Below are 51,301 nucleotides of genomic sequence, written 5' to 3'. Positions count from 1 at the left end.
GACTAAGCCAATTCCTCTTAATTATATTTTTCATAATTTTGGATTGATTTTAAATGATTTAATTTCGATACGTCGTTTAAAACACAATACTAAATCGGGAAATACTGGTACTATTTTCCGATTTTCTTTTCTTGTATTTCTCAATAGAATTACAGCTTCACTTCATAAATTGGTTTTTAGTTGGTTAGTAAATTAGTTAGTTAGTTTATTTTTATAAGCCTTCCTTCTTTCGTATAAGTAAAGCCCTGAATTTTACTCATTGTTTCCAATACCTTTTCTATACTTTCAATATTCTTATTAAAACTGGCATTGAATTTTTTATCTAAAATATCTTCTCTATTATTTTCGATAGTAACATTATAAGTTCTTTCGAGTTTTATGATAATATCTCTAAAAGCTGTTTTTCTGAAAACAATTTCACCGTTTATCCATTCTGTATAAAATCGCGTATCGACTTGGTCAACAGCAATCTCAGTGTTTTTACTATTCCAAGTTCCTTTTTCACCTGGAACCAACATCGCTTTCTTATTTGCATCATTAGCGTCACACAACTTAACCGAACCTTCAATCAATACCGTATTAATATCAGTGTCTTCTTTGTATGAACTCACATTAAACTTTGTTCCTAAAACCTTCACATCAACCCCTCTTGTTTTTACAATAAAAGGATGCGCTTTGTCTTTAGCGACATCAAAAAAAGCTTCTCCGTCCAAAACTACTTCTCTCTTAAACCCTTTTATAAATTGAACAGGATATTTTAAAGAAGAACCCGCATTAAGATTGACCATTGTACCATCTGAAAGTGTTACTTTAAACGTTTTTCCGTATGGAATTTTAATTTCATTGTAAACCAATTTATGCTTTGATTTATCTGAATGATAATTGATTTCGTTATTTTTTTGAGATGCAACTACTTCTCCGTCTTTCTTAATTATTTGCTGTTCTCCGTTTGGACTTAAAATCTGAATATCTCCATTTTCTAAAACCAACTGAATGGCATCTGAAGGAACATCTATTTTATTTTGTTTACCATTTTCATATTGAAAAAGATAAACCAAACCCAGCAGACAAAGCAAAACTGCGGCATATTGAAAAATATTTCTCCAATTAATTACGACTGTCTTTTGATCTGCATTTAATTTTTCTTTTAATTCTTCCCAGTTTTCATCAGTATCTATCGATTCTGCATAAGACAATGCTTCTTCTAGTAATCCATTGCTCTGAAGGTTCTTTATTAATTCCTGCTCTTCTGGAGACAGCGATGCTATTTTAGAATCATCAAAGCTTCCTTCAGACCTTATTTTCCTGAGGACATTAATCAAATTTGAATTTTCAATCATTGTTTTTTTATCTAGTGGTTTTAATTATGTTAGGAAAAAAGTTTTTTAGGGTGACAACAAATCAAAATTTTTTGATTTTTTTTACACATTACAAAAAAAAACTAAGTTTTTATTTTACATTTGACACTATGTAATCCATTACAAACGAATAAATGATATTTGAAGATGTTGAATTATAAAGATTTTAAAACATTCGAAGCCTTATACAAAGAGCATTTTGTCTTTTTTTCTTTGGTATCTTTTAACATTGTAAAAGACAAAGATGCCGCAAAAGACATTGTTCAGGATTTTTTTACCTATCTCTGGGAAAAAGAAGAAACGCTAAACTTCACCATTTCATTTAAAGCTTATGGAACAAAAGCCATCAAAAATTTAAGCCTTCAATATTTAGAAAAAAATAAGACTATAAGTTTACAGACCAAAAAAATAGCCCTTCAAAAATCTGAAGAGCAAATTATTTTCGAAAACAACGAAGAAAATAAAAAACCTAAAATTCAAACTTTAGTAGAAAAAATTCCTCAAGCCAGAAGAGAAATCTTCATCTCGCATGTTGTAGAAGGATTGAGTTATGCAGAAATTGCCGAAGACCAAAACATTTCCATAAATACAGTCAAAACACAAATGAAAAGAGCTTATGCCTCTTTGAGAGAATCACAAAATAATGCTGCTTTAAATTTCATCCTCTATTTCATATGGCTAATAAAATAGCGTATTTTTGCTATATAAAATTTCCATTTTGAATCACACACTTTACAAAAACACAAAAATATCCTACTCCGACAACGGAAAAGGAAGCACAATCGTTTTACTTCACGGCTTTCTTGAAAACAAAAAAATGTGGACAGAATATGTCAATTTGTTTTCAGAAAAACATCGAGTTGTAACCATCGATTTATTAGGTCATGGCGAATCTGAATGCTTGGGATATGTTCATGAAATGGAAGATAATGCCCATGCCGTTAATCAGGTTTTAGAACATTTAAAAATTGATAAAGCGACAATCCTCGGACATTCTATGGGCGGTTATGTGGGCTTGGCTTTCGCCGAATTATACCCAGAAAAGATCCAGAAATTAGTTTTGCAAAATTCAACTTCAAAAGAAGATAGTGCCGAAAAAAAGCTCAACAGAACACGCGCAATCAAAGCTGTCAAACAAAACTATACAACATTTGTAAGCTTGGCAATTGCTAATCTATTCAGTGAAAACAATAGAGAAAGATTAGCTAAAGATATTGAAAAAGTGAAAACTGAAGCTTTAAAAACCCCTTTACAAGGAATTGTTGCTTCTTTGGAAGGAATGAAAATAAGAAAAGACAGAGAATGGCTTTTACAAGAAAACCGTTTTCCTGTTTTATTGATTTTAGGAAAAAAAGATCCCGTTTTAAACTACGAAGAAAGTCTTTCGCAAATCGAAGACACAACAGTAGAATTAATTTCTTTTGAGGACGGACACATGAGCCATATCGAAAACAAAGAATCTTTGAAAACTGTTTTATTAAATTTCTTTGAATAAAAATCTAACTCTCAAAATCGAAAAAGGCCATTTCGAACCTAAGTTGAAATAGCCTTTTTCTCATTGTTGGGGGCAAAATGTTTTTATAACTTTGATGTTATATCTTTTTTGTATTTAGACAAAGTCGCTCTTGTTAAACCAAGATTTGCTTTTGTAGAATCTACAGCTAAGTAAATAAAATATCTTCCATCTTCAGAAACATCAATAATATGAATTTGATCTGTCAATGTAATTAAAATATCATTAATTTTCTGATTTAATCCTAAAGCTCTAAGAGCGTTCAATTTAGCTTTTACTACTTCTAAGTTATAAGCAGAAGCCAATTCTGGATCAAAATCAGGTCTTACAGTTAACGAGCAATAAGACATTCCTGTTTCAACTTCAGTAACAGAAACAGCGATAAATCCGTTAACATTTTCCTTTAAATCGTTTTGAAAATTTTGTAAAAAATCTGACATGTTTATTAAATGTTGGTTTTAAAATTAATTACTAAAAACAGAGTCCATCTTACGAAGTAATAACCCCATTTTACTTAAATCTTTAGAAAGTAACGCAATACAGTTATCATCTTCACTTTTAGTCGCAACAACAATTCCGTCGTTGTTTTTGATCATAACTTGTTTAAGATCTCCGTTATTTACGTCTTCAGACATTTCAAGGCACATCTTTAAGATCATACCGATCATTGCTGCAACATTCCCGTCGTATTCTAAATTAACAGACTCGTTTAAGATTCCATCAATATTAAAACTCAAGCCAGATTCTGCTCCAGTCTCTTCTACTAGTGTTTGTAAATCAATCATATTCTTTTATTTGTCATGTTTTGGAAGCGGCAAAGATATTTCAATAATGGTAATTGCTCGATAAACACTTGTTAAAAAAAGAAGAGATATAACCTCCTGAACGACTTTTATTTATCATCTAATTAATCGTATTTTTTTGAGGAAAATATTTAAAAAAAATTAACATAAAAAACATATTGTATTAAAATCGTAACATTTCGCTTCATAAAATTCATTTATAAAATTAACATTTGCAGAAAGTTGCATTTGCAAAAAGTTTTTATATAGCTTTGCAAAAAAATCATTCAAATGAAAACTGTTGACGAATTACGCTTTGACCTAAATGTAAAACTGGAGAAGTTTAGAAGATTTCGTATTGAAAACGGACACATCAATAATACGACTTCTGGAGAAAAATCAAAAAAAGGTTTCTTCAAAAAAATATTCAGCTAAAAGCTCTTAAAAAACAGCCGGACTTGCAAGATAACCATTTTCAAAAAGTTCGGCTTTGTTTTTGATTATCTGCAACTTACCTTCTTTTAACAATCGCAGACCTGTGGAAATTTTCAAAACATTTTCATAATTATGATCTGTAATCAGAATTCCTTTTTCTTTAGAATTCTCCTCAATTAATTCGGTTACTACCTCGATCATTTTTGGCGATAAACCATTAAAAGGTTCGTCAAGCAGAACAAATTTTGAAGTATTAAAAAGAACAAGTTTTATTTGTAAATATCTCAATTCACCAAAAGAAAGATTTCTGATTTTTCTATTTAAAAGAGGTTTTACAAAAACATCTTCACAAAAAAAAGTCACTTTTTGTTTATCGATAGCCAAACGAATTGTCCTCATTACGGACAAATGATTTGGAATGAATTGATTTTGATACAGATAAGCAATTTCATTTATTAAATCAGAAGATTTATTCTTAGAAACTCCATCAATAAAAACACTTTTATCTGAAACTGGCAAAAGGCCACATATAATTTTAAGCAAGGTTGATTTTCCCGAACCGTTTCTTCCAAACAGACCAATTATTTCACCTACTTCAATTTTCAAATAAATATCCGAAAGTATCGTTTTTAGACCGAACTTTTTTCGAATACCGCTCACTTCAATTACATGTTTTTTCAAAATATTTCCAGAATAAAGATTACCGTCAAAACAAACACTAAATTCAATAAAAAAGCAGACAATATCAATCTGTTTTTTGAAATTCCATTGTTAGAATAAAACAAATATTCATTTTTCCGATAACGCTCTTTAAACAAAATACTAAAGAAAAAGCCTATTGTGGCAAACGCAAATAAAAAATAATCCAGGCTTCCTAAAAATAGCCCTAACAAAGAAAACGAACAGTTCATGATCAATGTCGTTTTATAAAATTCGAATATGTTGCTTACTTTTCTCATTAAGCAACTTATATTTTTTCTTCGAAAGGAATGTTAACATCCAAAATTTCACTTAGCAAATTAGCAATTTCATCCAAATAGGAATTCAATATTTCTGAAGTCACTAGAGCCGTCAATTCTTTTTCCTCTTTATAACCAAAAGGCAAAAATCCTGATTTTAAATTTTTAAAAGAAATAATCCCCACTTCAATAGGCAAATTTCCAGCTTCTTTTTCAAACATAAAGGCATAAGCCAAAACTTGGATAATTTTATCATTTTTAAGCTCCTGAGTCAATCCGTTCCATGTTTTCAATACCACATTAGACTTCTCCACTTTTCCGGTCTTATAATCAATAATTCTGATTTTTCCATCTCTTCGCTCAATACGATCGACATTTCCTTTAATCAAAACAGGAAAAGGCAATTTTGGATGAACAAATTCACGCTCAAAAGTTTGCTCCAAAGCAACAATCTGAATCGCCTCGTTATTTTTCACAGCATCCAATTCCATTCTTAAAAAGTTCGCCACATTTCGTTTGGCCACTTCAAAAGCCAGAAGATTACGACCTTTTTTGATCTCACCTTCTTTATACACCAATTTAAATTGTTTTAAAACTTCTTCATCCAAAAGTTTAAAACAATTTAAAAGATCGTTTTCAGAAACAAACTTTCCTATAAACGGAGCATATAGAGCCTTTAATGTTTCGTGAATAATTGTCCCAAGAGTATTCAATGCAATATTCTCCTCTACTTCTTCAACTTCTCGAATTCTCAATATTTTTTGAAAATAAAATTCAATAGGATTTCGAATATAACTCGTCAATGCCGATGGTGAAAAACCTGTTGTCGCAATTTCTTTTAACCGTTCCATAACCATTTCTGATTTCGGAACAGAAAGAGGCTCGTAAGCCGTATTAGGCAAAACAGGATTGTAGATATCAAAAGTTATATTATGATTTCTTTGCTTTTCGACTTCAAGCTGTGTAATAAAACGACTTCTTTCTCCAGCATCCAAACCATCGTTTTCAGTATTGTAAATCAAGTAGATATTTTTCGCTCTTTGCAATAAATGATAAAAATGGTAGGTATAAATCGCATCTTTCTCTTTAAAAGTCGGAAGACCTAACTCTCGCTTAACATCATAAGGAATAAATGAATTCTGCGATTTCCCAGCAGGAAATTTCCCTTCATTCATTGAAGTTATAATAACCGTTTCAAAATCTAGCACACGACTTTCTAAAACCCCCATAATCTGCAGGCCTCGCAATGGCTCTCCTTCAAAAGACACTTCTGCCAAATCTATAATTTGTTTATAAATAGCGTGGAGCGTATCAATATTATCAATATGATTATGCTTAGAATAATAATTTATAAGCTTGTTAATTACTTTAAAAACTCCATATACGAATGCTTTGGCAATTTTTTCTTCTTCATTATCATTACTAAAATGCTCTTTAATCGTGATCAATAAAGCCGAAATAGTATTCAAAACAGCAACAGAACCATTCTCCCATTTTTCAAACAAAAGATTAAAGAATTTCGATTGACTCGGATGAAGTTCTAGAATTTTTTGATGTGTAATAAACGTATAATTATTCTCTTTAATAACCCTAACTAATGACTGGGCATTTGCATACGGTTCAACCAAAGGGTGCGTCAAAATATCGAGAACATCTTTGTAATACAAAACATAACTACTTCCTTTTCGCGAAAGCGCGTTTGTATGCATTTTAAACAATTTCGCAATTAAAATCTGGGACGGATTATTTTTACCAGAATATCCCATCGTTATATTCAACGCACCAACAGAAGAAGGAAGCGAATATAAAACCGGAACCAATAAATTCTCCTCTCCCAACACAACCGCCACTTTATCTAAAGACGCATTAGGATTTTCATTAATCAGATCTTCTATAATACTTCCTGCTAATTTTGCCTGTCCGATAGTTTTCGGAGTTCCAATAATCTGAATATTCTTTGATTGAGAAAAATCATCAACAATCCATTCAAAAGGATGACCTTTATAATGCTTCCAGCTTTCTTTAAAGCGCCTTAAAAAAAGTCCAGCATCATGATACGGGTCGTTTAAGAAAGACTGATCTGCATCCCAATAAATTCTAGCTTGATCAAGCGCGAGTAAGTGTTGCATTATTTTTTCTTCCGCAGCGTTTAAAGCATTAAACCCTGCAAAAATAAAAATGCGATTCCCAATAGTGTTAGAAAAATGATTTAAATTATTTACAGCTTCACGATACACCAACCCCTGATAACCGATAGATTTAAACAACAAATGATTATAAAGAGATTCGTAGTACAAAGGAAGTAACTTCCAGAAATCGATATAATTTTCCAAAAGTTTAGTTTTCTGATCAACCTCTAATCCCCATTTTTTTATGTCTTCAATGTCTTTTAAATATGACAAAACATGAGACGAATCTAAAAGATAGCGATCAATTTCATTAAAATCCTGCAAGAGCGTTTTTGCCCAGTTTGCAAACAATTCAAACGATTGTTGGTTTTTCTTTTCTGTAACAGATAAATACACTTCATAAAACTCAAATAAAAGCTCAATTGAATCTATAGAACGAATAGACGCAACGTCTTGTACAAAATCTTCAATACTTGTAATTTCTGGGGCAATAATTGTTTTAGCAGTCTCATTTTTAAGCGCTTCAATCAAAAAAACTTTTGCTCTTTTATTAGGAAGAATTATGGTTATTTGAGAAAGTTTCTCAGCATAATCCTGAATTACGACACCAGCAATTTTTTGAAGAAAAGAAGTATTTACCATAGTATAAAAATAAAAAAAGCCATTCAATTAAGAATGGCTTTTCATATTTATTTAGAAAACTAATTATAGTTTACCTTGGTATTTAGAACCAATGTGTCTAATTTCAGTTCTTCTGTTTTGAGCTTTACCTGCAGCAGTTTTGTTACTTGCAACTGGTTGAGAAGCACCAAATCCTTTAGCTTCTAAGTTATCTGGGCTTACACCTCTTTCAACTAAAGCGTTCAACACAGCGTTAGCTCTGTCTTCAGAAAGTTTTTGGTTGATTTTAGCAGAACCTGTACTATCTGTGTGTCCTTCGATAGAGAATTTCGCGTTTGGATAGTTTTTAAGGATTTCTTTAATAGCATCTAATCTAGCTGGAGTTTCTTTGTCACCAGTTTTGAAAGTAGCTTTTCCTGAGTTGAAGTAGATTGCTCTAGCTTGAACTTTAAGATCTTCTAATGCAGCAGAAGTTACTTCTGGACATCCTCTGTTACTTGCAGGACCTGGAACTGTAGGACAGTCATCATCTTTATCAGCAACACCGTCTTTATCAGCGTCTAAGAATGGACAACCACCGTTTTCTTTAGGACCAGCAACTGTAGGACATTTATCGTCTTTATCAGCGATTCCGTCACCGTCAGTATCAGGACAACCTTTTAAAGCAGCTAAACCAGCAACATCTGGACAAGCGTCATCTTTATCAGCAATTCCGTCTCCGTCAGTATCAGGACATCCGTTTAATGCAGCTAAACCAAATACATCTGGACAAGCGTCAGAAGCATCAACGATTCCGTCACCGTCAGTATCAGGACATCCGTTGAATTGTTTTAAACCAGCAACATCTGGACAAGCATCATCTTTGTCATAGATTCCGTCTCCGTCAGTATCTTTACCTCCGAATTTGAAAACTAAACCTGCAGTGTGTTGGAAGTGAGATGGAGCATCTGGAACACCAGCTGCATCTTGTCTGTCTCCACTAACTGCCCATTTGTATCTTGTAGCAAGCTCAAGACCAATAGCGTCTGTAAACCAAAAAGTAACACCAGCACCTGGGTTAACAGTTCCATAACTGCTATCTCCGAAGAAAGTATAACCTCCACCAACAGATAACGAAGGATCAATCACTTTAGATTTGATTAATTCTTGGAAGCTATATTTGATAGTAGCATCAATTCCGTAGTACATTAAGTCACCAGGATTTGTTACAACATTACCTCTTCCGTCATGCCCTGGAGCAGCTGGATTAAAAGTAACGAATTTATCAATTTTGTTTACAGATCCTTGTAAACCAACAGAGAAACCACTACCAACATATCTATTTACTCCAATGTAAGATAGAGAAGGAAGAATATTCCAGTTGTCTTTTACTGCGAATGGTTGAGAGAAGTGCTGATCAAAAAATCCACTTCCTGCTCCAGAACTTGTTCTTGTATCCACAGCATTAACCCCAAAAGAGATCGCCCATGGATTGTTGCTATCTTGCGCGTGAGCATTTAAACCCATCGCCATCAAAACAGCAACTAAAAGTTTGTTAAGATGTTTCATACTTAATTTTTTTAATTACAATTTAGTTAATTACAAGCAAAAGTAACACCAAATTTTTTAAATACAAAATGAAATGTTAAAAAAAACCTACAAAAATTTGACCAAAGTGGTAATTATATAACTTTTAACATTTTACCGACAACTGTAAACGCGTTTATAGCCTTATCCAAATGTTCTTTTTCGTGTGCCGCAGACAGCTGAACACGTATTCTAGCCTTATCTTTCGGAACCACTGGAAAGAAAAATCCAATAACATAAATTCCTTCTTTTAAAAGTTCATTTGCCATTGTTTGTGACAATTTTGCATCATATAACATTACCGGAACAATAGCAGAATCTCCATCTATGATATCGAATCCAGCTTTCTTCATACCTTCTTTAAAGTAATTAGTATTCCATTCTAATTTATCACGTAATGTTGTATCTTTTTCTAATAGTTCGAAGACTTTTATTGAAGCGCCAACAATCGAAGGAGCCAAAGAATTTGAAAACAAATAAGGTCTTGACCTCTGGCGAAGCAATTCTATAATTTCTTTTTTTGCTGTAGTATAGCCTCCCATTGCTCCACCTAAAGCTTTACCCAGAGTTCCTGTAATAATATCCACTCTTCCCATTACCCCTTTTGCTTCAAGGGTTCCTTTCCCTGTAGCTCCAATAAAACCTGCTGCATGACACTCGTCAACCATTACCATTGCATCGTATTTATCAGCAAGATCGCAGATTTTATCTAAAGGCGCAACTAAACCATCCATAGAAAAAACACCATCTGTTACAATTAATTTAAAACGAGCTCCGGCTTCATTTGCTTTGATTAATTGCTGCTCCAGATCTTCCATGTTGTTATTTTCATAACGATAACGCGCCGCTTTACACAAACGAACCCCATCTATAATAGAAGCATGATTTAAGCTATCCGAAATAATTGCATCATTCTCTCCTAATAAAGGTTCAAAAACACCTCCGTTTGCATCAAAAGCTGCCGCGTACAAAATTGTATCTTCTGTACCATAAAAATCAGCAATCTTTTTTTCCAATGTTTTATGAATATCCTGAGTTCCGCAGATAAAACGAACAGACGACATACCAAAACCATGCGTATCCAAAGCATCTTTTGCAGCTTGTACTACTTCCGGATGTGATGAAAGCCCTAAATAGTTATTAGCGCAAAAGTTTAAAACCGTCTCTCCTGTTGAAATTTTAATTTCAGCTCCTTGTGGAGACGTAATGATTCGTTCCTTTTTAAAAATTCCATTTTCTTCGATTGTCTGCAACTCACTCTGCAGATGTTCTTTTATTTTACCGTACATTTTTTTATTTATTTAAAATGTTAAAAATTAACAACTTAACAAATATTAAGCTTCGTTTTTTCTTTAACATCTGATTAATTTTTTCACAAATTTACTACTTCAATTTGCGCCCCTATATACACCAAAGCCTTTTTTAACACTTTATATCCTAAATCCTCAATCGCATCTTGATATTCCTGAATTTGTTGCTGATATTTTGTATTTACTGCACCAGTTTTATAATCCAACAAGAAGGCCTCTTTATTTTCCAAAAAAACAACTCTATCTGGTTTTAAAATTCTTCCTTGTTTTTGCACAATGGTCTGCTCATTTAAAACAGTATGGCTTCCATCAAAACAAATTTCCAGTTCGGGATGACTTACAATTTCTTTCAGCGTTTCTAAGACCTGATGAACCTGATCGTAAACAATCAAACCATTTTCGAGTGCTTTTATTACAGCTAGATCGATATCTGATTTATCTTTTACAAAAGCCAAAATTTCGTGTACTATATTCCCATAAGAGATCGCTTCCTGTTGATGTGTTCCCCACATTAAAGCTTCGCGCTGAGCAATTTTAATGTTTTTAGGATTCAAAACTTCTCTTACAATCGGAATTGGTTTTACTAAATCAACCGTTCTTGAAACTTTCGAAAGCCTAGTTTTGTTTCCGAATTCGTAATTTAATTTCTCTTCATCATAAACTCCTTCATGAATCAAGAATTTAATAAAAAACGAAGCCATATTATTTGGATACTCTCCATCTTTCCTTGCTTGAAGAGATTGAGAAATCACATACAACTGTTCTTCTGCTCGAGTCAGCGCCACATACAAAACATTAATATTATCCAGAAGTTCTTCTTGCTTTTTCAGGTTAAAAACAGCCGATGCGCTTTCACCAAAACTTTCCACAATACTACTATTATCAACTAATGCTTTTGGCACTCCTAAATCAACTTCTTCTGTATCAAGCCACAATTTATCTTTCGGTTTTCGATTGTAATCTTCATCTGCAAAAGGCATGATTACCACTGGAAATTCCAATCCTTTTGACTTATGAATAGTCATAATACGAACAGCATTATTCCCTTCTGGGGACGGAATACTAAATTTCTCTGCATTTTTATCCCAGAAAACCAAAAAATCAGCTATTCCAGATTGATTTCTAATATCTCTTTCTAAAACTATATCCAAGAAAAACTGAACATATGCATTTCCTTCCGAAGGAAGAATAAACTTAGCAATTACAATTTCGACAGCTTCGTAAAGTGATTTCTTTCGAACATCTTTAAAAGAAAAAGAAACATCAAAAGTTAAAAGCCAATCTTCAAATTCTTTTTCAGATTTATAACTCATTCCCATCGCTATAAAATCATGAATCGGCATTGACAAATCTTTTGTTGAAGCTAAAAAATGAAGAAAATTTGCCTTTGATTCCAAATCAGCACTATTACTCAAATATCGAAGCAAATGAACAATCAACCGAACTTCTGATGCATTCTGAACCATTAAAGTTTCTGAAGACAAAAGCGGAATTCCTTGTTCTGTCAAATAATTAGCGATAGCGATTCCCTGCCCTCTTTTTCGTGTCAGAACAACAATGTCTTTATATTCAAACCCTTGCCCTACGACTTCTTGAATTGTATTTAAAGTCGCCAACACATACAAATCAGATTTATCAACTCCTTCGTCATCATCGGTAAATTCATTTTTATCTGTGATGGGAAGAAAAGAAATATTTACATAACCGCCTTGTTTCGAATTGATATTCTGAAAACTGTGATTTTCATATAAATCTTTATAATCTTCATTTGTAAATTCGGCCGAAATCAGCTTAAAGAAAGCATTATTAAATTCAATAACCTCGCTATAACTTCTATAGTTTGTATCTAAATGTTTTACTTTTTTTTCATGATGAAAAAAAGCAACCTCATCTTTACTTAATTCAATAAATTGTTCTGCTTTTCCTCCGCGCCAGCGATAAATAGATTGTTTAGGATCTCCAACAATCATCAGCGTTCCTTTATTTCCTAAATCATCTAAACCTGAAAGCGAGTTATCAATAAGCGGAATCAGATTCTGCCATTGCATTTCTGAAGTATCCTGAAATTCATCAATAAAAAAATGACGATAACGCTCTCCCAAACGCTCATAAATAAATGGCGCAGGCTGATTCTGGATTTCGCGGTGAATAATAGCATTGAATTCAGAAATCGACAAAATATTTTGTTCAGACTGAATTTTCGCCAATTCATTACTTACTGTATTAAGCAAAGAAAGTGGCGTAATATTTTTTAAAAAAGCTTTATAAAAATCTCTTTTTTCAAAGTTTTGATAAACCTCTTTTAAAATTTGAAGTAATTCTGGAATAATATTTTCAATTAACGCACGGTCTTTTGCCGTTTTGTTAATTGCAATATCTTCGAATTCGTGAAAAGTTTTATTCTTAGGATTGAATTTCCCGTCCCGAATGCTTTCTAAATGATTTGGAAAAGTTCCTCTGGAAAATGATTTTAGATCGATTCCGTTTTTATCAATTAACTCAATTGCTTTAAGAGCCAAACCGGCGTTAGTATCTTCCAACTCTTTGCAGAGCGCCTGCATTTTCTTTTTAATCTCAACAAACTCTCCAATTGTTTTATCTTGAAAGTGTAGAATTTCATTTCGATTATTTTCATTCAAAACCAGCCTTCCTGTATCCAGAATTTCTCGCGAAACATCCCAACTTTTATCGTCATCTGTTTTTTCCATTGTAAAATCGATGAGCAGTTTGGTCAATGTTTCATCCTCTCCGGCTTGCGCAATAATGGCATCAACAGCTTCAACCAATAAATTTTCAGTATCCAAAGTAACCTCAAAAGTCATTGGAAGATTTAAGTCATGAGCAAAAGCACGAATAACTTTATGAGTAAATTTATCGATGGTAGAAATATCAAAAGCTGCATAATTATGAATTAAGTGCTTTATAATCTGTTGTGATTTTGTTTTGATTTTAATTATCGAAAGTCCTGTGTCGCGAGCCAGATCTTCCATTAAATCAACAGCCTTTGGAGAAGGATCATCTTTTGCAAATTCAGACAAATTACCAACAATACGACTTTTCATTTCATGAACCGCCTTGTTGGTAAATGTTATCGCTAAGATATTTCGGTATGCATCATTTTTTGGCGAAGAAAGAATAATTTTCAAATACTCTTTTACCAATGTATAGGTCTTTCCTGATCCTGCAGAAGCATCATAAATAGAGAAAGACGGACTTTGCATAGTTTGATTTTTTGTATCGTAAAAATAACACAATAATATTAAACCTCAAAAATGACAAATTCCAAATTCCAATATTCACTGCAAGCAGATATTGGAATTTGGAATTCTATTATTTTAAATTAATTTAGTTGTGTTTTGGAAATGCTTTTTTATTGAAAACTAAAAGTATTCCTACTCCAGTTGAGATTGCCATATCGGCAACATTGAAAATAGCATTAAAAAAAGCAAAGTGTTTACCTCCAAAAATCGGAAGCCAAGTTGGAAGTTCACCTTCCCAAATTGGAAAATAAAACATATCTACGACCAAACCGTGAAACCATGTTCCGTATGGAACTGGAGAAAAGATAGTGGCTAAATTGTGCGTACTATCATCAAAAATAACTCCGTAGAAAACAGAATCAATAATATTTCCTGCTGCTCCCGCAAAAATCAAAGCAATAGCAACTATTAAATAAGTTGACTGACGCTTTTTTACCACATCAGAAAGCCACCAGCCAATTCCGAAAACGGCAAAGATTCTAAAAACTGTCAAAATTAGTTTTCCATATTCTCCAGGAATTTTTGTTCCCCAAGCCATTCCTTCATTTTCAATAAAATGAATTCTAAACCAGTCAAAAATCACCACTTCTTCTCCAAGAACAAAATTGGTTTTGACATAGATTTTAGAAAGCTGATCAACAATTAAAACTAGAAATATAAGGAAATACGCTTTTCGTAATGACATTTTATAATTTTTTGATGGGCAAAAATAACAATTTAATCAAAAAAAACGCTCCTAAGGGAGCGTTAATTGTTTTCTAATAAAACTAAACTGATTTTAAGTGCTAATCTAAACCAGATAGTTTATTTTTTCACAGCAGCTTTTGCTGGCGTTTTCGGACTGTCGGAGAAAAAATCTGAAATAGACTTGAATATTCCTTTGCTTTCTTTTCCGGCAGCAAGCTTCTTCGCTTCACCTTTTTTCACATCAGCCTTAAACTTAATGCGTAGTTTTTCAAAATCTTTCATTCTGCGCTCCACATCAGAATTTACCTCTTTGAATTTCAGTACTTTAGCCATAATGTAAGTTTTTTACAGTAAATAATTTAAATTATTAATGATTTGGTATTACAATGATACATAATTTAATTTATATTTGTTAAAGAAAATTAACACTTGTTTAGGATGATTCAAAATTAATTTTCAAAATAAATACCAAAACAAACTAAATTTAACGTTCCTCCCTAAATCCTACAAAATCATGAATGAAATTACAACTACACTAAACGACTTTCTTGTAAGCACAAAATCTACTGCAGCATTAATCTTAAATGGCAAAGGAAAATTAATCACTTCCTTAAATCTTGATTATGGAGATAGTATCGCCGCAATGAGCGCAGCTATCTTATCAATGAGCGAAAAATTTCTAATCGATTTAGAAAAAGGCTCTTTAAAGCAATTATACCTAAAAAGTGCAGAAGGCGTTATTGTTGGAAACAAAATCAGTGGTTCCAATTTTATTGTTGCTTTTTCTAAAGAAGGAAGCAACCTTGCATTATTGATGCGTTCTACAGAAGAAGTATCTGCTGAATTAAGCAAAAATTCCCTATTGAAATAACATAAATCTATTAACAAACAAACCCAAATGACTATGAGTAATGATTTTTTAAACGTGTTTTTAAATGAAATGAAAACTAACGTTAACGGCTTTATTGCTGTCGCTGTAACAGAAATTGAATCTGGATTAAGTTTTGGAAATTTAACAATTGACCCAAGTTTTGACCCAGAACTTGCCGCAGCTTATAACTTAGAAGTTGTAAAAGCAAAATTAAGCGCCGTAAAAGCTCTAAACTTAAACCAGGATATCGAAGATATTTTGATTACATTATCTAATCAAATTCATATAATTGATATTTCTCCAAATAAAAAGTTCATGATCTACCTTGCAGCCGACGCTTCAAAAGCAAATTTAGGTATGACAAGAGCTATATTAAGAAAACACAAAGCTGACGTTGAAAAAAACCTAGCTTAATACGTTTTCAAATATAAAAACCAAAACCGCCTTTTGTAAGGCGGTTTTTTTATTATCATTTAATAGCTAAAGCTCAATTTATTAGTCTTAAAAAATTCTTACAAAAAGAAGTATTTCTAATTAAGCTTATTTTGACTATATATAAATAATTTCTTTCAATCTACTAAATCCAACAGTATTCTACGAAATAGTTAAACATTAAACAAAAAAAAACGCCCCTTAAAGGAGCGTTTTTCTCTTACGTATTTCTACGTGATTTTATCTTTGCAAGTTCTTAGCTTCAATACTCATTGTTGCATGAGGAACGATTTTAAGCCTTTCTTTGCTGATTAATTTACCTGTTACTTTGCAAATACCGTAAGTTTTGTTTTCTACACGGAAAAGCGCATTTTTTAAATCACGGATAAACTTCTCCTGACGAATTGCCAATTGAGAGTTTGCTTCTTTAGACATTGTTTCACTTCCTTCTTCAAAAGCTTTGAAAGTTGGAGATGTATCGTCAGTTCCGTTATTTAAATCATTCATATAAGCACTCTTGATTAAATCAAGATCTTCTTGCGCTTTTTTAATTTTTGCTTGAATTATTTCTTTGAACTCCGCTAAGTCAGCGTCTGAGTATCTTGTAATTTCATCTATCATGGTATTATACTTATTTTGAAATTAATATCATTGTTCTAATATCATCAAACTCAATTTCTGTGCCGTTTTCTAAAGCATCCACAAAAACCAGTTTGTCTGTTAATGTTTCTGACTTTATATAGTCTTCGTTTTTTGAAACAGCTTCTTCTAAGATGCCATCTCTTTTAATTTGTACATTTATTTTATCCGTTACCTCGAATCCTGAATCTTTACGGATATTCTGAATTCTATTAACTAATTCTCTCGCGATACCTTCATTTTTTAATTCTTCGGTAAGTGTAATATCAAGCGCAACTGTTATTCCGTTTGAATTTGCAACCAACCATCCTTCGATATCTTGTGATGTAATTTCGACGTCTTCTAATGATAAAGTTACACTATTTCCTGCAATAACAATATCTAGCGTTCCTTCCTTGTCCAGCTGATTGATTTGCTCTGCAGAAAAACCTTGTATCTCTTTAGAAATCAGACCCATATCTTTTCCAAAACGCGGTCCAAGTGCTTTAAAATTAGGCTTGATTTGTTTCACTAAAACACCCGAAGCATCGTCTAAAAGTTCGATTTCTTTCACGTTTACCTCCGCTTTTACCAAGTCAGAAATCGCTTCGATTTCAGCACGCTGATTCTCGTCAAGTACTGGAATCATTACCTTTTGCAGAGGTTGACGAACTTTGATCATCTCTTTTTTACGTAGTGATAACACCAAAGAAGAGATCGTTTGCGCCTTCTGCATTTTGCTTTCCAACGTTTTATTAACAAAGTTTTCGACAAATTTTGGGAATTCGGCCAAGTGAACACTAGCAAAATCCTCGGTTCCCGTAGAAGTTGTTAAATCGCGATACAATTTATCCATAAAAAATGGAGCTACTGGAGCACTTAATTTACTCACTGTAAGCAAACAAGTGTAAAGCGTTTGGTAAGCTGCAATTTTATCTTTTGCGTATTCACCTTTCCAGAAACGACGACGGCACAAACGAACGTACCAGTTACTTAAATTCTCCTGAACGAAGTCAGAAATCGCTCTTGTTGCTTTTGTAGGCTCGTAATCTTCGTAGCATTCGTCAACAAATTTGATTAACGAATGTAATTCAGAAATAATCCACTGATCGATTTCAGGTCTTTCGTTTAACGGAATTTCAGCTTCTTCGTATTTAAATCCATCGATGTTAGCATATAACGAGAAGAATGAATAGGTATTGTAAAGTGTTCCGAAGAATTTACGTTTAACCTCAGCAATTCCTTCAAGGTCAAACTTCAAGTTATCCCACGGATTTGCATTCATAATCATATACCAGCGTGTAGCATCTGGACCGTTTTCTGCAATGGTTTTAAATGGGTCTATCGTATTTCCTTTACTCTTAGACATTTTAATTCCATTTTTATCCAAAACAAGACCGTTTGAAACTACGTTTTTGTAAGCGATTTTATCAAAAACCAAAGTTCCGATTGCATGCAAAGTATAGAACCATCCACGAGTTTGGTCTACTCCTTCTGCAATGAAATTTGCTGGAAAATCTTTGTTGTCATCAATTTTTTCTTTGTTTTCAAAAGGATAATGCCATTGTGCATAAGGCATTGCTCCAGAATCAAACCAAACGTCGATTAGATCACTTTCGCGCTTCATTGGTTTCCCAGAAGCCGAAACTAAAGTAAGTCCATCAACCACATTTTTGTGTAAATCGATTAAATCGTAATTGTCCTCAGACATGTTTCCGATTTCAAATCCTTTAAATGGATTTTCTTTTTGGAAACCTGCTTCGATCGATTTTTCGATTGCATTGTACAATTCTTCAACAGAACCGATAATAACTTCTTCTGTTTTATCTTCTGTTCTCCAAATTGGCAACGGAATTCCCCAATATCTAGAACGAGATAAGTTCCAATCGTTGGCATTTTTAAGCCAATTTCCAAAACGTCCTTCACCAGTAGATTTAGGTTTCCAATTGATAGTTTCGTTCAGGTCGAACATTCTATCTTTTACATCGGTTACTTTGATGAACCATGAATCTAGAGGATAGTATAATAACGGCTCGTCTGTTCTCCAGCTGTGTGGATAACTGTGCACGTATTTTTCAACTTTAAAAGCTTTGTTTTCTTCTTTTAAACGAATAGCAATTTCAACATCTACAGATTTCTCTGGAGCTTGTCCTGCATCGTAATATTCGTTTTTAACGTATTTACCAGCCAAATCACCTAAATGAGAAGTGAATTTACCTTGTAAATCTACTAATGGAACCGGCGTTCCGTTTTCGTCTAAAACCAACATTGGCGGAACTTCTGGTTTTGCTTCTTTTGCTACTTTAGCATCATCTGCACCAAAAGTTGGAGCTGTATGCACAATTCCTGTTCCGTCTTCAGTTGTAACGAAATCACCTGCGATTACTCTAAATGCATTTTCTGCATTTTCATAAGGCAATACATAAGGCAATAATTGCTCGTAACGGATTTCTACTAAATCTTTTCCTTTTGCTTCGGTTAAGATTTTGTACGGAAGTTTTTTGTCGCCGTTTTTCACATTGTCAAAATCAGCATCATCTTCACTTAAGAAAAATCCTTTTCCGAATTGTTTTCCAACTAAGTTTTTAGCCAAAACAACATTGATTGGCTCAAAAGTATATTGATTGAAAGTTTTAACTAAAACATAATCGATTTTTGGACCAACTGTCAAAGCGGTGTTTGACGGAAGTGTCCAAGGAGTTGTCGTCCAAGCTAAAATGTGAATATCTCCAAAACCTTGCAAGAATGAAGGTAAAGTTTCCGGAAGTGTTTTAAACTGAGCTACAATTGTAGTATCAGTTACATCACGATACGCTCCAGGCTGGTTTACTTCGTGAGAAGATAATCCTGTTCCTGCTTTTGGAGAATATGGCTGAATCGTGTATCCTTTGTACAACAAACCTTTATCGTAGATTTGTTTCAAAAGCCACCAAACAGACTCCATATATTTTGGTTTATAAGTCACATACGGATCTTCCATATCAACCCAATACCCCATTTTTTCGGTCAAATCATTCCATACGTCTGTATAACGCATAACGGTTTTTTTACACGCTTCGTTATATTCTTCGATAGAAATCGTTTTACCAATATCTTCTTTTGTAATTCCTAATTCTTTTTCGGTACCCAATTCTACAGGTAAACCGTGAGTATCCCATCCAGCTTTTCTTTTAACTTGAAAACCTTTTTGAGTTTTATATCTGCAAAAAATATCTTTAATCGCACGTGCCATTACGTGGTGAATTCCAGGTAATCCGTTTGCTGAAGGCGGACCTTCAAAAAATACGAAAGGCTCAGCACCTTCGCGAGTTGTTACACTCTTTTCAAATATATTTTCTTTCTTCCAAAAATCAAGAACTTCAGACGCTACAGTTGGTAAGTCAAGTCCTTTGTATTCAGTAAATTTTGTACTCATTTTATCCTTTTCTTAAACGAGGTGCGAAAGTAAGGAATTTTGAGGAAAATAGATAAAAGATGAAGGAAAAAAGACCGATTTCGGGAAATTTTGAGTAGATTCCGCAACAATAATTGGTCTTTGGACTGGTTTAAGAGAAAACTTCTTTTAAAATCTCTAAAGATTTAGGTTTTTTAAATCCTTCCAAGTGCAGACTGTAGTAATCAATTATAATTTTCAGAAGGATTTGCCTTTCTACAACATGAAAGATTTTTTGGTCGTTATCGAATTTTAATTGTAATAATTTTTTAAACAAATTGGTTTCGTGTTCCGACAACACATTTCCATTTTGAAAAAGCGTAAAAACGCCTTCATTCATTTCAAAAAAAGGAAGATTATTTTCTGAAAGATCCGGATAAAAACCAAGATATTTTGTAATTTCTAAAAGTAGAATTAAATGAAAATTGGAAATTTCATCATGGTGGTCGAGCCAAGTCAGCGCGGTTTCTAAAAACAGAAAAAGCTGTTCGTTTTTTTCTTCTTCTTGAATGGAATAATGCAACATTTCTGAAAGAAACATTACCATCGTACTTTTCACAATATCAGTATGAATACTCTGAAACGGAATCGCACTTTTTATTTCTTTAAAATTCTCTAAAGTGCCTTTATTCTTATGAACTGCTTCAATTTCTAAAATAGAAAATGGCTGAAAATAAGCAATCTTCTGACTTGCCTTTCGACTTGAAAAAGCGTCACGCACAAAGTAAGATTTCAGTCCGCTTGAAAGTGTAAAGCATTTTACGATCAAGCTTTTTTCCTGAAATTTTAGAGATGAAATTACTATGGCTTTTGTTTTGACTTGCATCATTTATTATCAATTAACACAACAAAAAATTATTCTATCAATTTTATTGATTAAAAAGAAATTACTTATCATTTTTTATTCCTTGATTATTACACTTTTAATTTCACATGCTATAATTTTAGATGCTACTGGTGACCAATGGGTATCATCATAAAAATAAATATCTTTTTCACTTTCTAACTGATGTGAAAGAAGTTTTTTTGAATTAATGAATAGATAATCCTTTTTTACCGATTCTAAATATTTAAAGAACATCGGTTCTTCCAATTCAGTTTTATCCATAATATAACTATAATACAAATCATATTTATCTGGAGCTGGAAGCACAATCAATTTTACATTTTTGCTTTTCAGTTTCACTGTCAAATCATTTAAGATGTTATTAAGCTTCAAAACCTCTCTTAAATCATTATTTTTTTTCAGTTTCCACAAATCGTCACCATAAAAAAGTAATTTATCCGAATTATTACTAAATAAATTATTTGTCTTAAGAGTTACATTATAAACCATTTTATTAGACAAATAATTTTTATCCAAATAATATTGAAGCATTGAAAAAGGGAACTTTATGGTAGTACTCGAAAAAAAGTTATATCTATAATTCTCGTCAAGTATTTTTTTTTGGCTCTTGATTATACTATCTAACTGAATATTAGTTATTTTTTTTGAAACATCAATGTTTTGCACACTTGAAATAAAATCTCTCTCTACACTTTCAAGAACTACATATTCTATTTTGTATGTGCTAAAAAAATCCCCATTCAATAATTCATATAAAGTTTGCACTGAATTTCTTGAAAGAAACCTATCTAAATTTAAAACACTATATTTTTCTGCCAAGTAATTATTATATCCATAATTACCTTGCTGAGAAAAAGAGTCTCCTATCGTTAAGATTTTCGCCTTTTTTATTTTTGTGTTCGAGAGTTTGTAAAAATAAATTTCACGACTTAAATCTTTAGAAAACACGTTTCTATAATCTTTATAAATATTTGGAAAATATCCTAAACGGATTAAATCTGGAGATTCAGAATCACTGTAAAAAGTAAAGGTAATTAAAAAAAGAAGCACAATTGGAGCTAAAAAAAGAGTCGTCTTTAATATAAATTTTTTCATGCACTAGAATTGAAAATAAATAAACTGTTGTTCTTTTCCTAAAAAATTAAAAATTGCAAAAATGATTAAATAATAAAAACACCATCTCAACAACTTTGGAGTTTTACAACCAATTTTCTCAATAGCAAATTCATTTTTTCTTCCTATCCACTCTACAAGAATAAAAAGAAACAGTATCATGAATAATACTTTTTTCGAATCGATCTTATAATATTTAGGATAGGTAAACAACGATTTTGAAAATATCTCTGAAATATAAGCTAAAGCATGTTCTAAATTATTTGCCCTAAAGAATATCCACGCAAAAGCAACCAAACTAAATGTCAAACTCATCTGAAGAATTTCTTTTAACGTGGGAACAAATCTATTTTGAGCTACGACATCTAGGTTTTTGCGGTTTGTTTTAAAAATAACAGAAGGCATAATGTATAATGCATGCAAAAATCCCCACACTATAAAAGTCCAATTGGCTCCATGCCAAAACCCGCTCACTAAGAAAATGATAAAAGTGTTTCTAATTTTCATCCAAGTTCCGCCTTTGCTTCCACCCAAAGGAATGTATAAATAATCCCTAAACCATGTTGAGAGAGAAATATGCCATCTTCTCCAGAATTCTGCAATATCTCTCGAAAAATAAGGGAAAGCAAAATTTCTTAATAAATCAATTCCAAAAAGACGTGCTGTTCCTATTGCTATATCAGAGTAACCTGAAAAGTCTCCATAAATTTGAAATGCAAAAAATATTGCACCTAACACAAGTGTACTTCCTGGATATTCTGCAGAATTGTTAAAAATATCATTAGCATATTGAGCACATTGATCTGCTATAACCACTTTTTTAAATAGTCCCCATAATATTTGTCTTAATCCATCAACTGCTTTCGAGTAATCAAAAAATCTTTCTTTTTTAATTTGAGGTAACAAATGGGTAGCTCGTTCAATAGGTCCTGCAACTAATAAAGGAAAGAAGCTTACAAATACAGAATAATCAACAAGATTCTTTTCTGCTTTAATTCTGCCTTTATAAATATCAATTACATAAGACAAACCATGAAAAGTATAAAACGAAATTCCAACAGGCAGCAAAACATCTAATATTAAAGGATTTATTGTCAAACCAAAATTAGCAACACCTGCTGCAAAAGATTCAATGAAGAAATTATAATATTTAAAGACACCTAGAAAACCAAGATTTATAGATATACTTAACCAAAACCAAAAATTTCGAGCCTTTAGATTATTAGATTCTGCTATTTTTATTCCAGAAAAATAATCTAACATTGTAGAAAAAATCAATAGAAATAAAAATCTCCAATCCCAACAAGCATAAAAAAAGTAACTTGATATTAGTAATAATATATTTTGAAATTTTAAAGATTTGTTTGCAACAAACCAATAAAGTATAAATACAACTGGCAGGAAAATTGCAAAATTTAGAGAATTAAAAAGCATTCGAGAGATTTGTGATTTTGAATTTTATAATTATAATTTTATCGAATAATCATCACCTTTTTCACTTTTGTTTCTCCTCCATCTTGCGCGGAAATAAAAACCATGTAAACACCTGATGCTACTTTATATTTTCCAAAAGCAGTTGTATCCCATTCGATTGTTCCTCCTTCTGATGTGGTTTCGTAAACTAAATTTCCTTCGATATCTGTGATTTTGATATTGGCTTTATCAATTAATCCTGCAACTTTTACTGTTCCTGAATAAGTAGGACGCACGGGATTTGGATAAACATAAACATTATTAAGATTATCATTTGCCCCTGTTGAAATTCCATTGAATGAAACCATTCCTTTATTGGTAACAATAAAAACTTCCCCTGTCTTGCTATTTATTTTAATATCATTTACATAATTACTTGGCAGCGGAGAGTTGTTAATAGTAAAATGATATTTGGTTTCCTGCCCGTTTGAAGAAACCATAAACACACCAGAATCTGCTGTTCCAATCCATTTATTATTGGCACCATCTACTGCTATTGAAGTAATAAATTGCTCGTATAGTAATTCCTGCGCCAAATTGTCTTCCATAATAATAATCGGATTGGCCTTCAACTGGTTTTCCGACTGAAAACTTCCAATATTCGACAATACTCTCAAACCTTTTGTCGTTCCAATCCAAAGCTGGTTTTTTGTATCTAAAGCAATTGTTCTTACGTCTGCAATTGGAAGATTGCCAGCATCTGTACCCACTGTTATTTTTTTAAATGCATTGGTTGTTTCATTAAATCCCACTACACCATCTCGATTGGTTCCAAGCCATTTTACATTGTTTCGATCGACAACTATGCTAGAATAGCTAATATTTTCAGCAATATCAAAAATCGGAGTCATAGAATAACTTCCCCATTGTCCGTTTGTTTTCAAAACCTTTAAACCATTATTGACCCTGCTATTTGTAACCCAAAGATTCCCTGATCTGTCGTACGCATTTGCATTAATACGTACATCTATATAATCTGCTCCAGCATTTGTAATCGATTCGAGTCCGCTATTTTTTTCGTTAAATAAAAAATTAGGGACATCATTTTCAATCTTTAATAATCCTGAAAAAAAGGAACTTGCAAAAACCTGTTTTTCATTACTCGGATTGATCAATACTCTGGTTATAGATTTGGCATCATAAACTTCGGAATACGGAATATTCAGCCAGCCCGAAACACCGTAACGACTTACACCATAATTATCTAAAGGATATGGATCATAAGAAGTATCATAATCACCATAAACAGCCCATAAATTACTTGGACTTACATCTATAGAAAAAATGTTATTCTTTACAGGTCCGGTTGGTGTATTATTTTCAAAAGTCGTTGCATTGCTGAGCGTAGAAAAAAACATTCCTTTTTCTTTTGTTCCAATAAAAATTCGGTCACCAATCGCAGTTGCGCAGCTAAAATTCAAAGTATTATCCAAAACCTGCATGTTTGTAATCTGCCGATTTAAAACCATTTGATTATTATAAACATAAACCGCATTTGAAGTAGTAACAAACAGATTATGATTTTTTGCCCTCATATCAACAGATGCCTGAGGCAACTGAAAAAAACTTATAAATGTACTCGAATTGTAACGATGTATATTTCCCGAATCATTTATTGCGATGAGTTCTGTATCCAAAGCTTCAACACTCGACCAATTTCCCGCATTTATCATCGCCCATTGATTATAGTCAATCAGATTTGCGTTTGTACTATTCGCTCTTCTGATACCACTTGAGGTTGCTGCAAAGATAAATCCATTGTATAAAGTAGTTTGTTTAACACTGATTTCTGCACCATTATCTCCTATAAAATAGGTGTCACCAAATTGAGAAGTCGCCAAATTAAACTGTACAATTCCGAAATCGCAAGAAACATAAACCAAGCCATTATACTCCATAAAATGATTGATTTTTTTTGTATTTGCTGGAAGCTGTTTATTAATAATATCGACAATTTTCAACATACTACCATCACTTTCATTGATTAGAATCATCAAACCATTTTCGTAACCAACCAAAGTTTTTTTGAACGTTTCACTATAATAAACTGCAGAAATTGTCTGACCAGATAATCCGTCAACTGTCGTAATTGTTTTTAAAACATTTGTGGTTGTATTTTTAGAAAACAAAGCATTTTCTGAAGCTGCAAAAACAGCTGTTGAAGATTCTGAAACATCCTTGATTTCATTAAATGAAAAATATCCTTGCCAAGACGATTTATTCTGTGCCTGACAAAATTGAATTAATGCTAAAAATAAAACACAGAAAACTAGCTTTTTCATTATTAAATGTATTCGGATAGACAAATATACTACAAACGACATTATTTAATTTTTGGTACCAATAAAAAATGCCCTCGACTTTTGATCGAAGGCATTTTTATCATTCTAAAATTAATCTTAAACTACACCTTGTGCAAGCATAGCATCGGCAACTTTAACAAATCCGGCAATGTTTGCTCCTTTTACGTAGTTTACATATCCGTCTTCTTCAATACCATACTTTTTACATTGGTTATGAATTCCAACCATGATTTCCTTTAATCTCAAATCTACCTCTTCACTTGTCCAGTTTAAACGAATAGAGTTTTGAGTCATTTCTAATCCAGAAGCTGCAACACCTCCAGCATTTGCTGCTTTTCCAGGAGCGAATAATACTTTATTATCCAAGAAAAGTTTAATGGCATCTAAAGTAGAAGGCATATTTGCCGCTTCTGTTACGCATAAAACTCCGTTGTCAATTAGTTTTTGGGCATCTTCTCCATTTAATTCATTTTGAGTAGCACACGGAATAGCAATATCTACTTTTACTTCCCAAGGACTTTTTCCTTTGTGGAAAACAGCATTTGGATATTTCTCTAAGTATCTTTCTGCTCTATTATCGCCAGTTGCTCTCATTTCAAGCATATGGTCGATTTTTTCACCTGAAATTCCTTCTTCATCGTAGATATATCCGTCAGGACCAGAAATAGTAACTACTTTACCACCAAGTTCGTTCACTTTTAGTGCCACTCCCCAAGCAACGTTTCCAAATCCTGAAATAGCAACTACTTTACCTTTTATATCTTGCCCGATGGTACGAAGCATCTGATCTGTAAAATATACTACTCCATATCCAGTAGCTTCTGGTCTGATTAATGAACCACCGTAAGCCAAACCTTTTCCAGTTAAAACTCCTGTAAATTCATTTCTGATTCTTTTGTATTGTCCAAATAAATATCCAATTTCTCTAGCTCCAACTCCAATATCTCCGGCAGGAACATCTAAGTCTGGACCAATATGACGGCATAATTCAGTCATGAAAGATTGACAGAAACGCATGATTTCTCCATCAGATTTTCCTTCTGGATCAAAATCAGAACCTCCTTTTCCACCACCCATTGGAAGTGTTGTCAAACTGTTTTTGAAAACTTGTTCGAAAGCCAAGAATTTTAAAACAGATAAATTTACAGAATGATGAAATCTGATTCCACCTTTATAAGGTCCGATTGCAGAGTTCATTTGAATTCTAAAACCTCTGTTTACGATAATTTCTCCTTTATCATCTACCCAAGGAACTCTAAAAATGATTGAACGTTCTGGTTCAGCGATTCTTAAAAGAATGTTCTTACCATCATATTTTTTTCTCTCAGAAATAAAAGGAATTACAGTTTCTGCAAATTCCCTAACCGCTTGAAGAAATTCTGGCTCGTTTGGATTTTTTGACTCAATTAGAGCCATAAATTCATTTATTTTTTCTTCCATATTTGAAATAAATTTTCAGATAATTTTGATTTATATTTTGTTTTTGTAAATGTAAAAACAGTTTAAGAAAACGTTTTCGTTTAAACACACAAAGATATATCAAATAATGATTCGCTGTTATATTTTTCACTTTTTTGAATCGATTTGTGTTTTTTTCAAACATTGTTAAAAAAGACATTTTACATGTAGGTCTTTACATGCAAATCGCCCACTAAAAGTTAGTAAATTATGTATTTTGCTACTTATTTTTCAATACATCGATTTAATATTTTGAATCGTTTATGTTTTTTATATATTTGCCGTGATTTGTAAGCCCTCAAAAATGTCTAAACACCTATTTATCACATTATTTGCCTTGCTAGGCATAGCAACTGCAACATCAGCTCAAGGACTAGCACAAGAGATCGGAATCTATGCCGGACCCGTTACTTTACAGTCTGATTTTGGTGAAAGACATAACTTTAATACTAATGCTGGAAATTCTGGTTTCGGTGTCGGAATTATGCACTTTATTAACTTCTCTGCTAATAATAATAGAGAAAGCTATTTCACAGAGCATTTTAAAGTTAGAACTGATCTTTCTTTTAGCAGAACCACTCTAAAACATTTTGGCCAATGGGTTGAAAGAAAACCAGACGCACTATTTGCTCAGCAATTAAAAAATATGCACGCAAGTTCTTCTATTTTGGGATTGGGTGCTCAAGTGGAATTTTCTCCATTTATGAAAATTCATGACTTCGAAAACACAATTGGTAGTTTTAGTCCGTACGGAAGTTTAGGTTTTCAGGTAAGTTATTATTCAGCAAAAGTTGGTTCTCATTTAGGAGACATTACACTTCCATCAGTAACACCTGGAAAATATTTAACGCCTTCTGATGGACGCGCACATGGATTTTCTACAGAATCGGGCGTAGTTCTATCTGCAACAGCTGCTGTTGGAGTACATTACAAACTAACTGATATGAGTGATTTAATGTTCGAAACACGTTTTCAAATGTATAATTCAGACTGGATCGACGGATTAAATCCTAATAAAGATATTTATAAAGAAAACAAATCTAACGACTGGCAGGTTTGGTTCAACTTCGGATATATTTATTATTTAGAATTTTAAAATCCAAATAAAAAAATCCCAAATTCCAAAATCAAAATGGAGTTTGGGATTTTTCATTTTTTGGAATTTCCCAATACTATTTATGTTCTAAATTTGAAATAAAAAATCCCAAATTCCGACTTTATTAGTTTTGGAATTTGGGATTTTTTTATTGGAATTTCTTTTTTAAGAAAGTGCCTGTTCTAAATCTGCAATTAAGTCGTCTGCATCTTCGATACCAACACTTAATCGAACTAAATCGTCTGTAATACCAACTTCTGCTCTTTTATCTGCAGGAATTGAAGCATGTGTCATTAAAGCAGGATGATTGGCCAGTGATTCTACTCCTCCAAGAGATTCTGCCAATGTGAACACTTTTAGTTTTTCTAAGAATGCAATAGAATCTTCTTTTTTCCCTGATTTAAAATCAAATGAAACCATTCCGCCAAAAGCCTTCATTTGTTTTTTAGCGATTTCGTGAAACGGATGATTTTTTAAACCCGGATAGTAAACCGTTTTAATCTTAGGATGATTGCTTAAATATTCAACCACTTTTTCTCCATTTTCACAATGTCTTTGAACTCTCAAAGCTAAAGTTTTAATTCCTCTTAAAACCAAGAAACTATCCATTGGTCCAAGTGTTGCGCCTGTTGCAAATTGTTGAAAATGTAATTGTTCTCCGAGTGCTTTATCTTTTACAATTAATGCTCCAGCAATAACATCAGAATGTCCTCCAAGATATTTCGTCGCTGAGTGCATCACAATATCTGCCCCTAAATCAAGAGGTTTTTGCAAATATGGTGTCGCAAAAGTGTTATCAACAGCAAGGAGAATCTTTTTTTCCTGAGTGATTTTTGCAATTTCCTGAATATCTGCCAATTTCATTAATGGATTTGTTGGCGTTTCTACCCAGATTAATTTCGTGTTTTCATTCATCAAACTTTTCAATTTTTCGATATTCGTCATATCAACAAAATGAAATTTAATTCCAGAATCTTTATAAACTCTAGAAAACATTCTATATGTTCCACCATACAAATCGTCCATGGCGATAATTTCGTCACCAGCTTTAAAAGATCTTAAAATGCAATCTGTTGCTGCAAGACCAGATGAAAATGCCAATCCGCGAGTTCCGTTTTCAATACTAGCCAAAGCCTCTTCTAAAGCCGTACGAGTCGGGTTTGAAGCTCGGCTATATTCGTAATCTGCCAAAGGTTTTCCCGGACTTGTCTGCACAAATGTTGAAGTTTGATACACTGGCGGCATAACGGCACCTGTACTTGGATCATGATGCTGACCACCATGTATTACTTTTGTATTGAATTTCATATAGTTATAAATTTTAAATCCTTAATTGTTTTACAAATTTACCGCTTAATTTATTTTATCGGGACACAACTACTTATCTTTGTAGATAATTAACACTTTTTGATATGAAAAATTACATATTTACAATCTTTTTGTGTTTGATTTTTACAAGTTGCAAAAAAGAGCTTTCATTTGAAAATGAAACGTTTGAAGAAAAATCTACTATTCCGTGCAAAAACGATTGCCCGAATATCACAATAGAAGTTCCAGTTGCCAAAAACATTAAAGTAATATCAGACAGCATCAATAAAAAAGTCTTTGCTGTTATTAAAGAGATTGTATTTTTTGAAGAAGACTCAGTAAAAGTCGATGATTATGAATCACTGGCAAAATCGTTTATTGCTTCTTACGAAGAAATGCATCAAAAATTTCCAGAAGATACTTTTGGGTGGGAAGCAAAAATAATAGCAAACGTCGAATTTCAATCTGATCAGGTTTTAAACCTAAAAATTGATCATTATACTTTTACCGGAGGTGCGCATGGTTACCAAGGATATCGTTCGTTATTATTCAATCGTAAAACTGGAAAAACGATTTTTAACAATCATTTATTCAAAAATGAAAAAGAATTTAAAGCTTTCGCTGAAAAAAGCTTTCGATCTAAATATAATATTCCCGAAAGTGCCAATATAAATGCAACTGGTTTAATGTTTGAAAATGATAAATTCCAATTGCCACAAAACATTTTTTATACTTCACAAGGTTTGCTTTTATACTACAACTCTTATGAAGCTGCTTCGTATGCAGATGGTCCAAAAGAACTCATATTTCCGTATGAAGAGGTTAAGCAATATTTGAATTTTCAATAAAAATTAGCATTCTACTTATATTCTGTAAAAATATTTCGTAAGTAGTAGAATCCATTTTGTGTATCATTTTGCACTGTAGTCATCTTTTTTATTGATAGAAATTATAGCATCCTATTTATATTACGTAGGAATATTTCGTTGGTAGCAACAAACAAGTTTTCACGACATTGTGTCCTGTAGGGACACGTGTTTTATTGATAGAAATATTTGGCATCATTCATCAAACGTTCCTACGGAACGTCTTTCTACCGACCAGACATTTCTACGGAATGAATTGATTACTAGAAAAAACTTTGTACTTTTTACTTTGTAACTCTGAACCTTAGTACCTTAAAACCTTTTTTTCTCACTGAACATCATACTTCATTTTTCGCAAAACCCTTAAAGCTTCCTTAAAAGAAGAATAAACATGTTTAAAAGGTTTGAGAAGCATTTTCGCATCAATCAATTTTTGTCGAGCATCTTCAAAACCATTCAAATAGCAAATCATAAAAGTTGACGGAAGATTTTCTAAATCTTTCATTTCTCGATTCGACAAAGTAATTTCTTTTTGAAGTTTTGCTAACAATGCCATATTCGAATTGTAAATATGATACAGCATTTTTCGATTGAATTCTGGCGGCTGAAAAAGCATTTGACGGTCAATTTTGTAGTAGCCATTATCAAAAAAATGAATAGTTTGTTCTTCTAACGGATAATAACTCGTTTTGTCATTTAATCCCAACGGAACATATTCTGTAATGGTAAAAGTATCATCATTATACACAATTGTGACAACATCTTGAGCCGAATAAAAAAGCTTAATTTGTTCGTTGATTAATTCGATATCAACTCTTGAAAGGAACGTTTTTTCTCGATTTGTTTTTGGAACTCCTGCCCAACAGATGACAAACAATTCTTTAAAAACACGATATTTTGGCGACATATCTTTATGTCGGAAATTCATAAAATCGATAACACCATCTAAAGTGTATTGAATGCTGTTTCGAGAACTGTTTTCAATCCCGATTACCGTTTCTGTATTCTGATTGTTTTTTTCGACTTCCTCATGCTCTTCTAGCGGAATCGAATTACTACCACGCCTAACAAAGACACTATTCGCAAGAATAGTATGAATTCCTTTTTTGAAATAAGAGATTTTGCTTTTAGGCTTGATGGTAACCAGACCGATTACTTTGTCTTTTGGAAGATTCGGAAAAGGAACGTTTTCGTATTGAATTTTAGGCGGATTTTCTAAAAAAGCATTGACTAGGTTCTGAATTCTGCTGTCATCAAAAAAATCATCACCGACAATTTCGTTATCCTGATCTTCTACTCCAACTACGATATAAGAATTATTGTTTGGGTTCGAATTGGACAAGGCACAAATATGTTTGAGAAACTTACCTTTTCCTTCTCTCGAATGAAGATTCAACTGCCTTTTCTTATCATAAAAACTGCTTTCGTCATTATGAGCGAGAAGATTCTTAATTAAAAGGCGCTTATTTATCATTTTTGCGTTTTTAGTTTGCCACGAATTACACTAATTTTCACTAATTTATTTTTAAACACATAGAATCATAGATCATTGAAACCTATAAGAAAGGCATTTCACTTTTACTTAATACACATAGCTATGTGAATTGATGCGAAATAAAATGCCTTAAACACAAAGAAAATCTATGTCTCTATGTGTTAAAAAAACTAATCGAAGTAAACTTTGAAACTTTGTTTCTCTGTCACTTTGCAACTATAAATTATTTTTCTTCACAATAGTCGAAGACGCCTGCGCGGTGCTCATGACAACCAAATCTGCAATATTAACATGATATGGTCTTGAAACCACAAAGTGAATAATATCTGCAATATCCTCAGCTTGCAACGGATCAAATCCTTTGTATACATTTGCCGCTCTTTCGGCATCGCCTTTAAAACGAACTTCACTGAATTCTGTCGCCACCATTCCTGGATGAATTCCGCCAACTCTAATTCCAAACGGATTTAGGTCGATTCGCATTCCTGCTGTAATAGCGTCAACAGCATGTTTAGAACCGCAATACACATTCCCGTTCGGATATACTTCTTTTGCAGCGGTTGAACCAATATTAATAATATGTCCAGACTGTCTCTCCACCATTTGCGGAATTATAGCTTTTGAAACATACAAAAGTCCTTTCACATTAATATCAATCATCGCATCCCAATCGTCTAAATCTCCATTCTGAATTGGATCTAAACCATGGGCATTTCCTGCATTATTTATTAAAACGTCGATTGCAGCAAAATCAGATGGCAAAGCACCAATTTTTTGCAAAACATCTTCTTTATCACGAACATCAAATGCCAAAGAATGCACTTCTGTAAAAGCAGAAAGTTCTTTTTGAAGATCTTCTAAACGGTCTTTACGTCTTCCGCAAAGCACGACTTTGTAATTGTTTTTTGCTAAAATCTGAGCGGTTGCTTTTCCAATTCCGCTCGTAGCACCAGTAATTAAAACTGTTTTTTTCATTCTGTTTTTTTATTTTTTTGCCACAGATTAAAAGGATTAAAAATGATTTAAAATCTGTGGAAATCTTTTAATCTGTGGCAAAATATTCTTAACGCTTAAAGCGAATTCAAAAATTTCGTCTTCTATCTGAACACTCAAAACTGCGACTGAATACTTAAAAATTAAGGCACATCGTCACCCATACTTTCTGTCCAGATTGCGAACCAGTCTTCTTTATCCATTTCCAATTCTATTGCTTTTGATAAAGATTGAATTCTCGCAACATTTACAGTTCCCGCAATCGGAATTACTTTTGCTGGATGTTTTAAAATCCATGACAATAAAAGTGTATCTGCACCTAAATGGTATTTTTCTAATAAAGTAGAAAACAGTTTTTTCAAACGACGAGTTTGTTTCGTGTCTTCTCTAAAAACAGTTCCCAACGGATTCCAAGATAATGGACGAATTCCGTGTGTTTGCATATAATCTAAACTTCCGTCTAACATTGGTTCATAATGAGTTGCCGAAAATTGTACTTGATTATAGCTCACTTCTGTTTTCTGACGAATCAATTCTGTTTGTGAACTTGTAAAATTTGAAAGTCCGAAATCAATTATTTTTCCTTCTGCTTTTAACTTTTCCACAGCTTCAGCAATTTCGTCAGCTTGCATTAACGGACTTGGTCTATGAAGTAAAAAAACATCTACATAATCTGTTTTTAAATTCTTTAAAGAACCTTCAACCGACTTAATAATATAGTCTTTAGAGTAATCGTAATGTTTGATTTTGTTTTCAGGGCGTTTATCAGCAATCATCTGAATACCGCACTTGGTAATTAATTGTAATTTTTCACGATCAATTTTACTTGCGTGAAAGGCTTTTCCAAAATCGGCTTCGGTCGTATACGAACCGTAAATATCCGCGTGATCAAAAGTCGTAATTTTGTTTTCGATACTCACTTGTATCATGTTTTCCATTTCTTTGGTTGTAAGGTTTTTATCCCAAACTCCCCAATTCATAGTGCCTGAAATAATAGGCGATAAGACTGTTTTGCTCATAATAGTTATGCGTTATTTTTGGTAATAATTATGCTTTAATAAAACATAATCATCAAAGTTCTTAAAAATATAAAAATAGATTCACAATTAGTCCTTAAAATTAGGTCTTTGGTCGAAGTTTTAACCATTCTTTAACATCTTACTTCTTAAAAAATATTCAATTTGCACTCTCAAAAATTAGGCGTTAAAATCAAGGTTTTAAAAATATTTATATGGAAGAAAATACAACGACTTTAGACATTAGAGCGATAAATGAAAAAATTGAAAGAGAAAGTGCTTTTATAGACCTTCTTACAATGGAAATGAACAAAGTTATTGTGGGTCAGAAACATATGGTCGAGCGTTTATTAATCGGATTGCTTGGACAAGGACATATTTTATTGGAAGGAGTTCCAGGTCTGGCAAAAACTTTGGCAATTAATACGCTTTCTCAAGCGGTTCAAGGTTCTTTCAGCCGTATCCAGTTTACGCCAGATTTATTACCTGCCGATGTTATCGGAACCATGATTTACAATATTAAAGCAAACGAGTTCTCTATTAAAAAAGGACCAATTTTCGCCAATTTCGTACTTGCCGATGAGATTAACCGTGCACCTGCGAAGGTTCAGTCAGCGTTATTAGAGGCAATGCAGGAGAAACAAGTTACTATTGGTGACTCTACTTTCAAATTAGATCGTCCGTTTTTAGTATTAGCAACACAAAACCCGGTTGAGCAAGAAGGAACATACGCACTTCCTGAAGCGCAAGTTGACCGTTTTATGTTGAAAACTGTTATTGATTATCCAAAAATTGACGAAGAACGTTTTGTAATTCGTCAAAACTTAAAAGGAACTTACGAAAAAGTAAACCCTGTAGTTTCTGTAGATCAGATTTTACGTGCTCAGGAAGCTGTTCGTGAAGTTTATATGGACGAAAAAATCGAGAAATATATTCTTGATATTATTTTCGCTACACGTTACCCAGAAAAATACAAATTAGCCGATTTAAAACCGCTTATCAGTTTTGGAGCTTCTCCTCGTGGAAGTATCAACTTGGCTAATGCAGCAAAATGTTATGCTTTCATCAAACGTCGTGGTTATGTAATTCCAGAAGACGTTCGTGCAGTTGTTCACGATGTATTACGTCACAGAGTTGGAATCACTTACGAAGCAGAAGCAGAAAACATTACTTCTGTAGACATTATCAACAAAATCGTTAACGAGATTGAGGTACCTTAAAAATAGTTTTCAGTTTTCAGTCACAGTAAACATATTACAATAAACTGCGACTGAAAACTGCGACTGAAAACTAAAGAAATGGATACAAAAGAGCTTTTAAAAAAAGTACGGAAAATAGAAATCAAGACCAAAAGATTGAGTAATCACATCTTTTCGGGAGAATACCACTCTTCATTTAAAGGACGAGGAATGACGTTTAGCGAGGTGCGTCAATACCAATACGGAGATGATATTCGTAACATCGATTGGAATGTAACCGCACGCTACAACGAAGCTCACGTTAAAGTATTTGAAGAAGAACGCGAATTGACTATGGTTTTAATGGTTGACATTTCGGGTTCTGAATCCTTTGGTTCTAAAAATCAATTCAAAAAAGACATCGTAACCGAAATTGCGGCAACGATGGCTTTTTCGGCTACACAGAATAATGACAAAATTGGTTTAATCTTATTTTCTGATACAGTAGAATTATATATTCCGCCCAAAAAGGGTCGTTCACACGTGCTTCGAATCATTCGTGAATTGATCGAATTTGAACCAAAAAGTCACAAAACAGACATCGCTCAGGCTTTGAAGTTTTTATCTGGAACTCAGAAAAAGAAAGCGATTGTTTTCATGATCTCCGATTTTATGTCTGATTCTTATGAGCAAACTTTAAAAATTGCTTCCAAAAAACATGACATTACAGGTGTTCGAGTATATGATATGCGTGAAGAAAAAATTCCAAATTTAGGAATGGTTCAAATGCTGGATGCTGAAACAGGAAAAATTCAATTAGTAGATACAAATTCCAAAACAGTTCGTCTGAATTACGAAAAACATTATCAGGAAAAGTTGAATTACTTTAAAGATACATTCCGTAAATCAGGAGCCGGAGTTGTCAATACCAGAGTTGACGAAAATTACGTTACTAAACTATTAGGCTATTTCAAATCGAGATAAGGATTTTTGATTTTTGATTAACGATTTTTGATTTATGATGTTGAATGATTTGTGAAAGAGAGTATTTAAGAAATGACTAAACAAGAATTAGAAAACAGATTGATTGATTTTGCTGCAAAAGTTATAATTATAGCAAGTAAGTTTGAAAAAAGTTATGCAGGAAATCATTTGTCAGGACAAATAATTAGATCAGGAACATCGCCAGCTTTAAATTATGGTGAAGCACAAAGTGCAGAAAGCAAAAAAGATTTTATTCATAAAATGGGAATTTGCCTAAAAGAATTAAGAGAAACATTCGTTTGTTTAAAAATAATAGAAAAAGCAAATTTATCAACAGATAATGAAGGATTAATGCAAGTGAAAATAGAAGCAAATCAATTAATTTCAATTTTTGTATCTAGCATTAAAACATCAAAAAATAATTCATAAAAATTAAAGATTACAATTTAGAGAACTATTGACTATCCTTGGAAAATCAAAAATCAAAAATCGTTAATCTTCAATCGTTAATCAAATGAAATTAAAGTTTTATATATTTTTATTTTTACTTACTTCTACTGTTTTTGCTCAAAAGCAAGTAGAAACGAGTATTGATACCACCAAAAATAAGATTGGTGCCGAGTTCAAACTGACGCTTAAAACAGTTGTGACTTCTACAGCGAAAGTTGAATTTCCAAAACTTAAAAATATTGGACCGTTAGAAGTTATTCAGTCTTATCCAATTGATACTGTAAAAAAAGACGGTACTTACGAACTTGTAAAAAAATATGGTTTAACACAGTTTGATTCTGGTCGTTATACAATTCCAAGTATTAAGATTTTAATTGATAAAAAACCTTTTTTCAGCGATTCTATCAAAGTTGAAGTAGCCCCTGTAAAAGTGGATACTTTACAGCAAAAAATGTATGACATCAAAGATATTGCTTCGGTAGATGAAGGAATGGGAAATTGGTGGATTTACGTTTTAATCATTTTGATTATTGCTGGAATCGGAGCTTTTGTTTACTGGTATGTCAAAAAACGTCAGTTGAAAAAAATCGAAGAAGAAGTTTATAAAACACCTATCGAAAAAGCAACAAGTTTACTGAACAACTTAGAGAAAAAAGAACTGGTTCAAAAAGGAGAAGTAAAAGAATATTATAGCGAATTAACAGATATTGCTAGAAATTATATCGAAGAAGCTATTCACATTCCAGCAATGGAAAGTACAACTTCAGAGTTGATTACAGCAATTAGAGAAGCATCTACCAAAAAGAAAATGACACTTACGCCAGAAACGGTTGAGAATCTGGAGCGTGTTTTACGTCAGGCCGATTTGGTAAAATTTGCGAAATCTAAACCGCTTGAATTTGAAATTACCGAAGACCGAAATAAAATTCAGAAAGTAATTTTAACTCTTGATAATGCGATTCCAACTGAAGTTCCAGAAGATATTGAAGATCAATTGTTGAATGAAGCACAAAGACAAAAACAAATTAAGGAACAACTTCGTAAAAAACGAAATGCTCGTATTGGATATTCTGTCGCGGCTGTAATTCTTTTATTATTTGTTACAACAACTTTCTTTATTGTTACAAAAGGCTTCAACTACGTAAAAGACAATGTAATTGGTCATCCTTCTAAAGAATTATTAGAAGGCGAATGGGTAAAAAGTGCTTATGGAAGTCCAGCCGTTCTTATTGAAACTCCAAAAGTTTTAAAAAGAATGGACACTGAAAAAGTGCTTCCAAAAGAAACTATGGCTTTGATTAAAGAAATGCAGCTTTTTGTATACGGCAGTATGATTGACAATTTCTATGTCACAGTTTCTACAGCCAAATTCAAACAGCCAACAGATATTGATTTAGCAAAAGCACTTGAAGGTTCATTAAAAGTAATGGAAGCTCAAGGAGCACAAAATATTATTGTAAAACAAGAAGATTTTCAAACAAATGAAGGTATTCAAGGAGTTAAAGGTTACGGAACAATGTCGATTCTGAATCCTGCAACTAAAACGAGTACAAAAGCATACTATGAATTATTACTTTTCAAACAAGATCAGGGTTTACAGCAAATTATGATTTTACATGAAGAAGGCGATACTTATGCTAACGAAATCACCACTCGAATCTTAAATTCTGTTGAACTTCAAAGAGCAAACAACTAATGGGTAATATCAGTTTTTTAAATCCAGAATTTCTTTGGTTGTTTCTATTAATTCCGATTGCAATAATTTGGTTTTTCTGGAAACGCAATCAGCAGTCGGCTACTTTAAAAATGAGTTCGACAGCAGGTTTCCAAAATAGCGAATCGTTGCTTACGAAATTAAGACCTGCATTATATGTTTTCAGAATACTTGCTTTATGTTCACTTATTATCGCCTTGGCGCGACCAAGAACGGTAGACATTAGCAACCAAACCAAAACAACAAAAGGAATTGATATTGTAATGGCAATTGACGTTTCGGGATCTATGCTCGCAAGAGATTTAAAGCCAAACCGTATGGAAGCTTTAAAAAGAGTAGCAGCAGATTTCGTTGGAGAAAGACCAAACGATAGAATCGGATTAGTTTTGTATGCTTCTGAAGCGTATACCAAAACTCCAGTTACGAGCGACAAAGCGATTATTTTGGAAGCGATTAAAGGAATTAAATACGATACAACATTACAAGACGGAACTGGAATTGGAATGGGATTGGCAACTGCTGTAAATCGTCTGAAAGACAGTAAAGCAAAAAGCCGTGTGATTATCCTTCTTACCGATGGTGTAAATAATGCTGGATTTATTGAACCTGAAACTGCTGCAGATATTGCTAAACAATACGGAATTAAAGTCTATACAATTGGTCTGGGAACAAACGGAATGGCAGAATCTCCATACGCATACGCTCCAAACGGAAGTCTGATGTTCAAAATGCAGAAAGTTGAAATCGATGAAAAGTTAATGAGAAGCATTGCTAAAAAAACGGATGGTACGTATTTTAGAGCAACAAGCAACGATAAATTAGCAGAAATATATAACTCAATCAACAAACTGGAAACAACTGAAATTGAAGAACTGAAATTCTATGATTATGATGAAAAATACAGATTTTTTGTTTTGTTTGCAGGGTTTATGTTGTTATTAGAAGTTGGATTAAGAAATACGGTTTATAGAAGCTTTATTTAATATTTTAGTCGCAGTCACGGTTTACAGTTTACAGCTGTAACTGAGACTAAAAAGTGAGACTGAAAACTAGAATTAGAAAATGGAATTAGACGAAAAAAAATATTTATATCTCCTAATACTAATCCCGATTGTGGTGTGTGTTTTTCTTTTCAATATGTATTGGAAAAGAAGAAAACAGCAAGAATTTGGTGATTTGGAAATGGTAAAAAGATTAAGTCCTGAGAAATCAGTTTTTAAACCTGTTTTAAAAATTGTAGTAATTCTTTTGGCACTTACCTGCTTAATTATCGGTTTGGTAAATCCGAAAATTGGAACCAAAATGGAAACCGTAAAAAGAGAAGGTATTGATATTGTTTTTGCTGTCGACGTTTCTAAAAGTATGCTAGCAGAAGACGTTGCACCGAGTCGTTTGGCTAAAAGTAAACAATTGGTTTCTCAAATCATTAACCAATTAGGAAGTGACAGAATCGGAATTGTGGCATACGCAGGAAGCGCTTTTCCCGTTTTACCTATAACATCAGATTACAGCGTTGCCAAAATGTTTCTTCAAAGTATGAGTCCAGATATGGTTTCTTCTCAAGGAACTTCTTTGGATGAAGCAATTAGATTATCGGCAACTTATTTTGATGAAAAAAGCAAAACCAGCAAATTATTAATCCTAATTTCTGATGGTGAGGACCATTCTGAAGGTGCTACTTCTGCTGCAGAAGAAGCCAATAAAATAGGGATGAAAATCATTACAATTGGTGTTGGTACTGAAAAAGGAGGAACAATTCCGTTAAAAGAAAATGGTGTTGTTCGCGGTTATCAGAAAGATCAAAATGGAGAAACGGTAACGACAAAATTAAATCAGGAAGGTTTAAAAACAATTGCAAAAGCAACCAAAGGTGGTTATGTTTATGGCGGAAGTACTAAAGAAGTTTTAGAATATGTAAAAAACGCTTTAAACAATATTCAGAAAACTGAATTTGAAGCTACACAAATGGCAGAATTTCAATCACAATTTCAATGGTTTATCGGGTTTGCATTTTTATTGCTGTTCCTAGATATTTTCTTGTTAGAAAGAAAAACAAACTGGATTAAAGAATTGGATTTATTTAACGAAAAGAAATAAAAAAGTTCGCCATTAATGAATCGAATTCGTGGCAAACAAAAAAATAAAAATTAAGAATGAAAAATTTACTTCTTTATATTTTACTAACGGTTTCTTTGGCAGTTTCTGCCCAAGAGAAAGACAAATCATTGCCTGTAGCCAATGAAGAATATAAACAGAATAAATTTGTTGATGCTGAGGCAAACTATAGAATTTCGGAATCTAAATTTTCTAAAAGATCAACAGCTCCATATAATTTAGGAAATGCTATTTATAGACAAAATCAAGTTTCAGAGGCTAAATATGCTTACGCGAAAGCGATAAAAAATGCTAAAACGAGACCTGAAAAACACAAAGCTTATCACAATCTTGGAAACGTTTTCATGAAAGAGAAAGATTACACGCAGGCAGTTGAAGCTTACAAACAAGCCTTACGTAATGATCCTACAGATGATGAAACGCGTTACAATTATGCATATGCCAAACAAAAACTAAAAGAGAATCCTCCTAAAAACGACAACAAAGACAAGAATAAGGATAAGGACAAAAACAAGGATAAAAACAAAGATAAAGACAAGGACAAAAATAAAGATCAGAACAAAGACAAGGATAAAAAAGACGACAAAGGCGATAAGGACAAAGACAAAAAAGACGGTAAAAATGATCCTAAGAAAGATGACAAGTCTGACAATAAAGGAGAACCTAAACCGCAGCCTGGAGGAATATCCAAAGAACGTGTTCAGAATTTATTAGATGCGGTGAACAACGAAGAAAAGAAAATTCAGGATAAAGTAAACGCTCAAAAAGTAAAAGGTAATCCTAAGAAAACAGAAAAAGACTGGTAAAATTTGGTTAATCGTTTAACCGTTAATTTGTTAATCTGATCCAAACAATACGATGAAACAAAATAACGGTTAAACGATTAAACATTAAACAACGATAAACGATTAAATGAAAAGGTATTTAATTCTATTTCTTCTCACTTTTCAAGGACTTATGGCTCAGGTACAATTTGAGGCCAAAGTCAGCAAAAACACGCTTGGCGTAAACGAAAGACTTCGTATCGACTTTATAATGAATGTTGACGGAGACAACTTCGAACAGCCTTCTTTTGAAGGATTTACAATGGTTGCAGGACCAAGCCAGCAGATCAGCCAATCCTGGATAAACGGACGAAGCTCTTTTCAAAAAATCTACTCTTATATTTTACAACCTGAAAGAAAAGGAGCGCTTCTTATTAAACAAGCTGCAATAGAATACAATGGACAAGTGTACAAAACTTCTCCAATAAAAGTTACCGTTACAAATGCCGTAGCTCAGGAAAGAGATCCAAATGACAGACCTCCAGGATCTGGAAACGAGTTATTGAATCTGGTTGCCGAAATTTCAAAAACAAATCCGTATTTAAATGAACCGATTACAGTCGTTTACAAACTGTATTTCAATAATATTGGTGTAACTGGTTTTAAAGAATTGGCAAAACCTAAATACAATGATTTCTGGAATCAAAACATTGATATCAAACAACTTTCTATTGAAGAAGGATCTTATCAGGGAGAAAGATGTTATTATGTAGTTTTAAAGAAAACCATTTTATATCCTCAAAAATCCGGAAAACTAACAATTGAACCTCTGTCACTTGATATTGGTGTACAATTACCAACAAATCGTCGTAACATGTTCGGTCAAATGCAGATCGTAGAAGACAACAAAGTAGTTTCTGCTGGAGCTAAAACAATAAACGTAAGACCTCTTCCTGAAACTGGAAAACCAGAAGGTTTTACTGGTGCTGTCGGAAAATTGAACTTTACAGTTACGCCTTCAAAAACTACACTTAAAAACGGTGAAGGTCTTGATTTAATTGTAAGTGCACAAGGAAGCGGAAACCTGAAATTGTTTACACTTCCAAAACCTGTTGTTCCGAATGCATTGGAAATGTACGATCCTGTTCATGACGAAAGTGTAACCACTTCACTGTCTGGAATGTCAGGAAGAATTACAGATAAATATACCATCGTTCCACAATACAGAGGAAAATATACGATTAAACCAATGCAGTTTTCGTATTTTGACTTAAGTTCAGGTACTTACAAGACCATTACTTCAAAAGAAATTACAGTTGATGTTTTAGATGGTCCAACACCTGCCGAAGCAAATACAGGAGCCGCAGCTAAAAATGCGACTGCTAATGTGGATCATTTCAGCAACATAAAATCGAAAACTGTTTTAATTCCTATTGCTAAAAAAGAATTTTATGGTTCCGATTTGTATTTAGCGTTATTGTATGCTCCTTTCTTAATTATTCCATTAATCATTTTAGCGAAGAAACGAAAAGAAGCTAGTGATGCTGATGTTACTGGAAACAGAATCAGAATGAACAATAAACTGGCGAAGAAATATTTATCGCAAGCGAAGAAACATCTCAACAACAAAGAGCCTTTCTATATCGCCTTAGAAAAAGCAATGCATAATTTCTTAAAAGCCAAATTGCATATCGAAACTTCAGAAATGAGTAAAGACAATATTAGAGAATTGTTGTTGTCTAGAAATGCTAATGCAGAAACAGTTCAGAACTTTATTGATTTGACAGAAAACTGCGAATTTGCACGTTATGCACCAGCTTCAAGCGCTTCGATTCAACAGGATTATAACAAAGCTGTTTTGATTATTTCTGAATTGGAAAAACAGATTGTTTAAACATACTAAAACAAACCTGACAGGTTTAAAAACCTATCAGGTTTAAACAAGATAAAATGAAAAACATAGTATATCTCTTTTTATTAATCTCTCAGGTTTTCTTTGCGCAAGGGCGCTTTGAATCGGCAAATGCACTGTATCAAAAAGGGCAGTATAAAGAAGCTGTTCAGGTTTACGAAAACATTGTGAAAGAAGATAAATTACAATCTGCTGAATTGTATTTTAATCTTGGAAACTGTTATTACAAACTCAATCAGGTTGCGCCTTCGATTTATAATTATGAAAAAGCTTTAGTCCTTAAACCGAACGACCCTGAAACTTTAAACAATCTGAAGTTCGCTAAAAAACTGACCATTGATGAAATAAAAGAAGTACCAAAAGTTGGTTTTGCCAAACTAATTCAGAATTTCACGTCTATTTTTGATTACAATATGTGGGCAAAAATTGCTGTTGCGATTGGTTTTGTCTTTTTACTAAGTTTTATTGGTTATTACTTTTCAAAAGCTACGCTTGCCAAAAGGATTTATTTTGTTGGAATGTTTATTTTCTTAATTGCTTTTGCATTAAGTATTTCGGCAGCAATGTCTGAAAAAAGTCGTTTTGATAATGATCGTGTTGCCATTGTTTTTTCTGAATTGAGCCAAGTTCGTGCGAAACCTCAAAAATCTGCAAACGGAATTATTTTATTACACGAAGGAGCAAAAGTATATGTTTTAGAAAGTATTGCTGGCTGGAAAAAAGTAGAATTGACAGACGGAACTCAAGGTTGGATCGACTCTTCAACTATTAAAGAAGTAAAATAAATTTTAAAAATATTCAAATACAAAAAATCCCAAATTCCAAGAAACAATTGGAATTTGGGATTTTTATTTTTTGGAATTTAAATATTAATTCACTGCATCAACTAGTCTCACAAACTCAGATCGGTACCCCTCTTCGTCATTTGACAAACCAGATTTTGCTAATCTTTTGATATCTGCACTTGAACTGTTGGCAATATATTTTGATTCACGTAATTTCAATCCGAACCAAGAAACTGCAGTTGTAAATTTGAAATCTGGCGAACTGTTTTCCAAATTCGTTTTCTTGTCTGCTATTACATTTACGATTTCAATACTTTTCTCGCCATCAGGTTTTTTATATCTAAACTTTACTGTTGCCAATTCATCGCTGTAATTTCCATCCACTTTTTGTGTTTTAGTATATTTCAAATCAGACGGAACATAATCACTTTCTACACCAGCGGGAATAATTTCATACAAAGCTGTAACCGAATGTCCGCTTCCTAATTCGCCTGCATCAATTTTATCATTTTTAAAATCTTCCGCATTTAGTTTTCGGTTTTCATAACCAATCAATCGATACGCCTGAACATGTTTTGGATTAAACTCTATTTGGATTTTCACATCTTTCGCGATAGCAAACATTGAGCCTTTAAATTCTTTTCCAAGAAAACGATTTGCTTCCTGAATGTTATCGATGTAAGCGTAATTTCCGTTTCCTTTATCGGCTAGAATTTCCATTTTAGAATCTTTATAATTGCCCATACCAAATCCTAAAACGGTTAAGAAAACACCAGATTCTCTTTTCTTTTCAATCAATTTCAACATATCATCATCAGTTGATGCGCCTACATTAAAATCACCATCAGTGGCTATAACCACTCTATTATTTCCACCTTTGATAAAATTCTCCTGAGCCAATTTGTAAGCCAGTTCAATTCCTTCTCCTCCAGCGGTGCTTCCACCTGCATGCAAATCATCAAAAGCATCCATAATTTCATCTTTATCTTCACCCGAAGTTGGCTCTAAAACTACTCCCGCAGATCCTGCATAAACTACAATCGAAACTTTATCAATACTTCGAAGTTCTTTAACTAAGATTTTCATGGATTCTTTTAACAATGGCAATTTGTTTTGCTCATCCATTGAACCTGAAACATCGACTAAAAAAACCAGATTAGTAGCCGGCAAATTTTCCATTGGAACGTTTTTTCCCTGTAAACCTATCTTTAGCAGTCTGCTGTTTTTATTCCAAGGACAATCACTGTATTCTGTATTTATTGCAAACGGATGCTGACCGTCTGGCTGTGGATATTTGTATTTAAAGAAGTTGATCATTTCTTCAACACGAACGGCATCTTTTGGAACTTTTTGTCCTTCATTTATAAATCGGCGAATATTGGTATAAGATGCATTATCAACATCGATAGAGAAAGTAGAAAGTGGTGTTTTAAGCGGAGATTCAAACGGATTTTCTTCCAATCCTGCGTAGCTTTCCGTGTTTGGTTCAGGAAGAGCATAATCTTCATCAAGTGCGTCAGTTGTAGTAACTGCAATTTCGGTAGCATCTGCATTCTGTTCGGTAGCGTAATCAGCTTTCTTACAGCTGAAAATAGTAAGTACGAGGAATGCCATCATAAAGAAATTAAAATTTCTCATAAAGTAAATTTTTAAAATTAATAATAGGTTATTGGCTTCAAATAAGGACTAGCATTCCGGATGTACTAGAGGCGATTATTTGCATTTTTTCGAGTAAGCAAAATCGTGCCAAAATTTTCTCAATTATTTTTATTAAATGAAAATAAAATCGAAAACCCTGATTTTTAAAGGGATTATCTGAAGAAAATATTTTTTATTTTTTTGCAAAAATGGAAAAAGTGAGAAGTGAAATGTGTTTTTCTTTTGCCACAGATTAAAATGATTAATCCTTTTTAATCATTTTAATCTGTGGCAAAATTTCATGCAGAATTGTAGAGATTGTGATTTTAAATAAACGTATAAATTTTCTCAGGCGTTACACAATAATCCAATTTGATGTCTGATTCGAAAACATCATCGATTTGATTTACGGCTTCAAAAAAGGACAGTCCGATTTTTATGGTTTCTGGTTTACATTCAGCAAGGAATTTATCGTAAAAACCTTTCCCATAACCAATACGGTTTCCAAAAATATCAAAAGCCAAAAGTGGTACAAAAACGACTTCAACTTTAGAAGACGGAACTTCGATTCCATCAATGGGTTCTGGAATATTATATTCGTTCTTTTTTATTTTAGTATTATCTGTTAACAGAAAATGGGTCATTTTTCTGGTTTCGAAATCACTTTTGGAAATCAGGATTTCTTTGTCTTTTCCAGAAAGTAAATGCAGTACGAATTCGGTATTGACTTCTTTATGTTCTTCGATAGGAAGAAAAACGTGATAATAGATTTTATCCCAAATTGGCATTTGAATCAATTGGTTGGCAATCGCCAGACTTTTTTCTTCTATTTCATCAAAAGAAAGTGCTTTACGGAAGTTTTTATATTCAATTCGAAGTTCTTTTTTACTCGTCGGCATTATCGGGATTACTTTTAGATAAATGATAAATAGCATCGCCTTCGTAAACAATTGGCGAATGGTTGGCATTAATCACATAACCATCATGCGGTGCTTTGATTTTTTGTTCAAATTTTCCAAACGGATCTGTAATAATGGCTAAGATAGTGCCTTTGGTTACATATTTCCCAATCAAATTAAAATCATGTAAAAGTCCTGAACATTTTGCACGAAGCCAAACCGAATGTTTAATATAAATGGAAGGCGTTAATGCTGGTTCTGCAATTTGTTTAGAATCTAGCATCCCTAAATAATGAAGCAACCGTTTGGTGCCCAAAACTCCCTGATTGGCAATTTCGTTATTAATATCTAATGATTTTCCGCCTTCAAAAAGTAGCATTTTTACATTGGCATTTTCAGAAGTTTTCCTGAAAGAACCATTTATATTTTTAGAATAAAGTGTAAAAGGCGCATTAAAAATATCTGCCAGAACTTTCAATTCGGGATTATTTTCGGTAATTCTAATTTGCGGTGCATTGAAACGACTTGCTCCACCCGCATGAAAATCGACTGCATAATCTAAAATCGGTAGAATTTCTTCGACAATATGATACGCAAATCGGCTGGCAAGTGAACCTTTTTTGCTTCCTGGAAAAACACGATTTAAGTCACGACCATCTGGAAATTCTCGGGATTTATTCACAAAACCATACATATTGATAACGGGAATACAAATAATTGTACCACGAGAAGGCCTGTTAATTTTCTTGCTGATAATCTGACGAACAACTTCTACACCGTTTATTTCGTCTCCATGAATGCCTGCCGAAAATAAAACAGTCGGTCCTTCATGCTTAGAACGACGGACAATAACAGGAATATTCAGTTTTGTTGTAGTATGTAACCGAGCAATTTCGACGTTTATGGTTCTGTGTTCTCCTGGCAAAATCGATTCGCCAAAAATAACCAATGGAGTACTATTTTTCATGTAGAATTATAAAATCTAAATATAGAAATTATTCTTTTGATTTCGTAAATTTGAAACTAATTCAATGTTAAGCTTCTTTTTGAAATCGGAATGGTTTTTGAAAAGCTTTTCAAACATCTTCAGAAATAAAAAAGAATGCAAAAACCAGCCTTAGATCTTCAAATTTTAACTTTACCAGACAATCCGGGTGTTTATCAATATTATGATAAAGACGGGAAAATCTTGTATGTGGGTAAAGCCAAAAATTTAAAAAAAAGGGTTTCTTCCTATTTCAATAAAATTCACGATACTGCCAAAACAAATGTCTTGGTAAAAAAAATCGTGACCATAAAACACATCGTTGTTCCAACTGAAACCGATGCACTTTTATTAGAAAATAATTTAATTAAAACTTTACAGCCGAGATACAATGTTTTACTTCGTGATGACAAAAGTTATCCTTGGATTTGTATCAAAAAAGAACCTTTTTCTAGAATATTTTTAACGAGAAGAATGGTCAAAGATGGCTCTGAATATTTTGGTCCGTATACGAATTTCAAAATGGTGCACACGATTTTGGATTTGATTAAAGAATTATATCCGCTTCGAACTTGCAATTACGATTTGAGTGAATCGAATATTAAATCGGGAAAATTTAAAGTTTGTCTGGAATATCATATTGGCAATTGCAAAGGCCCGTGCGAAGGTTTGGAACCTTTGGAAGAATACCAAAGACAAGTCAATGCAATTCGCGAAATCTTGAAAGGAAATTTTAAAGAAAGTTTAAAAGATTTCAAGAAATTGATGAACACTTATGCGCAGAATTTACAATTTGAAGAAGCCCAGAAAATCAAAGAAAAGATTGAAGTTTTAGAGAATTATCAATCTCGATCTACCATTATCAATCCGAAGATTACCAATATTGATGTTTTTTCGATTGTGTCTGATGAAAGTGCAGCTTATGTCAATTTCCTGCAAATTTCTCACGGTTCGATTATTCGTTCGCACACTTTAGATATTAAGAAAAAGCTGGACGAATCAGATGAAGAATTATTAGAATTGGCAATTGTAGAATTGCGTGAACGTTTTCAATTATTATCTAAAGAAATTATTGTTCCTTTTGAATTGGATTTGGGCGAAAACATTAAAGTGACAGTTCCGCAACTTGGTGATAAAAAACAGATTTTAGATTTATCAATTCGAAATGCCAAATTCTATCGAATTGAACAATTGAAACAATTACAAATTGTAGATCCGGATCGACATGTAAACCGAATTATGGCACAAATGCAGAAAGATTTACGTCTTCCTGTTGAGCCTCGACATATAGAATGTTTTGATAACTCGAATATTCAAGGAACAAATCCTGTGGCGGCTTGTGTCGTTTTCAAAGATGGAAAGCCAAGTAAAAAAGATTACCGTCATTTTAATGTCAAAACCGTAGAAGGTCCTGACGACTTTGCTTCGATGACCGAAATTGTGGGACGACGCTACAAAAGATTATTGGAAGAAAACGAGCCGTTGCCACAATTAATTATTATTGATGGGGGAAAAGGACAACTTTCGGCTGCTTTAAAAAGTATAGATGAATTAGGTTTAAGAGGAAAAATTGCCATAATCGGAATCGCAAAACGCTTGGAAGAACTTTTTTATCCAGGTGATTCTATTCCATTATATCTGGATAAAAAATCAGAAACTTTAAAGGTAATTCAGCAATTACGAAACGAAGCGCACCGATTCGGAATCACTTTTCACCGTGACAAACGAAGCAAAGCAGCATTAAATTCGTCGGTAGAAAGTATTCCCGGAATTGGCGAGAAAACCATGACGACATTAATACAACATTTCAAAAGTGTTAAAAGATTGAAATTAGCTACAGAAAAAGAAATTTCAGACGTTATCGGAGTATCAAAAGCCAAAAAAATTGTCGAATTTTACAAAACCAACTAAAGAATCTATGCGCCTAACTTTGTCAGCAATTCCTATTACTAGGTTAAAAAGACTTTTTTCCAATTCCGTTTGGAGTTGTTTGGGCGTACATTTTATATTCTTTTCACTGCTTACGCAAAAAGCAATTTCACAGGAAGTAAAAAAAGACAGTGTAAAAAGACCAAAAATTGGTTTGGTTTTAAGTGGTGGTGGCGCAAAAGGTTTCGCACATATTGGAGTTCTTAAAGTTTTGGAAGAAGCCGGAATCAAAATCGATTATATTGGCGGAACCAGTATGGGATCTGTAATTGGCGGACTTTATGCTTCTGGTTATAATGCTTCGCAAATCGATTCGATTTTCAAAAAAACTAATTTTGACGAATTAATAAACGATTACATTCCGCGTTCCTCAAAGAATTTCTACGGAAAAAAGAATGATGAATTGTATGCGATAGTTTTACCATTCAGTAATTTTAGAGTCGGAATTCCCGAAGCACTTTCAAAAGGAATGTACAATTATAATTTGTTGAGCAGTTTAACTAGAAACGTTCGACACATTCGCGATTTCAACAAACTTCCAACTCCATTTTTATGTATCGGAACCAACATTGAAACTGGTGAAGAAGTTTTATTAAACAAAGGAAATCTCGTTCAGGCGATGATGGCGAGTGCGGCTTTCCCTTCCCTTTTCACTCCCGTTGAAATTGATGGGAATTTATTGGTTGATGGTGGTGTTGTAAACAATTATCCTATTCAGGAAGTTCGTAATCTTGGCGCTGATATCATTATTGGTGTCGATGTTCAGGATGATTTGATGAAAAGGAAAAACTTGAAAAACGCTACTAGAATTTTGGTTCAAATTACCAATCTTCAGTCTATTGATAAAATGAAAAACAAAATCAAAGACACCGATGTTTACATAAAACCAGACATTCGCGATTATGGTGTAATTTCATTTGATAAAGGAGAAGAAATCATTCGAAAAGGAGAAGAAGCGGCTTTTGCAGTTTATGAAAAAATCAAAGCCTTATCCAATGAAACTACTTTTTATAAAAAGCCAAAACTAAAAGTTGCTACAGATACTATTCACATTCAGAAAATAAATACTGAACTTTTAGATAATTATACAAAAGAATACATCCGCGGTAAACTTCGTTTCAAACCAGGAAGCACTATTACTTATAATGGTTTGAAAGCTGGAATTAACAACTTAAATGCAACACAAAACTTTAGCACCATTTCGTATTGTCTTCAGCCAGACGGCGAAAAAGATGATTTGGATTTGGTTTTAAAAGAAAACCCGACACAAACTTATTTAAAGCTTGGACTTCATTACGATGGACTTTACAAAAGTGGCATTTTGTTGAATTTGACTCATAAAAAGACATTTCTTAAAAATGATGTGACTTCATTAGACATTATTTTAGGAGACAATTTCAGATACGATTTCAATTATTATGTAGAAAATGGTTTCAATATCAGTTTTGGTTTCCGTTCACGATTAAGTCAATTCAACCGAAATGTAACCACGAGTTTAAGTAACGTGATTAATCAAAATCCAAATGTCAACTTAATTAATGTTGACTTCATGGATGTCAACAATCAAGCTTATTTTCAAACTATTTTTGTTCAGAAGTTTTTAATGGGCGGTGGATTAGAATATAAATATCTAAAGATCAATTCACCTACTTTGGCCAACGAAAATAATATCATTGACAAAAGCAGTTATTTCAGTGCTTTTGCTTATTTAAAATATGATTCGTTTGACGATAAATATTATCCAAGTTCTGGATTGTATTTTTCTACTGACTTGCAAACTTATCTGGCATCTTCAGATTATACGAAAACTTTTAAACCTTTTTCGATGGCAAAAGCCGAAGTTTCTTTTGTGAATCCTTTGTTTAGAAGAGCTACTTTTAAAATTGATGCCGATGCTGGTTTTACTTTTGGAAACAGCAGTGTTCCGTTTTTTGATTTTATTTTAGGTGGTTATGGTTACAGCAAAATCAACAACTTCAATTATTTTTATGGATATGATTTTTTAA

The 51,301-nt window shown here is 33.0% G+C and carries 43 protein-coding genes; 19 read left to right on the top strand and 24 right to left on the bottom strand.

The annotated features are described in order from the left end of the window. Positions 1 to 196: hypothetical protein (locus VGE71_RS11245; protein ID WP_331138410.1), on the top strand; the 196-nt coding region annotated here is incomplete at its 5' end. A 4-nt stretch (positions 197 to 200) separates the two neighbouring features. Here the strand turns inward: VGE71_RS11245 and VGE71_RS11240 are convergent. Next, positions 201 to 1,340 (bottom strand): FecR family protein, encoded by a 1,140-nt coding sequence (locus tag VGE71_RS11240; protein WP_331138409.1) that lies wholly within the window; start codon positions 1,338 to 1,340, stop codon positions 201 to 203. Between the two features lie 165 nt (positions 1,341 to 1,505). On the opposite strand from VGE71_RS11240, the gene VGE71_RS11235 reads away from it, so the two are divergent. Further along, positions 1,506 to 2,048 (top strand): sigma-70 family RNA polymerase sigma factor, encoded by a 543-nt coding sequence (locus VGE71_RS11235; protein ID WP_331138408.1) that lies wholly within the window; start codon positions 1,506 to 1,508, stop codon positions 2,046 to 2,048. A 28-nt stretch (positions 2,049 to 2,076) separates the two neighbouring features. After that, complete coding sequence (locus VGE71_RS11230; protein WP_331138407.1) at positions 2,077 to 2,853, top strand: alpha/beta hydrolase; 777 nt, start codon at positions 2,077 to 2,079, stop codon at positions 2,851 to 2,853. Between the two features lie 83 nt (positions 2,854 to 2,936). Here the strand turns inward: VGE71_RS11230 and VGE71_RS11225 are convergent, their stop codons facing one another. After that, positions 2,937 to 3,311, bottom strand: coding sequence for a hypothetical protein (locus VGE71_RS11225; protein WP_144217032.1), 375 nt, complete (start codon positions 3,309 to 3,311; stop codon positions 2,937 to 2,939). A 24-nt stretch (positions 3,312 to 3,335) separates the two neighbouring features. After that, positions 3,336 to 3,656 carry a hypothetical protein gene (locus tag VGE71_RS11220; RefSeq protein WP_331138406.1) on the bottom strand — a complete coding sequence of 107 codons (321 nt, stop codon included), beginning with the start codon at positions 3,654 to 3,656 and terminating at the stop codon, positions 3,336 to 3,338. Between the two features lie 288 nt (positions 3,657 to 3,944). On the opposite strand from VGE71_RS11220, the gene VGE71_RS11215 reads away from it, so the two are divergent. After that, positions 3,945 to 4,088 carry a hypothetical protein gene (locus tag VGE71_RS11215; protein WP_186296610.1) on the top strand — a complete coding sequence of 48 codons (144 nt, stop codon included), beginning with the start codon at positions 3,945 to 3,947 and terminating at the stop codon, positions 4,086 to 4,088. A gap of 6 nt (positions 4,089 to 4,094) precedes the next feature. On the opposite strand, the gene VGE71_RS11210 is transcribed toward VGE71_RS11215, so the two are convergent. The 7 genes from VGE71_RS11210 to VGE71_RS11180 all read right to left on the bottom strand — a co-directional run bounded on the left by VGE71_RS11210 (position 4,095) and on the right by VGE71_RS11180 (position 14,953). Continuing rightward, positions 4,095 to 4,769 (bottom strand): ATP-binding cassette domain-containing protein, encoded by a 675-nt coding sequence (locus VGE71_RS11210; RefSeq protein ID WP_331138405.1) that lies wholly within the window; start codon positions 4,767 to 4,769, stop codon positions 4,095 to 4,097. A gap of 286 nt (positions 4,770 to 5,055) precedes the next feature. Next, on the bottom strand, positions 5,056 to 7,818 hold the full coding sequence (locus VGE71_RS11205) for a PD-(D/E)XK nuclease family protein (RefSeq protein ID WP_331138404.1): 2,763 nt from the start codon (positions 7,816 to 7,818) through the stop codon (positions 5,056 to 5,058). A gap of 63 nt (positions 7,819 to 7,881) precedes the next feature. Beyond that, positions 7,882 to 9,345, bottom strand: a complete 1,464-nt coding sequence (locus tag VGE71_RS11200; protein WP_331138403.1) for an OmpA family protein — start codon at positions 9,343 to 9,345, stop codon at positions 7,882 to 7,884. 113 nt (positions 9,346 to 9,458) lie between these two features. Then, positions 9,459 to 10,652, bottom strand: a complete 1,194-nt coding sequence (gene kbl / locus VGE71_RS11195; protein WP_331138402.1) for a glycine C-acetyltransferase — start codon at positions 10,650 to 10,652, stop codon at positions 9,459 to 9,461. An 83-nt stretch (positions 10,653 to 10,735) separates the two neighbouring features. Continuing rightward, a complete protein-coding gene (locus VGE71_RS11190) occupies positions 10,736 to 13,894 on the bottom strand; it encodes a UvrD-helicase domain-containing protein (RefSeq protein WP_331138401.1) in 3,159 nt (1,052 codons plus the stop codon). A 124-nt stretch (positions 13,895 to 14,018) separates the two neighbouring features. Further along, positions 14,019 to 14,618: a lipoprotein signal peptidase gene (locus tag VGE71_RS11185; RefSeq protein ID WP_331138400.1), complete on the bottom strand. Its 600-nt coding sequence runs from the start codon at positions 14,616 to 14,618 to the stop codon at positions 14,019 to 14,021. A 119-nt stretch (positions 14,619 to 14,737) separates the two neighbouring features. After that, entirely contained in the window at positions 14,738 to 14,953 is a 216-nt protein-coding gene (locus VGE71_RS11180) for a hypothetical protein (protein WP_144217016.1), read from the bottom strand. A 181-nt stretch (positions 14,954 to 15,134) separates the two neighbouring features. On the opposite strand from VGE71_RS11180, the gene VGE71_RS11175 reads away from it, so the two are divergent. Then, positions 15,135 to 15,491 carry a roadblock/LC7 domain-containing protein gene (locus VGE71_RS11175; protein WP_091494460.1) on the top strand — a complete coding sequence of 119 codons (357 nt, stop codon included), beginning with the start codon at positions 15,135 to 15,137 and terminating at the stop codon, positions 15,489 to 15,491. 33 nt (positions 15,492 to 15,524) lie between these two features. Next, positions 15,525 to 15,905, top strand: coding sequence for a hypothetical protein (locus VGE71_RS11170; protein WP_111425195.1), 381 nt, complete (start codon positions 15,525 to 15,527; stop codon positions 15,903 to 15,905). Between the two features lie 258 nt (positions 15,906 to 16,163). Here VGE71_RS11170 and VGE71_RS11165 read toward each other — a convergent pair whose 3' ends face one another. The 7 genes from VGE71_RS11165 to gdhA all read right to left on the bottom strand — a co-directional run bounded on the left by VGE71_RS11165 (position 16,164) and on the right by gdhA (position 27,150). After that, complete coding sequence (locus VGE71_RS11165) at positions 16,164 to 16,544, bottom strand: TraR/DksA family transcriptional regulator (RefSeq protein WP_012022792.1); 381 nt, start codon at positions 16,542 to 16,544, stop codon at positions 16,164 to 16,166. A 10-nt stretch (positions 16,545 to 16,554) separates the two neighbouring features. Further along, on the bottom strand, positions 16,555 to 19,956 hold the full coding sequence (ileS, locus tag VGE71_RS11160) for an isoleucine--tRNA ligase (RefSeq protein WP_331138399.1): 3,402 nt from the start codon (positions 19,954 to 19,956) through the stop codon (positions 16,555 to 16,557). 130 nt (positions 19,957 to 20,086) lie between these two features. Beyond that, positions 20,087 to 20,800, bottom strand: coding sequence for a DNA repair protein RecO (gene recO / locus VGE71_RS11155; protein WP_331138411.1), 714 nt, complete (start codon positions 20,798 to 20,800; stop codon positions 20,087 to 20,089). A 75-nt stretch (positions 20,801 to 20,875) separates the two neighbouring features. Further along, the gene (locus tag VGE71_RS11150; RefSeq protein ID WP_331138398.1) at positions 20,876 to 21,916 is read right to left on the bottom strand and encodes an alginate O-acetyltransferase AlgX-related protein; all 1,041 of its coding nucleotides are present in this window, start codon (positions 21,914 to 21,916) and stop codon (positions 20,876 to 20,878) included. 3 nt (positions 21,917 to 21,919) lie between these two features. Beyond that, the gene (locus tag VGE71_RS11145) at positions 21,920 to 23,368 is read right to left on the bottom strand and encodes an MBOAT family O-acyltransferase (RefSeq protein WP_331138397.1); all 1,449 of its coding nucleotides are present in this window, start codon (positions 23,366 to 23,368) and stop codon (positions 21,920 to 21,922) included. 38 nt (positions 23,369 to 23,406) lie between these two features. Further along, entirely contained in the window at positions 23,407 to 25,689 is a 2,283-nt protein-coding gene (locus VGE71_RS11140) for an ABC transporter substrate-binding protein (protein ID WP_331138396.1), read from the bottom strand. A gap of 117 nt (positions 25,690 to 25,806) precedes the next feature. Then, on the bottom strand, positions 25,807 to 27,150 hold the full coding sequence (gdhA, locus tag VGE71_RS11135; RefSeq protein ID WP_331138395.1) for an NADP-specific glutamate dehydrogenase: 1,344 nt from the start codon (positions 27,148 to 27,150) through the stop codon (positions 25,807 to 25,809). A 322-nt stretch (positions 27,151 to 27,472) separates the two neighbouring features. Here gdhA and VGE71_RS11130 point away from each other — a divergent pair, with 322 nt between their 5' ends. Then, positions 27,473 to 28,264, top strand: coding sequence for a THC0290_0291 family protein (locus VGE71_RS11130; protein WP_331138394.1), 792 nt, complete (start codon positions 27,473 to 27,475; stop codon positions 28,262 to 28,264). A gap of 165 nt (positions 28,265 to 28,429) precedes the next feature. On the opposite strand, the gene VGE71_RS11125 is transcribed toward VGE71_RS11130, so the two are convergent. Continuing rightward, on the bottom strand, positions 28,430 to 29,572 hold the full coding sequence (locus tag VGE71_RS11125; RefSeq protein WP_331138393.1) for a cystathionine gamma-synthase: 1,143 nt from the start codon (positions 29,570 to 29,572) through the stop codon (positions 28,430 to 28,432). A 104-nt stretch (positions 29,573 to 29,676) separates the two neighbouring features. Here VGE71_RS11125 and VGE71_RS11120 point away from each other — a divergent pair, with 104 nt between their 5' ends. Continuing rightward, positions 29,677 to 30,420, top strand: coding sequence for a DUF3298 and DUF4163 domain-containing protein (locus VGE71_RS11120; RefSeq protein ID WP_331138392.1), 744 nt, complete (start codon positions 29,677 to 29,679; stop codon positions 30,418 to 30,420). Positions 30,421 to 30,766: 346 nt separating this feature from the next. Here the strand turns inward: VGE71_RS11120 and VGE71_RS11115 are convergent, their stop codons facing one another. The 3 genes from VGE71_RS11115 to VGE71_RS11105 form a co-directional block, all read right to left on the bottom strand. Then, positions 30,767 to 31,912: an ATP-binding protein gene (locus VGE71_RS11115; protein WP_331138391.1), complete on the bottom strand. Its 1,146-nt coding sequence runs from the start codon at positions 31,910 to 31,912 to the stop codon at positions 30,767 to 30,769. A gap of 237 nt (positions 31,913 to 32,149) precedes the next feature. Continuing rightward, positions 32,150 to 32,908, bottom strand: coding sequence for an SDR family NAD(P)-dependent oxidoreductase (locus VGE71_RS11110; RefSeq protein WP_331138390.1), 759 nt, complete (start codon positions 32,906 to 32,908; stop codon positions 32,150 to 32,152). Positions 32,909 to 33,069: 161 nt separating this feature from the next. Continuing rightward, on the bottom strand, positions 33,070 to 33,945 hold the full coding sequence (locus VGE71_RS11105; RefSeq protein ID WP_331138389.1) for an aldo/keto reductase: 876 nt from the start codon (positions 33,943 to 33,945) through the stop codon (positions 33,070 to 33,072). Positions 33,946 to 34,157: 212 nt separating this feature from the next. Between VGE71_RS11105 and VGE71_RS11100 the strand changes: the two genes are divergently transcribed. The 9 genes from VGE71_RS11100 (at position 34,158) to VGE71_RS11060 (ending at position 43,844) form a co-directional block, all read left to right on the top strand. Further along, the gene (locus tag VGE71_RS11100) at positions 34,158 to 35,162 is read left to right on the top strand and encodes an AAA family ATPase (RefSeq protein WP_091494435.1); all 1,005 of its coding nucleotides are present in this window, start codon (positions 34,158 to 34,160) and stop codon (positions 35,160 to 35,162) included. Between the two features lie 78 nt (positions 35,163 to 35,240). Beyond that, entirely contained in the window at positions 35,241 to 36,104 is an 864-nt protein-coding gene (locus VGE71_RS11095; RefSeq protein WP_144216982.1) for a DUF58 domain-containing protein, read from the top strand. A 72-nt stretch (positions 36,105 to 36,176) separates the two neighbouring features. Then, positions 36,177 to 36,533, top strand: a complete 357-nt coding sequence (locus VGE71_RS11090; RefSeq protein WP_331138388.1) for a four helix bundle protein — start codon at positions 36,177 to 36,179, stop codon at positions 36,531 to 36,533. 85 nt (positions 36,534 to 36,618) lie between these two features. After that, the gene (locus VGE71_RS11085; RefSeq protein ID WP_331138387.1) at positions 36,619 to 38,250 is read left to right on the top strand and encodes a hypothetical protein; all 1,632 of its coding nucleotides are present in this window, start codon (positions 36,619 to 36,621) and stop codon (positions 38,248 to 38,250) included. Further along, positions 38,250 to 39,251, top strand: a complete 1,002-nt coding sequence (locus VGE71_RS11080) for a VWA domain-containing protein (RefSeq protein WP_331138386.1) — start codon at positions 38,250 to 38,252, stop codon at positions 39,249 to 39,251. Before VGE71_RS11085 ends, VGE71_RS11080 begins: the two co-directional genes overlap by 1 nt. A 79-nt stretch (positions 39,252 to 39,330) precedes the next feature. Continuing rightward, a complete protein-coding gene (locus VGE71_RS11075; protein WP_331138385.1) occupies positions 39,331 to 40,365 on the top strand; it encodes a VWA domain-containing protein in 1,035 nt (344 codons plus the stop codon). A 56-nt stretch (positions 40,366 to 40,421) separates the two neighbouring features. After that, on the top strand, positions 40,422 to 41,189 hold the full coding sequence (locus tag VGE71_RS11070; protein ID WP_331138384.1) for a tetratricopeptide repeat protein: 768 nt from the start codon (positions 40,422 to 40,424) through the stop codon (positions 41,187 to 41,189). Between the two features lie 106 nt (positions 41,190 to 41,295). Next, a complete protein-coding gene (locus tag VGE71_RS11065; RefSeq protein ID WP_331138383.1) occupies positions 41,296 to 43,041 on the top strand; it encodes a BatD family protein in 1,746 nt (581 codons plus the stop codon). A gap of 56 nt (positions 43,042 to 43,097) precedes the next feature. Continuing rightward, on the top strand, positions 43,098 to 43,844 hold the full coding sequence (locus tag VGE71_RS11060) for a tetratricopeptide repeat protein (protein ID WP_331138382.1): 747 nt from the start codon (positions 43,098 to 43,100) through the stop codon (positions 43,842 to 43,844). Positions 43,845 to 43,928: 84 nt separating this feature from the next. Here the strand turns inward: VGE71_RS11060 and VGE71_RS11055 are convergent, their stop codons facing one another. The 3 genes from VGE71_RS11055 to VGE71_RS11045 form a co-directional block, all read right to left on the bottom strand. Further along, on the bottom strand, positions 43,929 to 45,482 hold the full coding sequence (locus tag VGE71_RS11055) for a vWA domain-containing protein (RefSeq protein WP_414656172.1): 1,554 nt from the start codon (positions 45,480 to 45,482) through the stop codon (positions 43,929 to 43,931). Between the two features lie 326 nt (positions 45,483 to 45,808). Beyond that, positions 45,809 to 46,381 (bottom strand): 5-formyltetrahydrofolate cyclo-ligase, encoded by a 573-nt coding sequence (locus tag VGE71_RS11050; RefSeq protein WP_331138381.1) that lies wholly within the window; start codon positions 46,379 to 46,381, stop codon positions 45,809 to 45,811. Then, a complete protein-coding gene (locus VGE71_RS11045) occupies positions 46,368 to 47,348 on the bottom strand; it encodes a succinylglutamate desuccinylase/aspartoacylase family protein (RefSeq protein WP_331138380.1) in 981 nt (326 codons plus the stop codon). Before VGE71_RS11045 ends, VGE71_RS11050 begins: the two co-directional genes overlap by 14 nt. A gap of 135 nt (positions 47,349 to 47,483) precedes the next feature. Here VGE71_RS11045 and uvrC point away from each other — a divergent pair, with 135 nt between their 5' ends. Next, positions 47,484 to 49,277, top strand: a complete 1,794-nt coding sequence (uvrC, locus tag VGE71_RS11040; RefSeq protein WP_331138379.1) for an excinuclease ABC subunit UvrC — start codon at positions 47,484 to 47,486, stop codon at positions 49,275 to 49,277. Positions 49,278 to 49,284: 7 nt separating this feature from the next. Continuing rightward, positions 49,285 to 51,301: patatin-like phospholipase family protein (locus VGE71_RS11035; protein WP_414656173.1), on the top strand; the 2,017-nt coding region annotated here is incomplete at its 3' end.

Origin of the sequence: Flavobacterium sp. (assembly GCF_036405015.1) — a bacterium.
Classification (GTDB): Bacteria; Bacteroidota; Bacteroidia; order Flavobacteriales; family Flavobacteriaceae; genus Flavobacterium.
Note: the sequence above shows the minus strand (reverse complement) of the source record. Positions and strands in the feature narration are given on the sequence as shown.

Bases quoted from the DNA above. Each gene is read 5' to 3' on its own strand.
- VGE71_RS11240 (WP_331138409.1), bottom strand. From the start codon at position 1,340: ATGATTGAAAATTCAAATTTGATTAATGTCCTCAGGAAAATAAGGTCT.
- VGE71_RS11235 (WP_331138408.1), top strand. From the start codon at position 1,506: ATGTTGAATTATAAAGATTTTAAAACATTCGAAGCCTTATACAAAGAG.
- VGE71_RS11225 (WP_144217032.1), bottom strand. From the start codon at position 3,311: ATGTCAGATTTTTTACAAAATTTTCAAAACGATTTAAAGGAAAATGTT.
- VGE71_RS11220 (WP_331138406.1), bottom strand. From the start codon at position 3,656: ATGATTGATTTACAAACACTAGTAGAAGAGACTGGAGCAGAATCTGGC.
- VGE71_RS11215 (WP_186296610.1), top strand. From the start codon at position 3,945: ATGAAAACTGTTGACGAATTACGCTTTGACCTAAATGTAAAACTGGAG.
- VGE71_RS11205 (WP_331138404.1), bottom strand. From the start codon at position 7,818: ATGGTAAATACTTCTTTTCTTCAAAAAATTGCTGGTGTCGTAATTCAG.
- VGE71_RS11200 (WP_331138403.1), bottom strand. From the start codon at position 9,345: ATGAAACATCTTAACAAACTTTTAGTTGCTGTTTTGATGGCGATGGGT.
- kbl (WP_331138402.1), bottom strand. From the start codon at position 10,652: ATGTACGGTAAAATAAAAGAACATCTGCAGAGTGAGTTGCAGACAATC.
- VGE71_RS11190 (WP_331138401.1), bottom strand. From the start codon at position 13,894: ATGCAAAGTCCGTCTTTCTCTATTTATGATGCTTCTGCAGGATCAGGA.
- VGE71_RS11185 (WP_331138400.1), bottom strand. From the start codon at position 14,618: ATGTCATTACGAAAAGCGTATTTCCTTATATTTCTAGTTTTAATTGTT.
- VGE71_RS11180 (WP_144217016.1), bottom strand. From the start codon at position 14,953: ATGGCTAAAGTACTGAAATTCAAAGAGGTAAATTCTGATGTGGAGCGC.
- VGE71_RS11175 (WP_091494460.1), top strand. From the start codon at position 15,135: ATGAATGAAATTACAACTACACTAAACGACTTTCTTGTAAGCACAAAA.
- VGE71_RS11170 (WP_111425195.1), top strand. From the start codon at position 15,525: ATGAGTAATGATTTTTTAAACGTGTTTTTAAATGAAATGAAAACTAAC.
- VGE71_RS11165 (WP_012022792.1), bottom strand. From the start codon at position 16,544: ATGATAGATGAAATTACAAGATACTCAGACGCTGACTTAGCGGAGTTC.
- ileS (WP_331138399.1), bottom strand. From the start codon at position 19,956: ATGAGTACAAAATTTACTGAATACAAAGGACTTGACTTACCAACTGTA.
- recO (WP_331138411.1), bottom strand. From the start codon at position 20,800: ATGCAAGTCAAAACAAAAGCCATAGTAATTTCATCTCTAAAATTTCAG.
- VGE71_RS11150 (WP_331138398.1), bottom strand. From the start codon at position 21,916: ATGAAAAAATTTATATTAAAGACGACTCTTTTTTTAGCTCCAATTGTG.
- VGE71_RS11145 (WP_331138397.1), bottom strand. From the start codon at position 23,368: ATGCTTTTTAATTCTCTAAATTTTGCAATTTTCCTGCCAGTTGTATTT.
- VGE71_RS11140 (WP_331138396.1), bottom strand. From the start codon at position 25,689: ATGAAAAAGCTAGTTTTCTGTGTTTTATTTTTAGCATTAATTCAATTT.
- gdhA (WP_331138395.1), bottom strand. From the start codon at position 27,150: ATGGAAGAAAAAATAAATGAATTTATGGCTCTAATTGAGTCAAAAAAT.
- VGE71_RS11130 (WP_331138394.1), top strand. From the start codon at position 27,473: ATGTCTAAACACCTATTTATCACATTATTTGCCTTGCTAGGCATAGCA.
- VGE71_RS11125 (WP_331138393.1), bottom strand. From the start codon at position 29,572: ATGAAATTCAATACAAAAGTAATACATGGTGGTCAGCATCATGATCCA.
- VGE71_RS11120 (WP_331138392.1), top strand. From the start codon at position 29,677: ATGAAAAATTACATATTTACAATCTTTTTGTGTTTGATTTTTACAAGT.
- VGE71_RS11115 (WP_331138391.1), bottom strand. From the start codon at position 31,912: ATGATAAATAAGCGCCTTTTAATTAAGAATCTTCTCGCTCATAATGAC.
- VGE71_RS11110 (WP_331138390.1), bottom strand. From the start codon at position 32,908: ATGAAAAAAACAGTTTTAATTACTGGTGCTACGAGCGGAATTGGAAAA.
- VGE71_RS11105 (WP_331138389.1), bottom strand. From the start codon at position 33,945: ATGAGCAAAACAGTCTTATCGCCTATTATTTCAGGCACTATGAATTGG.
- VGE71_RS11100 (WP_091494435.1), top strand. From the start codon at position 34,158: ATGGAAGAAAATACAACGACTTTAGACATTAGAGCGATAAATGAAAAA.
- VGE71_RS11095 (WP_144216982.1), top strand. From the start codon at position 35,241: ATGGATACAAAAGAGCTTTTAAAAAAAGTACGGAAAATAGAAATCAAG.
- VGE71_RS11090 (WP_331138388.1), top strand. From the start codon at position 36,177: ATGACTAAACAAGAATTAGAAAACAGATTGATTGATTTTGCTGCAAAA.
- VGE71_RS11085 (WP_331138387.1), top strand. From the start codon at position 36,619: ATGAAATTAAAGTTTTATATATTTTTATTTTTACTTACTTCTACTGTT.
- VGE71_RS11080 (WP_331138386.1), top strand. From the start codon at position 38,250: ATGGGTAATATCAGTTTTTTAAATCCAGAATTTCTTTGGTTGTTTCTA.
- VGE71_RS11075 (WP_331138385.1), top strand. From the start codon at position 39,331: ATGGAATTAGACGAAAAAAAATATTTATATCTCCTAATACTAATCCCG.
- VGE71_RS11070 (WP_331138384.1), top strand. From the start codon at position 40,422: ATGAAAAATTTACTTCTTTATATTTTACTAACGGTTTCTTTGGCAGTT.
- VGE71_RS11065 (WP_331138383.1), top strand. From the start codon at position 41,296: ATGAAAAGGTATTTAATTCTATTTCTTCTCACTTTTCAAGGACTTATG.
- VGE71_RS11060 (WP_331138382.1), top strand. From the start codon at position 43,098: ATGAAAAACATAGTATATCTCTTTTTATTAATCTCTCAGGTTTTCTTT.
- VGE71_RS11055 (WP_414656172.1), bottom strand. From the start codon at position 45,482: ATGAGAAATTTTAATTTCTTTATGATGGCATTCCTCGTACTTACTATT.
- VGE71_RS11050 (WP_331138381.1), bottom strand. From the start codon at position 46,381: ATGCCGACGAGTAAAAAAGAACTTCGAATTGAATATAAAAACTTCCGT.
- VGE71_RS11045 (WP_331138380.1), bottom strand. From the start codon at position 47,348: ATGAAAAATAGTACTCCATTGGTTATTTTTGGCGAATCGATTTTGCCA.
- uvrC (WP_331138379.1), top strand. From the start codon at position 47,484: ATGCAAAAACCAGCCTTAGATCTTCAAATTTTAACTTTACCAGACAAT.